This window comes from Corynebacterium sp. sy039, assembly GCF_007904105.1.
Taxonomy (GTDB): Bacteria; Actinomycetota; Actinomycetes; order Mycobacteriales; family Mycobacteriaceae; genus Corynebacterium.
Genome location: NZ_CP042325.1, coordinates 403699 through 461369 on the forward strand (window position 1 = coordinate 403699; position 57671 = coordinate 461369).

The window sequence follows — 57671 nt, forward strand, 5'->3', positions numbered from 1 at the left end:
GAAAAATCCGTTATCGAGATGATGCCGGTACTTGCCGGTTTCTCCGAACTCGTTAATCTCTTAGCCTCGGCTCCTTTTGCCTTCTTGCCTGTTCTCGTTGGGTTTACTGCCACCAAGCGCTTTGGCGGTAATGAGTTCCTCGGTGCTGGCATTGGCATGGCAATGGTAATGCCTAGTCTAGTCAGTGGTTACGATGCTGCTACTGCAATCCAAGAAGGAACAATGCCTTATTGGGATGTCTTTGGTTTATCGGTTGCTCAAGCCGGTTACCAAGGATCCGTGCTGCCTATCTTGGTGATTTCCTGGATCCTAGCCACAATCGAAAAGTCCCTGCATAAGGTACTCAAAGGGACTGTTGATTTTTTGGTTACCCCAGTGCTTACCTTGCTGAGCGTTGGATTCATTACTTTCGTACTCATTGGGCCATTCTTGCGCACTGCTGGCGAGTGGCTTGGCATGGGATTAGCTCATCTCTATGAATTCTCTGGTCCCTTTGGTGGTTTGCTCTTTGGTTTGGTGTATTCTCCTATAGTTCTTACTGGCTTGCATCAGTCTTTCCCACCAATCGAAATGATGCTCTGGGAACAAGGCGGCTCGTTTATTTTTTCGATTGCAGCTATGGCTAATATCGCCCAAGGTGCTGCCACATTGGCGGTGTATTTCCTTGCCCGCTCTCAAAAGCTCAAAGCCCTTGCCGGCGCTTCAGGAATTTCAGCTCTCTTTGGCATTACTGAACCGGCAATCTTTGGGGTGAATCTACGCTTGCGCTGGCCATTCTATATCGGTATGGGAGCGGCTGCGGTGTCTTCAGCTTTCATTGCGCTTTTCGACGTACGGGCTGACACTTTAGGAGCGGCTGGTTTTATTGGATTTGTCTCGGTGCCACGATTCGTGCCTACGTTTTTCTTATGCGCAGGTATTTCGTTTGTAGTTTCGCTGATTGCTGCATATGGATATGGTCGTTACCTGATCGCTCGCAAAGGCGGCATTGATCCCAGTGAGGCGGCAGGGCAGTCTAGCGCTGGAGCGGTGCAACCTGGTGCTCACGTTCACGCTGCCGACAATGCAGTGCAATTATATGCGCCGCTTTCGGGTCGAGCAGTGGAATTATCAAAAGTCGCTGACCCTATGTTTGCGGCCGGAAAACTAGGTGCTGGTGTGGCTATTGAACCAGAAATAGGCAAATTAGTAGCACCTGTTTCCGGAAAAGTAACAGTCACCTTCGCGTCGAAACACGCCTATGCTATCCGTACTCAAGGCAGCGATGGGAAAAATGTTGATGTGCTCATGCATATTGGTTTTGACACGGTGAACTTAGAAGGAAAGCACTTCGAGTCTTTTGTGAATAAAGGGGATCAAGTCACAGTAGGGGATGTGTTGGCGGAATTTGATATTGCGGCGATTAAAGCTGCCGGATATCCAGTGACGACACCAATTGTTATTTCTAACTCTAAAAAGACAGGAGCTGTCTTAGCTGGCGCTGACTTTAGGGACGGTGAAAAAATTGATTTTGGTGCACGATTGCTAAGCGTCGATCCAGCGCCTGCTCCCACAGCTACTGCGTAGTATGTGCAAGTATGGAAAAGTGTGGTTAAGAAATAAATAGAACTGTATTGAGGCTGCTGAGGAAGCACTGCACAGCTGATTGTGGTTCCTTACTTGGTGCTGAAGTGCAAACTTGCGCTTCAGTTCCTGCGTATGCTTTAATACCTTGGTTGTCTAAAGTCGGTCGGTTTGGTGTGGCGCGTTTCCGAACCCCTAAGCTAAGACCTTTCGACTATAATTTCATACCTTTACAGGTTATGTGCTTGTCGTAAAACTTTAGTGGCATGTAAATGTACATAGACCGCGTACGTCAGTTCGGAAATCTGCCGTACATATAATCCAGGTCAAGGAGACTCAAGTGATTCAACAGGAATCGCGTCTGAAAGTCGCTGACAACACTGGTGCACGTGAAATTTTGTGCATTCGTGTTCTTGGTGGCTCAACTCGACGTTTTGCTGGCATTGGTGACGTTATTGTCGCTACCGTTAAGGAAGCAACTCCAGGTGGCAATGTTAAAGCTGGCGACATTGTAAAAGCTGTTATTGTTCGTGCGAAGAAAGAAACTCGTCGTCCAGACGGTTCATACATTCGTTTCGACGAGAACGCAGCCGTTATCATCAAGAATGATAATGAGCCTCGCGGTACTCGTATCTTCGGTCCAGTTGCTCGTGAGCTTCGTGAAAAGCGTTTCATGAAGATCGTTTCTCTCGCACCGGAGGTGATCTAACTTATGAAGATTCATAAGGGTGATATGGTACTTGTTATTTCTGGTCCTGATAAAGGAGCAAAAGGCAAGGTAATCAAGGCTTTCCCAAAGCTCGATAAGGTTTTGGTTGAGGGCGTTAACCGAGTAAAGAAGCACGTGGCTAACTCTGCGCCAGAGCGTGGTGCTGAGTCCGGTGGGATTGTGACCCAGGAAGCTCCAATCCACGTATCCAATGTTATGGTTTTGGACTCTGATGGAAACCCAACTCGTGTTGGTTACCGCTTCGATGAGAACGGAAAGAAAGTTCGTATCTCACGTCGTAACGGGAAGGACATTTAATAATGAGCGATTACACTCCACGTCTTAAGGCCCGTTACCGCGAAGAAATTCGTTCTAAGATGAATGAACAATTCGCTTATGAGAACATCATGCAAATCCCTGGTGTTGAAAAAGTGGTAGTGAACATGGGTGTCGGTGAGGCGGCTCGTGATTCCAAACTTATCAACGGTGCAATTGCGGATTTGAGTGCGATTACTGGTCAAAAACCAGAGCTTCGCCGTGCAAAGAAATCTATTGCTAACTTCAAGTTGCGTGAAGGTATGCCAATTGGTGCACGCGTTACCCTTCGTGGCGACCGTATGTGGGAATTCCTTGATCGTCTCTTGACTGTAGCACTACCACGTATTCGTGACTTCCGTGGTCTTTCTGACCAGCAGTTCGACGGACACGGTAACTACACCTTTGGTCTTAGTGAGCAAACCATGTTCTACGAAATTGACGTAGACAAGGTTGATCGTCCTCGTGGTATGGATATCACCGTGGTAACCACTGCTACCAATAACGATGAAGGCCGCGCACTTTTGCTTCACCTTGGATTCCCATTCAAGGATGCAGATGGAAATATCCAGCGCGTTAAATAATGAAACTCTAGTTTCATTTGTAAAGGCGTAACCCCATAACAAGGGGTTACGCCTTTTTCTTTGATAGTTTCTTTTTGCAGTTCGTGCTCAGTTACAGACAAAACTATAATTAAAAATTAATGATGTATGAGTACGCACTAATAGAAGATAAGAGAGTATAACGGCGATGGAGATTGTTATTTGTTCACAACGTGAACAAGCAGGTGTGATTGCGGCAGATATTTATGAACCACATATTCGGGCGGGAAAAAACCTAGGTTTAGCCACTGGTTCAACACCCTTGCCGCTTTATCGTGAGCTCATCCGTAGACATAAAGAAGAAGGATTATCTTTTGCCGGTTCACAAGTTTTTCTTCTCGACGAATATGTAGGTCTTCCTAAAGAACACGAACAAAGTTACTACCAGACTATCCGTCGCGAGTTGTGTGATCACATTGATATTGCTGATGAGAATGTGCATAGTCCTGATGGGTGCGCCGAGCACCCTGAGCAAGCAGCGCAATCATATGATGAGCAAGTGACCAAGGCGGGGATTGCTATTCAAGTTCTTGGCATTGGTAGCGACGGTCATATTGGTTTCAATGAGCCAACGTCGTCATTAGCGGGGCGTACTCGAATAAAAACGCTACATCCGATGACTCTTCGCGATAATTCACGTTTCTTTAATGACGATGAAACTCAAGTGCCACGCCACTGCATTACGCAGGGGGTTGGCACAATTATGCAAGCGGAGCATATTCTTGTGCTGGCGTTTGGCGAGAATAAGGCAGATGCAGTCCGCGACATGGTTGAGGGTTCTATATCTGCAATGTGCCCTGCGAGTGCTCTGCAAATGCATCCTCACACTACAGTGCTTCTCGACGAAGCGGCTGCTGGAAAGTTGGAGTATGCAGATTACTATGTTCATGCGTTAGAACATAAACCGGGATGGCAGAGTTTCTAAACTCTATTTGCTTTTTATGCCTTTGCTCTGGTAAATTCGTCCCTTGGACTTTTGTGCGCTTTTGTTGTGCACATAATCCATAGAGTACATTTTTCAACTTACTTTGTTGTAGGCCCTGTGCCCTGTGCGACCGTGCACAATATAGTTTAAGGTGGCGAGCAACCCGGCTCTGTGAGTTATAAGGGAAGCGTAAAGTTGCCAAAAGAAAAAGCACGGTAACGCTATGGGGTGTGAGGAACCGCAACGAGAAAGGCATAAAGGTCACATCCATGACCATGACAGATCCTATTGCGGATATGCTGTCTCGCGTGCGTAATGCTAGCCATGCGCATCATGACACCGTATCCATGCCTTCCTCAAAGCTCAAGGTAAACATTGCCGAGATTCTTAAGAGTGAAGGATACATTTCTAACTACACAGTTGAGCAGGGCAAGGTTGCAAAGACTTTGACTCTCGAATTGAAGTACGGCCCATCTCGCGAGCGTTCCATTGCTGGTGTACGCCGTGTGTCTAAGCCAGGTCTTCGCGTGTATGCAAAGTCCAATAACTTGCCGAAGGTACTTGGCGGCCTTGGTGTGGCTATTATTTCCACTTCACAAGGTTTGCTTACTGATCGTCAGGCATATCAGAAAGGCGTAGGCGGAGAAGTTCTCGCCTACGTCTGGTAAGGGAGGGGCGAAAATGTCACGTGTAGGTAAAGCTCCTATCGCTATCCCATCTAATGTTGAAGCAAAAATTGATGGTCGTTTTGTTGAGGTTAAAGGTCCAAAGGGTACCTTGAACGTCACCATCCCTGAACCAATTTCTGTTGCACAAGAAGATGGTCAGATTGTGGTTACTCGTCCAGATGACCACCGCCGTTCACGCTCCATGCATGGTTTGTCTCGTTCTTTGATCAACAACATGGTTGTTGGTGTTACTGAAGGCTACACCATTAAAATGGAAATCTTCGGTGTTGGATACCGTGTACAGGCTAAAGGTAAAAACCTAGAGTTCTCTCTTGGTTATTCTCACCCAGTGCTTATTGAGGCACCTGAAGGAATTACCTTTGCTGTAGACGGAACTACCAAGTTGTCCGTTTCAGGTATCGACAAGCAAAAAGTTGGACAGATCGCTGCCATTATCCGTCGTCTGCGTAAGGATGATCCTTATAAGGGCAAGGGTATTCGTTACGAAGGTGAGCAGATCCGTCGCAAGGTCGGAAAGACGGGTAAGTAAAGCATGAGTAACTCTGAAAACAATAATGGTAAGCGCGTGCCAGTAGGCAAGGACATCTCTACTCGCCGTCGTGAGGCACGTATCCGTCGTCATGTTCGCGTTCGCAAGAATTTGCGTGGTACTCCTGAAGCACCTCGTCTTGTTGTGCACCGTTCTTCTCGCCATATGCACGTCCAGGTTATTGATGACGTAGCTGGTCATACTTTGGCTGCTGCTTCTACAATTGAACCTCAGGTGCGTGAGCTTGAAGGCGATAAGAAGACCAAGAGCGCAAAGGTAGGCGAACTTATTGCTGCTCGTGCTCTTGAAGCAGGAATCACAAAGGTCGTTTTTGACCGCGCTGGTTATAAATATCACGGTCGCGTTGCAGCGGTTGCTGATGCAGCTCGTGAAGGTGGTCTGAAGTTCTAATGATTACCGCAAACATGATAAACAACGGAAGGAACGCATAATGTCGGGACGTGAACGACGTGACGGCGGGCGCTCCGCCGACGAAAGCCAGAACAAGAATGAACGCCGCGGCGGACGTCGCGACGATCGTCGTAACCAACAGCAAGATGAGCGCTCACAATACATTGAGCGTGTAGTTACCATTAACCGTGTATCCAAGGTGGTTAAGGGTGGTCGTCGCTTTAGCTTCACCGCTTTGGTCATTGTTGGTGACGGTAAGGGACTTGTTGGTGTTGGCTATGGTAAGGCCAAAGAAGTACCAGCAGCTATCCAAAAGGGTGCAGAAGAAGCACGTAAGAACTTCTTCCGTGTTCCTATGGTTGGCGGAACCATTACTCACCCAGTTCAAGGTGAGGCTGCAGCCGGTGTAGTTATGCTACGTCCAGCTGCACCAGGTACCGGTGTTATTGCTGGTGGTGCTGCTCGTCCAGTGCTTGAATGTGCCGGAATCCAGGATATCCTTTCTAAGTCTCTTGGTTCTGACAACGCAATCAACGTAGTTCACGCTACTGTTGATGGCCTTAAGCAATTGGTACGACCTGAAGAAGTCGCTGCTCGTCGTGGCAAGACTCTGGAGGAAGTTGCTCCAGCTCGTATGCTACGCGCTCGTAGTGGACAGGAGGCTTAACCATGGCTCTGAAAATTACCCAGAAAAAAGGTTTGGTTGGTGCAAACCCAAAGCAGCGTAAGAACATGGCTGCTCTTGGTCTTAAGCGCATTAACCACTCCGTCGTCCGCGAAGACAACCCAGCTGTGCGAGGCATGATTAACATTGTGCGCCACATGGTTACTGTCGAAGAAGTGGCAGGGGAGTAATAAATGAGTGATCCAATCAAACTACATGATTTGCGCCCAGCAAAAGGTGCGCACAAAGCTAAAACCCGCGTTGGTCGCGGTGAGGCTTCTAAAGGTAAGACCGCAGGTCGAGGCACCAAAGGTACCAAGGCTCGTAAGCAAGTTTCCGCTGCTTTCGAGGGTGGTCAGATGCCAATTCATATGCGTCTACCTAAGCTCAAAGGCTTCAAGAACAACAACAAGGTTTACTTCCAGGTTGTTAATGTAGCCGACTTAGAAAAGGCATTCCCTAATGGGGGCGATGTCGCAGTTGCTGATATTGTTGCAGCAGGTCTTGTTCGTGCTAAGCAACCAGTTAAGGTTCTTGGCGACGGTGAGCTTAACGTTAAACTTAACGTTACTGCAGATAAATTCTCTAAGTCTGCAAAAGAAAAGATCGAAGCAGCTGGTGGCTCCATTACTGAAGCCTAAAATGCTGTGACGCTCTGTATTGCATGAGCAAAGAAAATGTGGTGTTTTGCCTTTGGCGCACCACATTTTTTATGCCAAAACCCAAAGTTCAGCCAACTCTGAGAAAACTTAGTTACATACTGTATTTCTAGATTTCTCACCGGAAGAAAACATAGGCTTTGCCCCAATAACCTCGTAAAGTGGTTGGAAACGATTTTCAGTGGTAGAGTAGCTAAGTCAATTATGTTTAGATGTTATATCTGAACATCAGAATATAAGTAAGAAAAAAATACGTAATAAGTACAAGCCTTCTTCCTGGTCAGAATGTGCAAGGCACACTGTTACCAAAGGAGAAGTCAGGAGGCAAAGTGTCCGCCATTATTCAGGCTTTTAAGGATGCGGATTTGCGACGCAAAATCCTCATCTCGATCGCACTCATCATTCTCTATCGTGTTGGTGCGCAGATTCCTTCGCCTGGAGTCGATTATGCCCTTATTAGTGGTCGAATCCGTCAGCTTACTGAAGAATCAGGTAGCGTTTACTCTTTGATTAATCTTTTCTCAGGAGGCGCTTTACTTCAGCTGTCGATTTTTGCAATCGGTGTCATGCCGTACATTACGTCTTCTATCATTATGCAGCTATTGACAGTTGTCGTGCCTCGCTTTGAGGAATTAAAGAAAGAGGGACAATCTGGTCAGGCGAAGATGGATCAGTACACTCGCTATCTGACTCTCGCTTTAGCTCTACTACAGTCTGCAGGTATTGTCGCACTTGCTGATCGCGAGCAACTGCTTGGTCAAGGTGTTCGTGTGCTCAAAGAAGATGCTGGTCTGTTTGATCTCATCGTCTTGGTGCTCACTATGACTGCTGGCGCAATGCTTGTGATGTGGTTTGGCGAGATTATCACTGAACGTGGCGTCGGCAATGGTATGTCATTGCTCATCTTCGCAGGTATTGCTACACGTTTGCCTTCCGACGGTGCCAATATCCTCAACACATCTGGAGGAATGGTCTTTGCTATTGTGTTGATTGCAGTCATCGTGCTTGTGGTTGGCATTATCTTTATTGAGCAAGGGCAGCGTCGTATTCCTGTTCAGTATGCAAAGCGTATGGTTGGTCGTCGCCAGTATGGAGGCACTTCCACATACCTTCCATTGAAGGTGAATCAAGCTGGCGTTATCCCAGTGATCTTTGCGTCTTCGCTTATTTATATGCCAGTGCTCATTACCCAGATTATTCAATCTAATTCTGATGGAGCTTCCAATAACTGGTGGCAGCGTAATGTCATTCAGTACCTGCAGGCACCATCATCATGGCAATATATTGTGCTGTATTTTGTCCTTATCATTTTCTTCTCCTATTTCTATGTTTCTGTGCAATATGATCCGACAGAGCAAGCAGAAAATATGAAGAAGTATGGTGGTTTTATTCCTGGTATTCGTCCGGGACGCCCAACTGCTGAGTATTTGCAGTACGTGATGAATCGTTTGCTTTTTGTTGGTGCACTCTACTTAGGCGTGATTGCTGTGTTGCCAAATATCGCACTTGATTTAGGGGTAAGCGGAAGTTCTTCCAGTGCAACACCTTTTGGTGGTACTGCTATTTTGATTATGGTTTCGGTAGCATTGACCACTGTAAAGCAAATTGAATCACAACTTCTTCAGAGCAACTACGAAGGAATCTTGAAATAATGCGATTGGTACTTCTCGGTCCTCCTGGTGCAGGTAAAGGCACTCAAGCAGCAATTCTTTCCGAAAAATTAGGTATTCCGCATATCTCTACTGGTGATTTGTTCCGCGCGAACATTGGACAAGGAACACCACTAGGGCTGAAGGCGAAAGAGTATATTGACGCTGGTAAATTGGTTCCTACTGATGTTACTGCCGATATGGTTAAAGATCGTCTACAGCAGGATGATGCTCAGCAAGGATTTTTGCTTGATGGTTTTCCGCGTACTGTTGAGCAAGCGGATATTCTAGAAGAATTCCTTGCAGAACATGGTCTTAAGATTGACGCTGTTATTAACTACGAGGTGTCTGAGGATGTTGTCGTCGAGCGTATGCTTGCGCGAGGTCGTGCTGACGATAATGAAGATACGATTCGTACTCGTCTTGAGGTCTACGCAAATGAAACAGCACCATTGATTGCACATTATGGACAGCGCATTATCAATATCATTGCTGAGGGGAGTGTAGAGGATATTAATGCTCGTACGCTCGAGGTATTGAATAAATAGAATGGATAAAACTCAGCAATGAACGTGCTGAGAAAATTTCTACCCCAGGTCATTGGTATTTCCAATTGCCTGGGTTTATATTTTGCTAATCGTTATGAGGAAAAATGGTTTTTAGAAGGAAACGCAAGATGATCCCCGCTAAAACTTCTGGGGAACTCGATGCTATGCAGGCTGCAGGTGCAATTGTTGCTAAAGCCCTCCAGGCGGTAAAAGCTGAAGCAAAAGCAGGCATGACCACTTTGGATCTCGACAGCATTGCTGAGGAGGTTATCCGCTCGCATGGGGCAGTGCCGACCTTTAAGGGATATCAAGGTTTTCCAGCATCGATTTGTTCCTCAATAAATGAAGAAATTGTGCACGGTATTCCTAGCGCGAGCGTTGTACTGAAAGAAGGCGACCTTGTCTCTATTGATTGTGGCGCAACCTACGACGGCTGGGTGGGCGATTCTGCATGGAGCTTTGGTATTGGCAAGCTGGAACAATCAGTGGAGTCGTTAAATCTTGCTACTGAGTATGTGCTTTCCGAAGGGCTGAAAGCAATGCTACCGGGCAATCATCTCACAGACATTTCTCATGCTCTAGAGGTTGCAACGCGACAGGCTGAACAAAAATTTGGGGTAAAGCTCGGTATTGTTGCTGGTTATGGCGGGCATGGTATTGGGCGTACTATGCATGAAGATCCTTTTCTGGAAAATGAAGGTAAACCAGGTCGAGGACCGATCATTCAGGCAGGCTCTGTCTTAGCTATTGAGCCGATGCTGACCTTAGGATCAACGGATTCTATTGTGCTTGACGACGATTGGACTGTTGTTACCGAGGATGGGTCATGGGCAGCACATTGGGAGCATACTGTTGCAGCTACTGAGCATGGACCGCGAATTCTTACCCAGCGACATTGATGGTTGGCCTATGAGTATTTGTGAGTTACGAGAAGCATTAGGAGGAATATCAGGAAACTGATAAAAAATAAGAATACAGATTATGTACCTCATTTTTATGAGGAAAAATATTCATACATCTTCTCAGGATTCTTATTTTCCCAGGAGTGGTGTTATAGTAATGCCCATGTCATATAAACCTCGCCATGCTAAACCATCCCGACTACGTCGTCGGTTGAATGCAGTTCTTGGGACTTCTACCACGGCTGCAGCTTTGCTCATCGTGCAGCCTGGAACTGCGTCAGCGGCTCCAATTGGCTTGGATAATCTCCTCAACAGTGGTGCTGAGCAGCTGAAAAATGCTAAGGAGAATCTCAACGAACAGATTAATTCTGTTTTGCCACCAGAGCAGGCAGATATTGTGAATGGAATTCTCAATAACGGTGCTCCTGTGATCCCTAATGTGCCTGCTGCGCCAGAGGTTCCTGCTGTACCTGATGCCCCAGTTCTTGGTGACACTTTTGATCGTGGTCCTTGCCCAGTTACTGCGGAGGCCTGCGTCGATCTTAAGGGCGGACGTTCTTGGTTGCAGAAAGACGGAAAAGTGGTTCATGTTGCACCTTCTTCTGGTGGTGCTCCTGCCCCAAGCACTGCGACGCCAACCGGTAACTTCAAGGTTGAGTACAAGGTTAAGAATGAAGTATCTCGTACTTACGGTAATGCGCCGATGCCAAACTCTGTGTACTTTACCCGCAATGGACACGCATTCCATGCTGGTGAAGTAGGAGTGCTTTCTCATGGTTGTATTCATCTCAACTACGATGATTCCGTAGTATTCTTCGATACCTTGCAGCCTGGCGATGATGTTTTCATCTACTAATTCTTAAAGACTGCTAAAACATCTATCCGATCCTCATGATGGGGGTCGGATTTTTTAATTCTGTTGCCGCACTACACTGTGTTGAGTTTCAGTTCGAGATATTTTTGTGCTAGTTGCATTCTTTTATAAAAAGCGGTAACCTAATCAGTTGGTGTGTGGGCAAATTCGCGCATCTGCAGGTAACAATGCATAAATCAATGATTCTGTTGCATGAAAATATGCATACGGGGTTAGAAAGTGGAGGCTATGGCTAAAGAAGGCGCAATTGAAGTAGAGGGTAGAGTTGTTGAGGCTTTGCCAAATGCTACATTCCGTGTTGAACTTGATAATAAAAAAGGACACATGGTACTTGCACACATTAGTGGCAAGATGCGTCAGCATTACATCCGTATTCTCCCAGAAGATCGCGTAGTGGTTGAGTTGTCTCCTTATGATCTCACCCGTGGTCGCATTGTTTATCGTTATAAATAATTTTTAAGCCTCCTTACTTCACTGAATTCACTAAGGATTCATTCTCACCTTTGGCTGCGATGGCCGAAGCCTGGTATGTGCTTTCTTCTATGAAGATTGCTCTGTGCTGGGACGAGTGAGGAGAAAACCATCGCAATATCTGGAAAGGTATCTGCCTTATGGCACGTCTAGCAGGAGTCGATCTTCCGCGCAATAAGCGTATGGAAGTTGCACTCACCTATATTTATGGCATTGGTCCAGCTCGTGCTGCCAAGTTGCTTGAGGAGACTGGCATTTCTCCTGATCTGCGCACCGATAACCTCACCGACGAGCAGGTTTCTGCACTTCGTGATGTTATTGAAGCTACCTGGAAGGTAGAGGGTGACCTTCGCCGTCAGGTACAAGCAGATATTCGTCGCAAGATTGAAATTGGTTCTTACCAGGGTCTGCGTCATCGTCGTGGACTTCCAGTGCGTGGTCAGCGTACCAAGACCAACGCTCGTACTCGTAAAGGTCCTAAGAAGACGATCGCAGGAAAGAAGAAGTAATTTATGCCTCCTAAAGCACGTAGTGGCGCACGCCGTACTGGTCGTCGCGTTGTAAAAAAGAATGTGGCTGCAGGCCACGCATATATCAAATCAACTTTCAATAACACCATCGTGTCTATCACTGATCCGCAGGGTGCTGTTATTGCTTGGGCTTCCTCTGGTCACGTTGGTTTCAAGGGATCTCGTAAGTCCACTCCATTCGCTGCTCAGCTTGCTGCAGAATCTGCTGCTCGCAAGGCAATGGATCATGGCATGAAGAAAGTTGATGTTTTTGTCAAAGGACCAGGTTCTGGTCGTGAGACTGCGATTCGTTCGCTGCAAACAGCAGGTCTTGATGTTACATCTATCTCTGATGTGACACCACAACCATTCAATGGTTGCCGCCCACCAAAGCGTCGTCGCGTTTAAGAAAAGGAAAGGTTACTTACTATGGCTCGTTATACAGGCCCAGCAACTCGTAAGTCCCGTCGCCTTCGCGTCGATCTAGTCGGCGGAGATATGGCGTTTGAGCGTCGTCCATACCCACCGGGACAAGCAGGACGCGCTCGCATTAAGGAGTCTGAGTATTTGCTCCAGCTCCAAGAGAAGCAAAAAGCAAAGTACACCTACGGTGTGCTTGAGAAGCAGTTCCGCCGTTACTACGCGGAAGCTAACCGTCTACCAGGTAAGACTGGTGAGAACTTGGTTGTTTTGCTTGAATCTCGTCTTGACAATGTGGTTTACCGCTCTGGTTTGGCACGTACTCGTCGCCAAGCACGTCAGTTGGTTTCCCACGGTCATTTCATCGTAAATGGCAAGAAGGTTAACGTTCCTTCTTACCGTGTCTCTCAGTATGACATCATCGATGTTCGTGAAAAATCACAGAAGATGGTGTGGTTCGAAGAGGCACAGGAGAACCTTGTCGATGCAGTTGTACCTGCATGGCTTCAGGTTGTTCCAGCTACCTTGCGCATCCTCGTGCACCAATTGCCCGAGCGTGCTCAGATCGACGTTCCGTTGCAAGAGCAGCTTATCGTCGAGCTTTACTCGAAGTAATTCTTTGGCTAAAGCGAGAACTATTCTCACAGCGATTAGCCGAAAAATTACGAGAACTTTTCCCATCCATCCTTTCCACCCACAGACGTCAAATAGCGGGCGTCATACAAGGAGAGTTCAATGCTCATTTCTCAGCGTCCAACACTAAGTGAAGAGGTTGTCGATCAGGCACGCTCTCGGTTCACTATTGAGCCATTGGAGCCTGGTTTTGGTTACACCCTCGGTAACTCACTTCGTCGTACTTTGTTGTCATCCATTCCGGGTGCAGCTGTTACCAGTGTAAAAATTGATGGTGTGCTGCATGAGTTCACCACAATCAATGGTGTAAAAGAGGATGTTTCTGACATCATCTTGAACATTAAAAGTCTTGTTCTTTCTTCTGACTCTGATGAGCCAGTAGTAATGTATCTGCGCGCTGAGGGACCAGGAGTCGTCACAGCAGGTGATATTGAGCCACCTGCTGGTGTCGAGGTTCACAATCCTGATGCGCATTTAGCTACCCTCAATGATCAGGGTCGCTTGGAGATTGAAATGGTTGTAGAGCGTGGTCGTGGCTATGTGCCAGCTACTCTCTATTCTGGTGCCAATGAAATTGGTCGTATTCCTGTTGATCAGATTTATTCACCAGTGCTCAAAGTGAGCTACAAGGTTGAGGCTACTCGTGTTGAGCAGCGTACCGACTTTGACAAGCTCATCATTGACGTAGAAACCAAAAACTCCATTGCTCCTCGTGACGCTCTTGCGTCTGCGGGTAAGACATTGGTTGAGCTATTTGGTCTTGCACGTGAACTCAATGTCGCTGCTGAAGGCATCGAAATTGGTCCATCACCGCAAGAGACTGAATATATTGCTGCATATAGCATGCCAATTGAGGATCTGAACTTCTCAGTTCGTTCTTATAATTGCCTGAAGCGTCAAGAAATCCACAACGTCGGTGAGCTTGCTGAATGCACTGAATCCGATCTTTTGGATATTCGTAACTTTGGTCAGAAGTCAATCAACGAGGTCAAGATCAAACTTGCTGGTCTTGGTTTAACCCTCAAAGACGCACCTGCGGACTTCGATCCAACTCAGCTTGAAGGCTACGATGCCGAAACTGGCGATTATATTGACCTGGATGCGGAAGACTCGGAGTAATTGTCCTTAGGATTTCTTCTTTCATGCTTAGCAAATTGCTGTTAAGCCGGAAGAAATCTCACGCTCACTTTTCAATCCTGTACACGAGGAGTAAAAAATGCCTACCCCTAAGAAAGGTGCCCGTTTAGGCGGTTCTGCGAGCCACCAGAAGCATATTCTGTCGAATCTTGCAGCGCAACTGTTTGAGCATGGTGCTATTAAAACTACCGACGCTAAGGCAAAGGCTTTGCGTCCATATGCAGAAAAGCTCATCACAAAGGCGAAGAGCGGTTCTGTAGCTGACCGTCGTAATGTACTCAAACTTGTCCCTAACAAGGAGATCGTTGCATACCTCTTCAACGAGCTTGCACCAAAGTTTGAGAACCGTAATGGTGGTTACACTCGCATTGTTAAACTTGAAAACCGTAAAGGTGACAATGCACCTATGAGCCAGATTTCTCTTGTTCTAGAAGAGACTGTTAGTGCTGAAGCAACTCGCGCAGCACGTGCAGCAGCTTCTAAAAAAGCAGAAGAAACTGAGGAAGCTCCAGCAGCAGAAGAAACCGCTGTTGAAGAGGCCACAGTAGAAACTGAAGAAACTGTAGAATCTGCAGAAAAGGAAGAAGCAGAAGAGAAGTAAGAGAACTTTTCTACTGCCACAATGCCCACTATTTAGTGGGCATTTTTCTTTTCCCTTTTGTTGGCGATTAGTTATGCTGGTGAGGTTAATTGCTTACTCACATCACTCAGATGCAGGATATACCGCGCAAGAAAACACAAGGAAAGAGCGTCGAAAGCGAAGAATATGCATAAGAGATTGCCTGGAATACTACTTATCATGGCCGTATTCATCATATGGATCGGACAATTTATTACCATGCTGCTATGGCAGGGGATATACATGCCGGAGTATTTTCTCATGGGTGATCTTGGGGCACGGACGTGCGTAGAGATTGCAGGTCCAGGGGTACCGCGCTATATCTGTAGCCCAGGGCATCGCATATTCACTACCGCACTGTCTATCGGTGGGGTAGTAATCATTAGTGCAGCGCTGCTGCTGATCAGGGGGCAGAAAACAAAGAACGTGGTCACAGTGGTGCGACCATTACTAGTGTATGCGGGGTTAGGGGCACTCATCGTCGCTGGTTTTGGTGCGTTAGGAATTGCTTTTATCGACTCCAGCACGCATAGTTTTGCACATACTACCGCAATGAGCATTTTTATTTTTTCTTTGTGGGGTTGTTTAGTGAGCTTATGTATTCATGCACTGCGGTATCGTCATCATCGCTCGCGAATGCTCAGCAGCCACGAAAGTGTTGACACGGCGTATGAGAATCTGATCACCCCAATAATTGCATGGTGTGGGATTGTATTATTAGTCATTTCTCTTGTTGGTTTTGGGCTTTTTATTTCTTCCACATCTCCAGCTCCTTATGGCACTTATCAGCATATGAGCTGTGATAGTTTATTGCTGTGGCTGCTGATGTTTGGTGCAGCATTAGGCTTTGGATCGACGAAGAATAGGCAGCTGCGTCGGCAAGCGCAAAGAGATAAAGATGCTGCGATAGTGGCAGCACAAGAGGCATTAACCCAATCAAGTAGCGCCGGCAATGGAAAGATGAATAATGAGTGATGAGATCTTAAGACTGAGATTAGACATTGCCTATGATGGCACGGATTTTCATGGTTGGGCACGTCAAGGGGATCAAGAACTACGGACAGTGCAACGTGTCCTAGAGGATAATCTGAGTCTTATTTTGCGGTATCCGATTGCTCTGACAGTTGCTGGACGTACTGATGCCGGGGTGCATGCTAGTGGGCAGGTAGCGCACTGTGATGTCCCTGCGCATGCGCTTGATACTCGTAGTATTGCTGGTGATCCTCAGCGACTGGTACGCAGGTTAGCACGGCTACTTCCTGAGGATGTTCGTGTCAATAACTGCACACGCGTCCCTCAAACCTTTGATGCTCGTTTTTCTGCTTTACGACGACACTATCGCTATCGAATTACCACTGCTCAACGCGGTGCTTTACCGACGCGTTTGCGAGACACTGCAACCTGGAATCACGATGTGGATATGCTTGTCATGCAAACAATCGCTGATTCTTTAGTAGGACTACATGATTTTGCTGCCTTTTGTAAATACCGTGAAGGCGCAACGACAATTCGACATCTTGAGCATTTTTCATGGCGAGATATATCAACGCCACAGGAACCGCAACTCTATGAAGCTCATGTCGTTGCAGATGCTTTTTGCTGGTCAATGGTGAGATCCCTGGTAGGAGCCTGTCTGGTGGCAGGAGAAGGGAAACGACCAGCAGATTTTGCGTCCTCTCTCTTAGCCCAAGAAGCTCGATCCTCTTTAGTGCCTGTAGCACCAGCTCGAGGTTTAACCTTGACCGCTGTAGATTATCCAGAGGAGGAACAATTGGCGCAGCGAGCAGTGCAAACAAGAGCTAAGCGCGAAGTGATTTAGGGTAGAAATGCTTTTGGGGTGGTGTTGGGATGATGGTGGGTTTGAGCGTTGCAATCATCTACTACACCACGATGATTGCTGAGTCAGGACTCACCACTAGCTAGCCATATCGTCCTAGCCATATCTCCTTTTTTATTTTATAATGCTAACATCTTTGTGTTTCCTTTCGGTCATGTTGTGTATCAGAAGGAAACATAGGAAACAGGGGCTATAAGGGATAAAAATAGGGGGTAGTGTGGTTAGGTTTAATCCAACAACAAAAGCGCAATTATCTGGGCATAAGTTTCTTAAGCGGCGCATTGAACACGGGCTAGCTTTGGGAGATATCCGGATGATTCATGACCCACTGGCTAGACGTCGTAGAGCTTTGTTCTTTGGGCTTGCAACGAGTGCATTGTTGGTGGTTGGCTCATTGGCTCTAGCGTTTTTTGCTCCACAGGCGCATCCGGGTGACGCACGTATTATTGAAGCTCAATCTGGGCAGCTTTTTGTGCAGATCGACCAAGCGTATCATCCGGTAAATAATTTGGCGTCAGCGCGTTTGGTGGTTGGAGAAGCGGAAAAACCTCAACGCATTTCCGATAGTCTATTAGCGGATTTTCCGAAAGCGGTTCCTATTGGGATTATTGACGCTCCAGGAATTTTTGATTCCAGGAGACACCCTTATGCGTTAGATTGGTTTGCGTGCCACTACACTGATACACCCGAAACACGTACGCAGGTTGCAGCAGATAGGCTGACCCTTATTGCTCATAAAAGAAGTGAAAACATCAAGCAGTATGCTTTATCGGATATAGGTGATTCAGGGCATCAAGCAGCATTTTTGGCACGAGTTGCTGACCAAGATTATCTTGTTACAGCTGCTGGTCGTCAATTATTACCTCCGGAAGAATCGCCTTTTGGTCGTAGCGTTCGACGTTCCTTAGGTATTAGTCACCAGACGCCCAGGTGGATACCGCCTGCAGAGTTATTTAGTGCGATTACAGAGCTTGTTCCTATGGCTGTGCCAGATCCTCGGGCACAGGTTTGGAAAACATCTACTTCTTTCGAGGAAGAAACCCGCAGCACAGAACTATCTGCTGAAGGTAAGTCGGTTTTGCAGGAACAATTTTGGTTGTATTTAGATGATAAGGTCACAGAAATTAGCACACTACAAGCAGAGATTTTGGTTGAACTAGGATATGTGCTTCAGACAGTGCAATCGGCAGAGATTGCGAATAAAGAGGATCTGAACTATGAGGTGCTTTTGCTATCTCAGCTAGTTGAGATGGAGAATCCAAGTAAGAAAAATGTTTGTGTTACTCAGCAGGCACAGGTTGTGCTCCTTGAAGAAAATACGCAGCCTTTAATGCTATCGGGCAGTAGTGTTGCTACACACTATCAATCGGTAGGTACAAGTATTGCAGTTGATACTGGGCAAGGCACCCACATTATTTCGGAGACAGGCTTGAGGCACCAAGTTGCTGATCAGGGAACGCTTGAGGCATTAGGTATTGGTGAGGTTCATGATATTCCGTGGTTATTTCTACGGTTATTGCCAGAAGGAACGCCATTGACTAAAGAGAAAGCACTGATGCCGATTTACTGATTTTGTTGATGTTGTGCAGAGATTCTCTTCTTGCGAGTAGAAGCAAGTAGGCTCGAGGAGATAGCGTTAAGCAATGCAAAGATAGAAAATGCTTGTAATCGACTGTAAGCTCATATCAACCTCGAATTGAAAGTTGGGAATCTCATGGGGAAAATGCGTGATGCAGTGAGCGAAAAAATCGACAAGATTGAACGACATCATGCAGCTCTAAAAACACGACGCTTTGGATTCTTGGTGCGTCCACTGACTCTGTTTCTAGGCTCACTTATTACCATTATCGGTATTGTGACTATCCCTTTTCCAGGACCAGGGTGGCTCACTGTCTTCATTGGAGTAGGCATTTTATCGCTCGAAGCACATTGGGCGCAGAGGCTATTGAAATGGGGAATTCACAAATACGAGCAGTTTTTTCTTTGGTATAAAAACCAAAATAAAAAGATACGCTACGGGATCATCTTCGCTACTTGTTTATGCGTTTGGATTTGTGTAGCAGTGGCAGCGTACATAAGTTGGAAATGCGGAGCAATCCCTGCATTAGACCCAATCATGACAAAATTTTTCTAAGTAGCGAGTGCGCTAATTCTTGTTCATTCTTTTGCTACGCAGCCCTGCGAGAAATAGGGAAAAACAGATGATTGCGCTGAGGACACCACATGAAGTGAGCGTATAAGAATGGAATAATCGATCCTCATTATGTTTTTGCTCATCTTTTTTCGTCGAAAGTCTTATGTGGTGCGTGGGTACTGGTGTTGAGCGCAACATACTAATTACTCGTTCCGGAATAACAGCACCAGAAACGGGATCTACGCTATCAAATAATAAGGATCGAATTTCTGCATTGGAGGCATAGGGCATTCTTTGTTTGAGCAAGGCTGCCAAACCGGTGACTATCGGAGCCGCAAAGCTCGTTCCCTCGAATGGTGTTAGCGAGTTACCATTGACTATCCCCGCACTCATGCCTCCGTCATGTATGTCAAGACCGGCATAAACATGACCAAGGACGCTCAAAGAAGGTAGGGGAGAGCGTAGTGAATAATCTGCGATTGTTCTGGAATCTTTCAGTGAAGAAACCCTAATAACATTTGGTTTATGAGCTGGCAATGCTACTGATCCTTGAGGGCATGCACTTGACTCATTGCCTGCAGCTGCCACAATAAGAACATTATGCTGCTCCGCTAAGGCAAGTGCTGAATCTAGCTGATATGTGACCGCTGGATCAGCATCAGCAGGAAGACAACTTACAACAGAGATATTGATAATATGCGCGCCTTGTTCCACTGCTGCAACAATCGCTTGGGTTAATGAATCCAAAGTACCACTACCTGATTCATCAGAATCATCTTTATGAGTACGGATGAGGGCGCTTGTTTGACGTAGAGATAATAATTCAACATCCGGTGCTACACCGACGACGGCATCACCATGATCACGTGCTGCAATAATTCCTGCGACGATGGTGCCATGTGCATCACAATCCTCTAGTGCAGAGAATTTCTGTTCACCGTCAAGGAAATCACCCCCATCTTGTACCACACCAAGGCGTGGATGCGCATAAACACCAGTGTCAATCACTGCCACTCGTATTCCTACACCAGTGGCAAAACGATGAGCTGCCCGGTATGAATCTGCTAATTGTGCTTGCTGCCTAATATCATTGTCTGATGCTTGAAGCGTTGGTGCGCACTTTTGTTCTTGAGCAAATGCTTGAGGGGCATATGGCAGAAATAAGCAGGAAGTGAGGATGGTGAAACTAAGAAAAATATATAGCGAGTATGTGATCTTTTTGTGCGCCATGTAGAAGTAGCGGTATGTAATCATGATGCTGTTTCCTCCTGTTATCCGAGAGATCGAATGAACGAAAAAACTCCGGCTAAATGCGCGCATAATGGCAAGCAAGCTGCGATTGATAAAGATTCACAGCGTTCTAACCACACAATAGTAGTGGGTTGAAAATAAAGATCTCGTTGCTTTGACCTCAAGGAATATAGTGAAAAACAAATAATCACTAGCACTGGTATTATTGCGGCAACCATAGAAATAGGGTTCTCGAATTGGGTAGCGTGAATTGACGAAAGCAGGCAAGAAAGGCCGCTAAGCCACATAGCCCACGTGGTTATTGCGCTAATAAAACGATGCGCATGAAGTAAAAGGGCAAGACCGAGCGTGGTAGTTAGTGCTTGGCTGAAACTATCAGCATAGAAACTAAGTGATAGTGCACAAATACATATAAATACTGACGTTCCGATAGTGATGCCAGCAACCAATGCGTGTGCGTTATCGATTGCATTGGCACAATTGTTTGCATCGTCTATGGTGTTTTCTTCATCACTCAGAGACAAGTCCTGACCAGCACTAGGAAGACGAGGTATGCGTATTTTTGCAACTAGCATGGCGATATTTGGAGTGTACATCGTGGTTATTAGTGCATTCCCAAGCCCCAAAGCGCATATGTTGCGTAGCCAAGGCAAAGCGTGAGGAGCAGCATCGAACGGACTGAGCACTAAAAAAGCTGCAGGACTAGATCCTGCCATGAGGAAAAAGAAACTAGCAACAGCTGCTGCATGGGTAATGTGTATTTTTCCTGCGACGATAGCAATGCCAATGCATAATAGGGCGCTCAGTGAGGCAAGGAGTACTGCCAATCCTGCATGAGGAGCGCTGATCAAAAATATTTTTTCTTGAATAAGAATGGAAAAGACACCGATTGCCGTCGATAAGCAACTAAAAGTTAACAGTGATGAAGTGTGTTTCCAGCTGCACAGTGATAAGCCGCATAGTCCCACTGCAAGTAATCGGCTAAAAGGGGCAATAGGGATAGGTAGCAAGAAAACAAAGAGTGCAAAAGCGAGGAACCCACCGTATAGTGCGGTCACAAGGGTATGTTGTAAGTGGGCTGTGCTTATAGTTTGGGCATAATCTGCTAGCGCCTCGGCAGCATCTTTGGAAATAGGTGAGAAATACTGTTCTTGTGGGCTAAGCACAATGATTGCTCCGTGCTCTAGGCCTGTGTGAACAAGGGGGGTGAACAGATCAATAGGCTTCCCGCTTGCAGTGTGTGCTTGCCATTGGGTAGAAGATTCCAATGCGTCGCATAACCTAAGAATCTCAGGTAGTGCCTCTGCTAGTGAAGAACTGGCAGGAAGGGCACAGTCATGTCCTTTTCGTATTGCCTCAATATCGGTACCGAGATTAAAGCGAATATGCGCTCGTAAATAGTGATCAGCGGATATCATTTTTCTCCAATAGTTGTTCTAATGCCAGTTGTGTTTTTAGACGCGAGGATTTCTGGAATGGTTCCGTGGAGAAAAATTTTGTTAAAAGCTGGCACAAAAATATGTATTTGTTTTAGAATAAAAAATGTATTAGCCCTTTGGTTGCATCGCAGATATGTGGCTTCTTTATCTAGAAGAGAACTAAAGCGGAAATACGCAAGGGGATCATTGGGGGGAGTAAAATGAGGCTTTTTTCGCGCAGTCGGAACAAAAGTAAAGCAAAAAATACGACGCACCATCTCAAGGTGGATACCGGAACAAGTGCGCGCATAAGAGCACGTAAACGTGCTAATACGCCTGTCGCTTCGGAGGGAATAAGCCAACAAGCATATCGAGAGAGGCACGATTCTTTTTCACTAAGTCGAATTGTAGATCTTGATTCCTACACATATGTTAATGATCTTCCTGAGTTGCCCAGTGCACCTATTGTTCCTGAAGCAGTACCACAGGCAGCAAAGTCTCAACCGGTTTCTTTTATGCGGGCATTTATGCCGTTAATCATGGTCGTCATGGTGATTGGCATGGTAGGGCTTATGGTAGCTTCAGGAACCACGATCAACCCCATGATGCTGATTTTTCCGCTCATGATGGCGATGAGTGCAATTATGATGTTTGGTTCAACTCCCGGCGAAGATATTGATGAAGTTCGCAGAACATATTTGCGCCACCTCAGCGCGTTAAGGGGAAAAATAAATAACAATGCTGCAGCACAACGTGAGCATGAGCTATATCATTATCCTGCGCCACAGCATTTGTGGCTTATGACTGAGCAACCTCGATTATGGGCGATAAGTGCACATGAGGATAGAGCATTGGCAATTCGTGTTGGGGTTGGCATGAAAGCACTGTGTACTCCTCTTTCTCCTAAAAATATAGGAGCCATAGAAGATTTAGATCCGGTATGCGCAGTGGGTTTGCGTAGACTTATCCGGTCTGGTGAAACAGTAACGCAATTGCCAATTGTGATTCAGCTGCGCGCTTTTCCTATAGTGTTTTTGTATGGCGCACAAGCGTTAGATCTCATGCGGGCAATGATCATCAATCTCACTTATCACCATGATCCGCAAACGGTAGCTATAGCGGTATATAGCACTAAGTTGCAGTGGTGCAAATGGTTGCCGCATACCTATGATGTTGATAATGCGAGCTATAAAATTTTGATTTTGGACATGGACAATATGTCTTTATCCTCGGACGAAATACATATAGTTCTCTCTGGGCAACAGTGGACTAGTGTCTTATGTTTTAGTGAAAAGAAACAAAATTCTTTATTTTTGCTTAAAGCAGAAGATGAAGGATTGGTGTTGTGCGTTGATGAAAAAATAAGGGTGCAAACGCAACAGGGGGAAGAGGAAATTGCTACAGCAGATTGTATATCTCATGGTGAGGCTGAACTTTTTGCGCGGATGCTAACAAAATATCGGCGTAATGATCAAAACGAAAGTCTAAAAAACGAGTTATGTTCTTTGTTGGGGATACATGAATGCTCCCCAAAGGAACTTCGCAGGTTGTGGTTCTCTTCTGAACGGGAGCGGTTAGCTGTACCTATTGGTCTGGATATTGATGGAAAACCTCTCATCATTGATATTAAAGAATCAGCGCATGGTGGAATGGGACCACATGGTTTATGCGTAGGGGCAACTGGTTCAGGAAAATCTGAGTTGCTGAGGACACTGGTTGTTGCAATGGCTGCAGCTCATAGTCCAGAACAGCTTAATTTTGTTCTCGTTGATTTTAAGGGGGGAGCTACATTCTTAGGCTTAGAAAAACTGCCTCATACTTCGGCGGTTATCACAAACCTTGAAGAAGAATCAGTCTTGGTTGAGCGTATGTATGACGCTATTTCTGGCGAGTTGCATCGACGGCAAGAATTGCTGCGTCATGCTGGCAACTATGCCAATGTCGGTGAATATACCAAGGCTCGAGAAACAGAACTCGCGCACAAAGGCCATACAGATTTAGAACCGCTTCCGGCATTGTTTATTGTGGTTGATGAATTTTCTGAACTATTGGGTCAGCATCCAGATTTTGCGGATCTATTCGTTGCTGTGGGCAGACTAGGGCGATCATTACATATACATCTTTTGCTAGCTTCGCAGCGTCTTGATGAAGGAAGATTGCGTGGTCTTGATTCTCACTTGAGTTATCGGATTGGCTTAAAGACGTTTTCTAGTGCGGAATCTCGTCAAGTGCTTGGCATTGCAGATGCCTATCAACTTCCTAATACACCTGGAGCAGGGTACTGTAAAACAACTTCTGATGAGTTGATACGATTTCAGACTGCCTATGTATCTGGGGTAATTGAAACTCTGCACAAGAATGAACAGCAGGGTGATACTTATGATTCATGCAACGGTGAAGTATCGCAAACAATACAGAAAGTAAAACTATGGCAAAATTGGGAAGACCTCATAATATCTGAAGAACAGACTCGTATCGCGGATCCTCATGGAAGAACGCTTGTCGACGTTCTTGTTGAGGCAAGTACCGCTTTGGCAAAGGACTCTGGATACTTAGCTCGTGCCATTTGGTTGCCGCCATTGCCAAAAGAATTAGCACTTGCTGAGGTGAAACAAGCACAAGGATTTTTGCACGTAAATCTGGGAATTATTGATCGCCCATACCATCAGAGTCAAGATGTTTTTACTATTGCGTTTACGGGACAAAATGGGCATATAGCCATCTGTGGAGGGCCGCAGACTGGGAAAACCACTGCAGTGCGTAGTCTGCTACTTGGGTTATGTCTGACGCATACTACAGAGGATATACGATTCTATATTCTCGACTTAGCCGGCACAGCTTTAGCTCAAATGTGCTCTCTACCGCATATTGCGGGCATAGCGCATCGTTATGAAGAAGAAAAGATCAGAAGGACAGTCGATGAAGTCATTGGTTTGATTGAGTCACCTGAATCTCGTCATACATTCCTAGTAGTAGATGGTTGGCATGTACTCAATAGTGAGTATGATGACATGCTTGACAAACTAGCCTATATTGCTTCCGACGGATTGGCAGCTCGGGTACATTTGATTGTTACGACACCACGGTGGAGCAGTATTCGACCTGTTGTGCGGGATCTTATTTCTCAGCGTATAGAACTTAAAATAGGCGAAGCACTAGATTCTCTCATTGACCGAAAAGCGCAACAAAAATTGGTAGCTCTACCTGGAAGAGGTCTTACAGTTGATGGGGAAAATATGCTTATAGCACTTTCTGCTAATCAGGATATTAGTTATATCGCAGGAAAACTTGCTCTGCAGGCAAAAGTACCTCAGCTTAAACTACTTCCAGAAAAAATTTCACTGAACCAATTACAAAAAGATATGGTTCCGGAAAATGAACCACAAGGTATTGTGCTTGGTCTAGGTGGGCAAGAAATGGAGCAGGTTTGTTGGGACCACAATACTCATCAGCACCTATTATGTTTTGGCTCTCAGGGATCTGGAAAAACCACATTGCTATCTACAGTGATAGCAGGGATTTGTAATGGCGATAGGAACATATCGCGTATCGTTATGCTAGATCATCGACGTGCTCACCTGGGAGAAATTCCTGAAGAGTTTTTAGCTGCTTATTCTGCTAATACTGCTCAATCAGAAAAAATCATAAGCGATTTAGTAACTACTTTGACGCAACGATTGCCACCTGCTGATATCACTCCAGCAGAACTGATGAAACGAACCTGGTGGACCGGTCCAGAATTATTTTTGCTTATCGACGACCTTGATATGTTACCTGACAGTGTTATGCATCCGCTTCTGCAACTTATGGCACATAGTCGTGATATTGGATTGCACGTTGTTATAGCACGCAAAGTCGGTGGCATACAAAGGGCGCTGTATCAACCATTTCTTTCCCAGATCAAAGATCAATCACCTATGGTGCTGATACTAGATGCTGATAAAGATGATGGAGTCATTTTTGGAGTGCGTCCTGTGCATCAGATACCAGGCAGAGCACAGTGGGTGCAAAGAGGAGTTCATATGGGATCTATCCATATTGCTTGTGCACAAGATAATGCTATGGATGGCGTCGATAGCGAATTTTCTGATGGTTCCCATTCTGCTGACCAAGATGACAGCACCGAATAGTAAGTAACAAAATCCTTACTCGTCAATGCTGAGAAGGACCATGGGGGAGTGAGTAAAACAAGAATGAGGGGGCGAATAAATGGCAACTTATCCAGCAAATACATATGATCTGATTGAACCAGAAGAAATGACACCAGATCTCATCATTAGCGTTATAGATACAGCGACGATTTTTGAGAGATCTGGTGCAGATTCGGTTTATAGATATGACCTACCTGCTAGTGGTGTAACTCTTGGATGGGCTCTCGAAGCTATTGCGGATCAAGCCCGGACGATGCTTGCGGCGATCTGGTCAGACGCAGAGATCGCAGTAGATGCAACTGCAGAAGTCGCTGAGCATCTTGTTGGGTACTTCGTCGAGAGAGGAATAAATGCGTATGCAGCTGAAGTGATAAGGGAACAAGAGCTGCCAGATACGGCTCAATCGTATGAAGAAATACAACGACCGAGAAAAGCAGTACAAAGAAATATCTTTAGCTGGGTCAATCCGCTGAGATTAGCAATTATTTTTGTTGTCGTAACGGTAATTATTCTTTCCTGGATCACCTTAGGCAAAGAGACTAAAGAGAACACTCACAATTCTGTTTACGAAGCTCAAGCACAAGAGGACGCAACAGAGCAGCGCAGTGGCTCAAGAATTAGTGAAGAAACCAAAGAGAGAGCTAAGCGCAGCAAAAATCAAGAAAAACAACAGGATTCAGGGCAAGTGGTGCTTGAATCCGAAGTGCTCCTGGTTAGTTTACCGATGGGTTTTCATTGGGAAGAAAAAATGGAGTCTGGTCAAGTAGATACTAACCAAATTCTTACAGCTACTGGGCAAGATAAAGACTTACGTATTTTGTTATCCATTGAACCGATGCATGATTTATCACCGCAGCAAATAATCGATGAAATGCGCACAACAATTGATCTTGATCCAACTCTGTCGCATACTGCTCCCCTGGAAACAAAGCGGGGTAAGGAACACATTGGGTACCGTGAAAGCCCTGGAGATGGTTCAACGGTGCTATGGTCGGTGTGGGTAGAAAATGCGTCGATCTACTCCGTGGGATGCCATGTACGAGCTCAAGAAACACTCAATATCTCTCAACGGGCAACGTGTCGGATGGCGATTGAGAGTGTGGCACCTAGAAATGCATGAGAAACAGAAGAAAAAGAAAATAGCATGAATACTTTTCAGATATTTTTTATAACTCAGGGAACCTAGAGAAAACATAGAGCGTCTAAAACAATAAGTCCACAATGATGTGGGCTATTACGTATTCATAATGAGTGAGCTCAATGGAACTCCAATATGGACGTATTGGAATTTTTCATTAGGCTGAACTCTTTTTATCGCTTTATTTTAGAAGAACCTAACAGTGTTCCAGATAAAGCATGATAGGAGGGGACTTATGTCTGGATTATTGAGAACAGAAGCCGAAGTGATGGTATCTACTGCGGCTCGAGTGGATGACACCAACAACGAAGTGCAGGGCGAATTGAATAGGCTGCGTGGAGTGGTGGATTCTATTCGTGGAGCATGGGCAGGTTCGGCGCAAGTCAGCTTTGATAATCTCATGCAACGTTGGAATAGCTCAGCGCAGAACTTGCAGCAAGCACTGGGATCGATCAGTGATAATATCCGATCCAATGCGCGTTCATTTGAGAATGTTGAAGCAGATAATGCACAAGCGTTTTCTAGTGTGGGCGGTCAAGGTTTAGCGTTGTGATAGCGATAAACATGGGAGGAGAAATACAACTTCTTCTTGCTAAAAAATATCGGCAATTAGCGCGATATCTAGCTCGGCGACTCAGAAAAGCAATAAGTGGCCATGAATATATGGCCTGAAATTATTGTATGCAATCAGAAAATAAGGGGGAAATATGGACATGATTAAATATGGTTTCGGCGAAATTGAAACCGCTGCGGGTGATATTCAATCAACTTCTGGTCGAATTAATTCCTTGCTGGAAGGACTTAAAGCACAGATTCAGCCTATGGTTTCTGCATGGGAAGGCAGTTCTGCTACTGCGTATCAAGAAGCACAACGGCTATGGGATCAGTCTGCAGCAGAACTGAACACGGTGCTAGAAACTATTGCTCAAACTGTTCGTAATGGTAATGATCGTATGAGTGAGGTGAACCGTATGGCAGCTGCTTCCTGGGGATAAAATCCACAGGCTACTTCCTATAACACAATTCTTCTAATCTTCTTTTATTCATGAGCTCCTTTGGCGTCCTTATTAGTCAAGGCAGGTGACGCTGCCCAGCCAAGGAGCTCAACAACGTTTCTAACGGATATTTGGAAAAAGCGTTTTAATGCTTTACTATTGATTATTCGTGTGCATAAGGCATATTTGTCTGAAGTAGCTTATAGGGGTTCCTATAAGGTGCATTATCTTAAAATATGCAGAATGTAGTATCGGGTCACCACCGGCCGCCGGTATTTATGCTTATGTTCGTTTTGGCTGGCAGCAATCTAGACAGACTTATGAAGGAGTCATAGTGTCTACTTACCACCCAAAGAGCGGTGACATTACCCGTAAGTGGTATGTCGTCGATGCCACTGATGTGGTTCTGGGGCGCCTGGCAACACACGTAGCAGATCTTCTACGTGGTAAAGGTAAACCACAATTTGCCCCTAACGTTGATTGTGGCGATCATGTGATCGTTATCAACGCTGATAAAGTTCATGTTTCCTCTAATAAGCGTGAGCGTGAAATGCGTTACCGCCACTCTGGTTACCCAGGTGGTCTGAAGTCTATGACTCTTGGACGTTCTTTGGATCTTCATCCAGAGCGTGTTATTGAAGAGTCTGTTCGTGGAATGATGCCACACAATCGTCTTAGCCGTGCTTCTGTAAAGAAATTGCACGTTTTTGCTGGTTCTGAGCACCCATACGCTGGTCAGCAGCCAGAAACTTACGAAATTAAGCAGGTGACACAGTGACCGATCAAAACGTAAATAACCTTGAAGCTGAGGCAGCAGACATCGCTGCTGCTACTGCAGCGACAGAAGAGTTCACCAATACTATTGGTGATTCGGTGGCTGTTGAAGCTGATGTAGAAACAACTGCTCCTGCATATCATGAGGGGCCTATCCAGACTGTTGGACGTCGTAAGCGTGCTATTGTACGTGTTCGTCTGGTTGAAGGATCTGGACAGATTGTATGTAATGGTCGCCCATTTGAGGAATACTTCCCAAATAAGTTGCACCAGCAGCTCATTAAAGCTCCTCTTATGCTTATCGATCGTGATGGTCAGTTCGATATTCACGCAAACCTTGGCGGTGGCGGACCAACAGGTCAAGCAGGTGCGTTCCGTTTAGCGATTGCTCGTGCGCTGAATGTATACAATCCTTCTGATCGTCCTGCGCTCAAGAAAGCTGGCTTCCTTACCCGTGACGCTCGTGCTGTTGAGCGTAAGAAGGCTGGTTTGCACAAGGCACGTCGTGCGCCTCAGTACTCCAAGCGTTAATTTCTTCGCTTTATGTTTTAGCTTCCCATTCGTGGGAAGCTTTTTTATTTTTCTGATTAGGTGAGATTTTTTATTTTAGCGAGGTGTCATTGGAGTGCTTCCGAGAGTTCACGAGAGACTCTTGGCATTGCAACAAGAAAATACTTGACTATCTTGCATAATGGAGTTCATGACTGAATTATTTGGTACCGATGGTGTACGCGGACTGGCAAACAAAAACCTTACGGCAACCTTAGCGCTTCGCTTAGGTGCGGCAGCAGCTCATGTGCTTACTGCTGGGCATAGTTCTGCAAAGCGTCGACCATTAGCTGTGATCGGGCGTGATCCACGTGTTTCAGGAGAAATGCTTGCAGCTGCTTTAGCTGCTGGTATGGCAAGTAGAGGGGTGGATGTTTTGCGCGTGGGAGTTGTCCCTACTCCTGCAGTAGCGTATCTCACTGATTTTTATGGTGCAGATATGGGGGTTGTTATTTCTGCATCACATAACCCCATGCCAGATAACGGCATTAAGTTTTTTTCTAAAGGCGGGCATAAACTACCAGATAGCGTCGAAGAGCAAATCGAATCAGCATTAGAGGAGTTGCCGGAAACTGGTCCCACAGGGCATGGAATTGGTCGGGTAATTGAGGAGGCTGTGGATGCGCAGCAGCATTACCTGGAGCATTTGGAACAAGCAATGCCTAGATCTCTTGAAGGAATCACTGTGGTTGTTGATTGCGCCAACGGAGCCGCAAGCGATATCGCTCCTAAGGCCTACGCAGCCGCAGGAGCAAAAGTGATTGCGATCCATAACAGTCCTAACGCTTATAACATCAATGATAATTGCGGCTCGACGCACATCGAGCAGGTACAACAAGCAGTTCAAGAGCATGGTGCTGATTTGGGGTTGGCGCATGATGGCGATGCTGATAGGTGTTTGGCTGTTGATGCTTCAGGGACCGTCGTCGACGGCGATCAGATTATGGCGATTCTTGCTTTAGCCATGAAAGAAAATGGTGAGTTGCGTAAATCAACCTTGGTGGCAACTGTCATGAGTAATTTGGGTCTACGGTTAGCGATGGAAGAAGCAGGTATTGATTTACTTACGACGAAAGTCGGCGATCGTTATGTATTAGAGGAGCTTAGGACTGGTGGCTATAGCCTTGGTGGTGAGCAATCAGGGCACATTGTGCTGCCAGATTTTGGTACCACTGGTGATGGTACTTTGACTGGTTTGGCTTTGATGGGGCGCATGGCGGAAACTGGTAAAACGCTGAGCGAATTGGCTGGAGCTATGCGTGTGCTACCACAGGTTCTGATCAATGTGCCTGTTGTTGATAAAACGATTATTACTTCTTCCCCTAGCGTTATTGAGGCAATTAACCAGGCGGAACAGGAATTGGGCGATACTGGCAGAGTGTTGCTGCGTGCCTCGGGAACAGAGGAATTATTCCGTGTGATGGTGGAGGCTGTTGAGTCTGATACTGCGCGACGTATTGCAGCGGATTTGGCGGCTGTGGTGGCTAAGGTCAGCTAAAAAATAAATTATGGAACCTATGTGTGTGAGGAGTCGTCTTTTGTAGTTAAGGAAGAAAAGTAAACAACAATAAGGGGTGGGGCATGCAATTGCGTGTGAATGAATCATTGTCAGTGCTTCAGACGTTATCGGATATTCTTGGGGAGAGACGAGCAACTCATGAAGCACTGCCTCCTTGCGTCGATCCTGATATGGGAGGACGCGATTTCAGTGTTTATGCTCAAGCATTACAAGCTGCTTATGAAAAAATTTATCGCAATACAGCACATAGATTAGATTTATTGGCAGCTGGTGCGCAAAAAGCACGGCAGCAAGTGCACAGTATTGTGCGTACAGATGAGCAGAATGCTCGGGCATTGGGGGAATAAACTGTGACAGCACCACTTATCAATGCCGCTATCAGGTTATTTTCGCGATCTGTGCAGTCGTTGGTAACTGCTTCACGCGGTACATACGCAGGTCCAGCAATTGGTATCGGAGAATTAAATCATGCACTGGGTGCCACGCAGGGGTTGGATGTAGCTGGTCTCCAGAAAGCGAGTGCAGCTGGCATACAAAAACTCGGTGGATTGCCATCATTGTATAAGCCACTGTATGACATATTCGTTGATACAGCCGGTGGGTTTCTTGTGGAAGGAATCAAGAAGCTCATCGACAAAATTGATGACGCTATTTCTGGAGCAAAAGACGCTAAGAAAGAAACACAAGCTGCTACTGAGGCAATAAAAGAAATAGACGAAGAGCATTGTGCCCGAACACAGCAGCTCACAGAACAATTGCTCAATGTGATTACAACTATCAGTGACACACTCAATAGTTTGGATCCTGAGAAACAATTACCGGAGTTTATTGATCTAGTAAAATCCGGTTCCAGCCTTATCGACGAATGTGCACAGGCAATTTTGCAATTATCGCAGAGTCGAGATGAAAATATTGAAGGCTGTTTCCAAAAACTGGTCGATCACTGTCAAGCAATTGGTGATCAGGGGGCAGCTGAAACATCTTCTGAGCAAAGTAGGATATGCGAACAAGAGAAAACACCAGAGCCTACTAAAAACCAGAATAGTGCTCAAATAGGGCAAGGACAGAATACTTGTCCGGCACCACCTACTGGTACCGCGACACAAAGTAGATCTGTGCCGCCACCTGCTGAGCCTGCTGTTATTCCTACTACACCGGAAGTGCAGCCACCACCTGTAAATGCATTATCTACAGCGACGCAACCTGCGGCAGCAGTACCAACTGCTCCGGTTACTACACAGGTGCCAACAGCTCCAGCAGGGGCAATGACCCAAAACATTCATATTTCCTTAGGGACTAATAGCACCATGCCGGCAATGGTTCCTACAGATAATCCATCTGTGGCAGGAACGGGAACACCACAATATCAGCAGATACACTACGGTTTACAACCAACACCAATGCAGTACACGCAGCCACCATCACAAAATATCGGCGCAGATGCATCGCTATTGGGTAGCAATTCTTTGCTGAGTACAGATACTGGTGCGTTCTCTTATCAAGGTAGTGCTGAGGCTATTACTGCATTGAGTGTGCAAGGACAACAACTATGTCAGACGCTATCTGGAATCGGGGCACGTTTTATGAGCACTGGTCTGGATTGGGTGCTAGAACAGGCGCAGCAATATGAGGAATCTTTAACTCAACTTGATACAGTCGAGCAGGAACAGGCTAGTGCTGACCTTGCTACCGACACATCAGCTAACGATACTACACCTTCTCAACCCTCTCAGCCGGAAGAAAAGAACATCGTCACGCAACCTGAACCTGCTGCACATATACCTGCTGATCCGCCTGCCGCTACGCCTGCTGATCCACCTGTTCAACAGAAACCAGAATCAGACTCTGCTCACGCTACGCAGGCACCACCACAGCCTGAGCAGTCGGTAGCACAACCTCAACCTAATGATGAAAAAACCTGTGCAGCAGAGACAAAACCAATAGTGGGTGCCCAAGTGCGGACAGGCGGAAAAATTAGTGCAGATCTTTCTCAATCGAGTGATATTTCTGTTAAAAAGGCAGGTGCTTGGTAATGGAATATGAGGAATTTATCGAAAGATTTAAGAAACGCACTCAGGAAAGATTAGAAGAGTTTGAGCGGGCAGTAGCCCAGGTGAAAGCAGAGGCTTTAGCAGGTAATGGCACTGAAAAAGATGGCGATGGTCGTCGAAAAGCAATGGAAGAATACAGCTTGAGAGATAGAGCTGCCTCGAGTATTCTGCCCCAGCACCAGGGCAGAAATAGACGAGGCAAGGTACGCGGTGTGCTGAAAAAATTGTAGTGAATAGTTACTCGGGGTGGTTAACTAAGAAAAGGGATTTTTGATGTGGAAACTACATCGGCTTTTTCTTCTAGTTCTTCTCCCCAGAAAGAAGTAACCTTTTTCGCCTCGGCTGCTTCGTCGCTAAAACCAGAGTATTTCTTTTGCCCATCAAGCTGATGCAAAAGGAATCCTGTGGTCAGACCACGAATTAGCTCACGGTGAGACATTTTAATGCTGCCGATACCAGTGAAAAGCTTGAAGAACGTGTCCTCGGTAAGACTTTGGTGGGTAATATCCTCAAGTTCACGATAAGCAACGCTACCTTTCCACGCCGTTGCAATTTTCGGCGCATTGCCATAGTCGAAAATGGGATTTTCTTCAGCAGCTAAAATCAGACCTGGTGCCTCTACAGAACGAGCACTAATCTCAGCTGGTGGAGTAGAAGCAGAGGGAAATAAAGCTGCAACCGCTGCAATTTTAGGACGATGTGCAGCAGCAAGAATCGCTGCTGCGGCACCCATACCATGCCCCACAACACCGAGCTTGCTAGGAGACACCGTAATATTTCCAGTACCCAAACGCACACCAGAAAGTATCTGCAAGCATGATTCCAAATCAGCTGCAAAGCCATGTTGGTTAGGTTGGAATCCTTTTTCTGTATTCGGTGCAGCCACGGCAATTCCCCAACTAGCTAGGTGACGTAGCGTTGCATGGTACTTTGAGATGTCTTTCATCCAGTCATGCCCAAAAGCAATGCCTGGAATGTTCTTCCCCTCGGCAGGGGTATAGATTTTTCCAGGTAAACCGGCATAATCAAGGTCGCCAACGAGAACTCGATGTGGACCACGCTTGGATAATTTTGACAAATGTTTGTTTAGATTTTCAGCCACAACTACCAAGAATAGAGGATTTAGCACAAAGAGGGCGGATTTTAAGGAAATTGTCTCTTGAATGGTTGATGAGATTTTCCTCGTATGGGCATATTGCGCAGAGGTATTGGTCAAATTCCAAGACTAACTCAAACTAATGGCATGATATTAACCATGCACTTGCTTGAAACCCGCATTGATCTTTCTGCCATTGCACATAACACAGCGCACCTCAAAAAAATGGTTGCTCCTGCACAGCTCATGTGCGTGGTAAAAGCAGATGCATATAATCATGGCGCTGCACGTGTAGCGCCTGTGATGGCTGCACATGGGGCAGACCAGTTTGGTGTTGCAACGATAGATGAGGCATTGGCACTGCGTCGCAGTGGTATCACACAACCAATCTTGTGTTGGATCTGGTCGCCGGAGCAAGATATTCTTGCAGCGATTGCCGCAGATATTGACCTGGCGATTGTTTCGCCTCACCATGCTTACGCCCTGGCAGGTAAGAACGCGCGAGTATGTGTGAAAGTAGATACTGGATTACATCGTTCTGGAGTGGATCGGCAGGACTGGCTGGATGTGTTTGGATTCTTAAAATCGCACCCGGAGCTGGAAGTGACCGGTTTATTTAGCCATTTTGCGTGTGCAGATGATTTATCTAGTTCCTATACGGATCAACAATTGGCTGTTTTTCATGAAGCAATTGAGTGCGCCCGTGCTGTGGGGTTAAGCATTCCGAAAAACCACATTGCTAATTCTCCTGCGACCTTATCGCGCCCTGATACCCATTGTGATATGGTTCGCCCTGGTGTGGCGATTTATGGTATGGAGCCAATTTCTGGGCGTACGCATAACCTGCGTCCAGCATTATCATGGGTGGGGAAAATTACTGTGGTTAAACCTATTCGAGCGGGTGAGGGCAGTAGCTATTCTCTGACCTGGCATAGTAAACGCGATGGTTATATTGCTGTGGTTCCGGTGGGTTATGCAGATGGTTTGCCGCGTATGGCTCAGGATCATCTCGAACTTACCATTAGAGGACATCGCTATAAACAAGTGGGTCGTGTTTGTATGGATCAGATAGTGGTGGATTTGGGAGATAATGTTCATGGCGTATCTCCTGGTGATGAGGCAATTATCTTTGGGGCTGGCGGCATGAGCGCCACGGAGTTAGCGCAACGGCTAGGTACGATAAACTATGAGGTCATTTGTCGCCCTGGCGGACGTAGCGTGCGAGTGTATCACTAAGAAGGGGCAGAGAAAGTGCATGATTTTCCATTAAGCGGACGACGTCGCCTAGAAACAGTATCTGACACGCAAGATTTTGCTGAGGAGCTAGGTAAGCATCTTGAGGCAGGCGATGTGGTTATCTTGTCAGGGCCTGTGGGGGCAGGAAAAACCACATTTACTCAAGGATTGGCTCGAGGATTAGGGGTGAAAGGGCGCGTTACCTCGCCGACCTTTATTATCGCTCGGGAGCACGCTAGTTTGAGCGATGGTCCTGCACTTATCCATGTGGATGCTTATCGTCTTATTGATGGCGAGGCGGGAAATGCCGTCGGGATGCTTGATAGTTTGGATCTAGAGACTGAGTTGGAGCAGGCAGTGATTGTAGCCGAGTGGGGTGGGGGGTTGATTGAGCGCATATCTGAGAACTATTTAGTCATTGAGTTTGATCGTAGGACTGCTTGGGAACAAGATGCGCAATCACAGGCGCGTATTCTTAGTTGGCAATGGGTGGAAGGCACATAGCAGTGCCTGCGGTCAGTGTGACTGAGCCAGTTATTACCTGTTCCTAAGCTCTGCTAGGCTTTTAGCAGAAATGAGATTAGTGAGGTAGGAATAATAATGACACTTGCACCCAAGCTCAAAGCAGCTGTTGCCGCATTGATTGTGCTTTTCGCTATTGGACTGGGCGCTTTGGTGGCTTTCGGTCAGTTGAGTCCAGCTGCAGATCAAACCGGACCATTAGAGAAGAAACTTAAGAGTATTTCCGCTAATGGTATGAATACAGCGGCAATAAAAATTTCTGATGTTTATGGTGAAGATACCGCTGGTATTATTGCCGCGTGTCCTGGTATTACTGCTGGTTCATTTAAGCAGATGGGCATTGATTTATCTTCTGTTTCTTATCCAGTCAATGGACCACAGCGTGATGAAAGCTATTTCGTTATCTTAAATGGTGAGGAATACAAGCCTAGTTTAGAGAAATTTGACAGCAATAAGGTTGATTTGTGTATATCAGGTTTGTCGGGGATCCCTATTGCCGATGATGGTTTACTTATTTTTACTCATGATCCAGAGCAGGATACCTGGATTTTGCGCGGGTATTCTCCACTCTGAGCGTCCTCTTAAGCATTGTTAGCATTTGTCGGCATTGTCAAAATTAGGATTAGGTATTAGGTAATTGTGCTTATTCTTGCAATAGATACCTCCACTTCTGATTTAGTAGTGGGATTAGTGCGCGTTGATGATGCTCATACCTCGGCTTCCGCGTCGCAGCCACAAGAGTATGAGCTTATCGACGAGCAGGTGTTGGTGAATACTCGCCAACACAATGAGCTACTCACCCCTACTGCGGTGCAGCTTTTGGCTAATAATGATCTCACTTTGCGTGATGTGTCTGGATTTGTGGTTGGGCTAGGGCCTGGACCTTTTACTGGGTTGCGTGTGGGCATTGCTACTGCTGCAGCTTTTGCTGACGCATTATCGGCGCCTATTTGGGGTGTATGCTCACTCGATGCGGCTGCTCTCGAGTGCCAGCGGCAGTATCACGGGCGGGTGCTTATTGCCACGGATGCGCGTCGTAAAGAAGTGTATTGGGCAGAGTATGTAGATGGTGTTCGGCAGCATTATCCACAGGTAGGAAAACCTGAAGATTTATCTGGGGATCATATTGATGTGGTGTCTATTCCAGATCATCTTGTTGCGCGACTACCAGAATCTTTATCTGAGGTCGTACGTACTCATGCGCGTCCTGGCGCATTATCTTTGGTAAAAGCGGTGGATTGGGCAGCTCCTGCACAGCTTCAACCATTATATCTACGACGTCCTGATGCGCAGGTTCCAGCACCGGTGCGTGTATCATCTGCCTTAGTTTATCCGAAGCAGCCTTGATCTGCTTTTATGAAAAATAAAAGAAAATAAAAGACGAGATGAATGTTGAACTGCGTGAGATTACCGCCGACGATTGTGCCAGACTCGCACAATTAGAGGAAGTATTATTCCCAGGTGATAGCCCCTGGACGCTATCAGATTTCGTCCATGAGATTGCCCAATCGCACACGTTTTATATTGGTGCGGTGATTACCACTGCTGAGGGGGAACAGCTATTGGTGGGTTATGCCGGGTTGGCTATGTTGGGTGTTGCTACGGAACCAGAGTTTGAGGTGCATACGATAGGCGTTGATCCGCGTTTTCAGCGTCGCGGAATTGCGCGATTGCTCATGGATAACCTCACTCATATTGCCGATTCTTATGGGGGTGCTATGTTCCTGGAAGTGCGTACTGACAATGAACCAGCAGTGTCGTTGTATCGTTCCTATGGGTTTGAGCAGATAGGTGTGCGCAAGCGTTATTATCAACCCTCGGGCGCTGACGCTTTTACTATGCGACGCTCACCTCAACTCTTAAAGAAATAAAGCTAGGATATGTCTGTGATTATTTTGGGTATCGAGTCCTCTTGTGATGAAACAGGCGTTGGCATTGTCGAGCTTGCCGACGATGGCACAGTAACGGTGTTGGCTGACGCAGTTGCCAGCTCGATGCAAGAGCATGCACGTTTTGGTGGTGTAGTTCCAGAGATAGCGTCTAGAGCTCATCTGGAAGCGATGCAACCAGTGATGAAAGAGGCGTTGGCGCAAGCTGGAATTGATAAGCCTGATGTGGTGGCGGCGACTGTTGGTCCAGGTTTGGCTGGGGCGCTTTTGGTGGGGGCTTCAGCGGCAAAGGCCTATGCGGCTGCTTGGGGGGTGCCGTTTTATGGTGTTAATCATCTGGGTGGGCATGTGGCAGTAGCAAACTTGGATGGGCAAAAACTTCCACATTCCATTGCTCTGTTGGTTTCTGGTGGGCATACTCAGTTATTGGAAGTGACTGCGGTTGGGAAACCTATGAAAGAATTGGGTTCTACTTTGGACGATGCTGCAGGGGAAGCCTATGACAAAGTCTCTCGCTTGCTAGGTTTGGGTTATCCTGGTGGACCCATTATTGATAAGTATGCTGCTCAAGGGGATAAAAAAGCTATTGCTTTTCCGCGTGCTTTGGCAAAGAAAGAAGATATGCGTGGTGAGCATCGTTATGATTTTTCTTTTTCTGGCTTAAAAACTGCAGTTGCGCGTTATCTTGAGCAAGCAGAAAAAGAAGGTCGGAGCGTCGATATTCATGATGTATGTGCTTGTTTTCAAGAAGCGGTCTGTGATGTTTTAAGTCTTAAAGCTGTTCAAGCGTGCAAAGATACAGGTGCGCAGGTATTGCTCTTAGGTGGTGGGGTTGCTGCGAATTCTCGATTGCGTCGATTGCTTGGTGATCGGTGTAGCGCACAAGGAATTGAGCTGCGGGTTCCCCAACTCAAACTGTGCACGGATAATGGCGTCATGATTGCGGCGTTAGCGGCAGAGTTAATTGCTGCTGGTGCTGCGGAGTCGAGTTTGACTGTTGGTACCGATACGGGGTTGGACGTAGAAGTACCGTTGCTTATTGCGGCGGAATAAGGAGGAAGATGTCGTGAATATATCCTCATGTTCGCTTTTAGCAAAAATATGAGTGCCAATGTTGAGGGTTGGCACTCGTGAGGGTAGAGTGCCAATAAGGTTGTCAAAACACACAGTTGTTCACCCGCGACGACGGCTGTGCTGGAATCACAACCGGCACATGATAAGAAAACTCTTAACTCACGAAAGGAACATCGTGGCTAACGTCAGTATTAAACCGCTTGAGGATCGTGTTCTCGTCCAGATCAGTGAGGCAGAAACTACCACTGCTTCTGGTTTGGTAATTCCTGATTCTGCAAAGGAAAAGCCACAGGAGGGTGTTGTTGTAGCAGCAGGTCCTGGTCGTTTTGATGGTGATGATCGTGTCCCTATGGACATTAAGGTTGGCGATACCGTCGTATTCTCTAAGTACGGTGGAACTGAGCTGAAATATGACGGTCAAGAGTACCTTCTTCTTAACGCTCGCGACGTACTGGCTATCGTCGAAAAGTAATAGAGGACGTATAACACAATGGCAAAACTAATTGCATTTAACCAGGAAGCTCGTGAGGGTATCCTGAGAGGTGTAGATACACTCGCTAATGCAGTGAAAGTAACCTTAGGGCCACGTGGTCGTAATGTGGTTTTAGATAAGTCTTTCGGATCGCCAACAGTTACTAATGACGGTGTCACCATTGCGCGTGATATTGATGTAGAAGATCCTTTTGAGAATCTTGGTGCGCAACTTGTTAAGTCCGTGGCGGTAAAAACCAATGATATCGCTGGTGATGGTACCACCACTGCAACATTGCTTGCGCAGGCGCTTATCACTGAAGGGTTGCGCAACGTAGCTGCTGGTGCCAATCCTATTGAGCTTAATAAAGGAATTGCAGCCGGTGCTGATTATGTAGTGGATCAGCTTATTGCACGTGCTACTGAAGTATCATCGTCTGCTGATATTGCCAATGTTGCTACTGTGTCTTCTCGCGATGAAGTAGTCGGTGAGATGGTTGCAGCAGCAATGGAAAAAGTGGGCAAAGATGGTGTGGTTACTGTGGAGGAATCACAATCAATTGATTCCTACCTCGATGTAACTGAAGGTGTGTCCTTTGATAAAGGATTCCTTTCGCCTTATTTCATTACTGATACTGATAGTCAGCAAGCAGTGCTTGAGGAACCATTGGTTCTTCTGGTTCGCAATAAAATTTCTTCACTTCCAGATTTTCTTCCACTGTTGGAGAAGGTCGTGGAGTCTGCGAAGCCAGTTCTTATTGTTGCTGAGGATGTTGAGGGTGAACCGCTACAAGCATTAGTGGTCAATTCAATTCGCAAAACTATTAAAGCTGTTGCAGTTAAGGCACCGTATTTCGGTGAGCGTCGTAAAGCATTCATGGATGATTTGGCGGTAGTTACTAATGCTACGGTCATTGATCCTGAGGTGGGTGTAAATCTTCACGACGCTTCCGCTGAGGTTTTTGGCCACGCGCGTCGGGTAACTGTCACCAAAGATGAAACCATCATCGTTGATGGCGCTGGTAGCGCAGAAGCAGTAGAAAATCGCCGTGCGCAGATTCGACGAGAGATTGAGAATACTGATTCATCGTGGGATCGAGAAAAGGCACAAGAGCGTTTGGCTAAACTTTCTGGCGGTATCGCTGTCATCAAAGTAGGTGCTGCAACGGAGACAGAAGTATCTGAGCGTAAGCTACGTGTCGAAGATGCTATTAATGCTGCTCGTGCTGCTGCGCAGGAGGGCGTGATTGCTGGCGGTGGTTCTGCGTTGGTTCAGATTTCTGCTGGATTAGAGGAATTTGCACAAGAACATGATGCAGATGTACGCGTAGGCATTATTGCTTTGGCTCGTGCTTTGCGTAAGCCCGCATACTGGATTGCACACAATGCCGGTTTAGATGGTGCAGTTGTGGTTGCGCGTATTGCTGAACAAGAAAATGGTTCTGGTTTTAACGCGGCAACCCTTGAATACGGAAACCTCATTGAGCAGGGCATTATTGACCCAGTGAAGGTTACCCATTCTGCAGTGGTGAATGCTACGTCAGTTGCTCGTATGGTATTGACTACAGAAGCATCTGTAGTAGAGAAACCACAAGATGAAGCTGCACCGAATGCGGCTGGGCATAGTCATTAAAAGACGAGTAGTGGGATAGTGATTCTTACTCTTTGAGAGTAGGTCATGAGATTATAAAAACTCCTCAGCATAGTGCTGAGGAGTTTTTGCTATTTTCGCACGATAGCCAACTAGCCAACTTCTGTCTTGCAGTAAGTGCTTGTACTTTCTAGACGGTTACGCTTGCGCGTCGTTTAGTACGAGAACGAAGAATAACCATTCTTTCTGTCTCTGACATTCCACCCCAAATGCCATAAGGCTCGGCAACGCTTAGTGCGTGTTCGCGGCATGCCTCAAGAACTGGGCAAGAATTGCAAATTGCTTTTGCACGTAGTTCGCGTTGTTGGCGAGCACGTCCACGCTCTCCATCTGGATGATAGAAAACATCTGAGTTTTCCCCGCGGCAGGCACCGTGTAATTGCCAGTCCCAAAAATCTGAGTTAGGACCAGGGAGTAGATTTGGTTGAGACATATAAAAATCTCCTCTAACTTGTGCTGATTGCTTAGCCTAGTGTGAATTCTTTAGGTGAACAGTTGGTAAAACACTTTTGACTGATTCGTTGAGAAAAAGCGAAAATTAACCAAAAAGACATTTTTGGGGTAATGTGCACCTGCCCTGGTCTGCGCAAAAGGAAAAAGTTAAAAAAAGGTTAATTTTTCCCAAGGTTCTATAAAATGATAGAAAATAGCAGAAAAGCGTCGTTGCGTTAGTCAAGATGCAAGGGGACGGGAAATAACGGAAAATGCAGAGAACAAAGGGGTAATCGGATATGTGGAGGGAAAAATTTTCTTGATTCCAAGCCTAGGGATCTGATCCTAAGACTGACTAAAAGAAGTCTAAGAATGTTTCTCAGGGATATTTTAATTCTTTGTACTTTGCTGCGGTATCCTATATTTATATTTTGGTAGATATTCTAGATATCTCAGTTAAAACTTTAAGCATCGTGATATGAAAAGGATTATGTTCTTTTGTAAAACATAGCCTGGCAAGAAATCGATAAAGGATTAAAGTCTGTGAATAGTCATGAAGAAGAACTAGCAAAGGTGGTGCCTTTGGCTGTTGCTGGTGATCTTCAGGCTCTAGAAAAAGTAATTCGGATTATTCACCCGCTCGTCGTGCGTTATGCTCGCGCCAGGATAAATGGCGATCAGCATCCGACGGCAGATGATGTTGCCCAGGAAATTTGTTTTGCAGTAGCTACTTCTATGAGAAGCTACACGGATCGTGGAAGACCTTTTATGGCATTTGTCTACGCGATTGCTTCTCATAAAATAGCCGATGCGCATCGAAGTTATTTTAAGGACTTATCGAGTCCAACTGCAGAATTGCCAGAAGTCGAAGATCGACATTCTCCTGAAGAGTATGTTCTGGTAAGCGATGGTAGTAACAAAGTCCGTCAGCTTCTCGATTCACTGAGTGAAAAAGCGCGCGAGGTTTTAATACTGAGAGTTTTTGTTGGGTTAAGTGCCGAAGAAACAGCAGAAATAGTAGGAAGTACGCCAGGAGCGGTAAGGGTTGCACAGCATCGTGCGTTAACGGCATTAAGAAAAATTATTGAATCAGGAGAAAATAATGGGTAAGCGAGATGAGAAAAATAGTCGGGGGGGGGGCTTGAATTCTTCAATTCTTCATGAGCTAAAAAGCGATGAAGAGTACATAGCGTGCTTGTCGCGAGGCGAAGTTCCTGCATCAGGGCATGATGGCACGATTGATCCTAGTGCTACCGCATTATTAGCTTTGCGTAAAGAGATTCTGACTGATGTGCCACCCCCACCTACATTGGCGCAATTAGGAATTACTGATGCGTCGGGGTCTGTATCGGAGCCGTTGGCTGGTGCGAAATCTCGGAGATACCGTGGATTCTTTTCTGCTGCGCTCATGGGGGCTGCGGCAGCAACATTTGTTATCGCAGGCGGTGGACTAGCTATTCATTCTGCACAACAAGATTCTGCGCTTTATGGTTTGCGGCAAGTGCTTTTCGGCGACCAAGAATCTCATGAGGATGTTATTCAATTAGCTAGCACTTTAGATCAAGTGCGTGAACTCAATGCTGCCGGGGATACTGAAGGTGTGCAGCGTTTATTGACGCAAGCGCAGTCTATTGTGGATAATCTTGCGCCGGTAGATCGTGAGCAGGCAAAAGAAGTGCTTGAGAAAACTGAGCAAAGTATTACTGAACAGCCAAGCGCAGAGCAGCCACCACAGGTAACTGGTGCTGAAAAAACTAATATGCCACTTCCGACGAACGCACCCAATGGCGTTGTTGGGGCGGAATTACCTGGCACGCAGCCATATACGCCTAGTGATGTTATGGTGCCAGAAACGCCTACAGTGATAGAACCTCATACATCAGCGGTAGAAATGGCAGAGCCTGTTGCACAGCAAGAAGTAATTTCTGCCGCTGTACCTGAACCCCAGTCGCCCTTGACGCAACCTATAGAGCTTCTCGACGAGCTTCGAGATTCTTTGGCACATCTTCCTGATGAATCTCCTGGGGATGTTCTCAATCCAGTTCATTAAAATAGTTTGGAAATTAAGTGGCAGGCGTTGGTTTTGGGCAGCTTTTATCTTCTGATTGCTTGGGGGAAAACGCACAATTAACGCTCATGCTTGATCCGTACTAGGGTAGAGATAACACACGAAAGCACGTGCGTTAATAAAAGTTAAAACCTTATCTTGCACAGAAAAACTGACAAAGAGAAATACGGAGAAAAGATGTCACAGTCGTATGTTTCTACCGGTGGTGATGATCCACAAAAAGTAGCACTTGTCGGTCTGACATTTGATGATGTACTACTTATTCCTGATGCCTCAGATGTGATTCCTTCTGAGGTAACAACCAAGACACAATTGACGCGCAATATCTCGTTGAATATACCGATTGTATCTGCGGCAATGGATACTGTGACTGAATCTCGTATGGCTATTGCTATGGCCAGAGAAGGCGGTATGGGTATTTTGCACCGCAATCTTTCTATCGACGAACAAGCACAACACGTCGAAACCGTGAAGCGTTCGGAATCTGGCATGGTTACTGACCCAGTAACTGCTACACCTGATATGACCATTTCTGAGGTTGACGCATTATGCGCCCGGTTCCGTATCTCAGGCTTACCAGTTGTCGATGAGCAAGGCACGTTGGTGGGAATTTGCACCAATCGTGATATGCGTTTTGAGCCTGACTATAACCGTCGCGTTGCTGAAGTAATGACACCAATGCCATTGGTTATTGCCCAAGAAGGTGTGAGCAAAGAAGAAGCATTACAGCTACTTTCTGCAAACAAAGTGGAAAAGCTGCCAATTGTAGATAAAAATGGCAAACTCACCGGGCTGATCACCGTGAAAGACTTTGTCAAGACTGAGCAATATCCATTAGCTTCTAAAGATTCTTCTGGGCGCTTGCTTGTCGGCGCTGGTATCGGTGTTGGTGAGGAATCGTGGAAACGCGCAGGCGCCCTCGTTGATGCTGGAGTAGATGTGTTGGTTGTTGATTCCGCTCATGCTCATTCGCGGGGTGTGCTAGACATGGTGGCTAAAGTCAAGAAAGAGTTTGGCGATACTATCGACGTGATCGGTGGCAATCTTGCTACTCGAGCAGCGGCGAAAGCGATGATTGAGGCTGGTGCTGATGCAATCAAAGTAGGCATTGGTCCAGGTTCCATTTGTACTACACGTGTTGTTGCCGGTGTGGGCGCTCCACAGATTACTGCCATTATGGAAGCAGCTGTTCCAGCTCATGCTGCAGGAGTACCAATTATTGCCGATGGTGGTATGCAATTTTCTGGCGATGTTGCTAAGGCATTAGCGGCAGGTGCGTCGTCGGTTATGCTTGGTTCTATGCTGGCTGGTACCACAGAAGCGCCAGGTGAAATCGTTGTGGTTGGCGGTAAACAATATAAGCGTTACCGTGGTATGGGTTCCATGGGGGCGATGCAAGGGCGTGGTTTAACTGGGGAAAAGCGCTCTTATTCTAAAGATCGCTATTTCCAAGCTGACGTGAAGAGCGAAGATAAGTTGGTTCCAGAAGGTATTGAAGGTCAAGTGCCTTTCCGTGGTCCTCTTGGTGCTATTACGCACCAAATCGTCGGGGGCTTGCGGGCAGCAATGGGATATACCGGTTCTGCGTCTATTAGCGATTTGCAACAGGCACGCTTTGTGCAGATTACTTCTGCTGGCTTGAAGGAATCTCATCCACACCATATTCAGCAGACTGTCGAAGCGCCAAATTATCGCTAAGGTTGCATCGGTACACAGCTTAAAGAAAAGCCGAAAATAGAACAGAAAGGGTCACAATGCGTGACTACGTAGAGATTGGCATTGGGCGCCAAGCAAGAAAAACATATGACTTAGATCAGTTGTCTGTGTTGCCTGCTCGTCGTACCCGCTCCTCAAAAGATGTCAATACGGAATGGAACATTGACGCTTATACCTTTTCCATTCCTTTCCTATCGCACCCAACTGATGCATTAGCCACGCCTGAGTTCATCATTGAAATGGACAAACAAGGTGGATTAGGTGTTATTAACGCAGAAGGACTGTGGGGGCGCCATCGCGATCTAGATCAAGCAATTCAAGAAGTTATCGATGCGTATGACAATAAAAATAGCTTTCTTCGTTTTTCTGCCAGCAATGCAACAAAGAAATTGCAACAGCTCCATACCCAAGCCATTGATTATGACTTGCTCAGCGAAAGAATAGCTCAGGTGCGTGATAGTGGTGCTACGGTGGCAGTACGTGTATCGCCACAGAATGCTAGAGAGTTAGCGCCAGTGGTGATTGCAGCTGGTGCAGAACTTCTGCTTATCCAGGGCACCATCATTTCGGCTGAGCACGTTGCCACGGGTGGGGAGCCACTTAACCTCAAAGAGTTTATTGGCACTCTCGACGTCCCGGTTATCGCAGGTGGTGTGAGTGATTACACCACGGCATTACATTTGATGCGTGCTGGTGCTGTGGGGGTTATCGTCGGTAGTGGTAGTAGTGCGCATGAGTCAACATTGGGTATTCATGTGCCTATGGCCACCGTGATTGCTGATATTGCAGCAGCTAGACGCGATTACCTCGACGAAACTGGCGGCCGCTATGTGCATGTGATTGCCGATGGCTCTATTCATGACTCCGGTGATGTGGTCAAGGCTATTGCTTGTGGTGCCGACGCTGTGGTTCTTGGGCAACCACTTGCCAGAGCGCGAGAAGCTGCGGCGCATGGTTTGTACTGGCAGGCAAGTGCTGCTCATCCTCGTTTCCCACGCGGAATGATAGGCTATGATGAACTCAGCGATTATGACATAGCGCCGGAAGAACGAGTGAGCTTGGAAGTTATTTTGCATGGACCTTCCTCGGATGCGTTTGGTGAAGAAAACTTCGTTGGTGGCCTCAAGCGTGCGATGGCAAAGTGCGGTTATACGGAATTAAAGAGTTTCCAAAAGGTCGGGATATCTGTGCAATGATGTGCGCACCTAGTCTTTGGCGAGGGCTGGTTTTTCAAGAGTTTCGCTCTAGCGCTTTGTGCGCGCTAGACTAGGAAAGCGTGAGCCAACAAAATGTAACGCAACCTGCTGTGAAACATCGACCAGTGCTTGTTATTGATTTTGGTGCGCAGTATGCGCAACTTATTGCACGGCGTATTCGAGAAGCAAAAATCTATTCGGAAGTAGTTCCGCATAGTATTTCATTAGAAGAAGTAAAAGCAAAAAATCCTGCAGCATTAGTGCTATCTGGTGGACCTAGTTCTGTTTATGCTCCTGAGGCACCAGAGCTAGACCCACAGATTCTTTCACTGGGTATTCCTGTTTTTGGTATTTGCTATGGGTTCCAGTACATGACAAAAGCACTCGGCGGAACAGTAAGTGCTACTGGGGATCGTGAATATGGTCGCACTGATATTACCGTCGTGGGTGGTGCACTCCACGAGGGGCTTGAAGCACAACATACTGTGTGGATGAGTCATGGAGATGCTGTTTCTGAAGCACCTGAGGGCTTTGTTGTTACCGCATCCAGTCAGGGAGCTCCTGTCGCTGCATTTGAGTGCGTGGAAAAGAAGATGGCTGGTGTGCAATATCACCCTGAGGTACGCCATTCTCCTCATGGCCAGCAGGTGCTAGAGCACTTCCTTACTAAGGTTGCTGGTTTGGAGCAGAATTGGACTGCTGCAAATATTGCTGATGAACTTATTGAAGCAGTGCGTGAGCAAGTGGGGCAAGGGCGCGCTATTTGTGGACTATCTGGCGGAGTTGATTCGGCTGTAGCAGCGGCATTGGTGCAGCGAGCAATTGGGGATCGTCTTACGTGTGTGTTTGTGGATCATGGTTTGTTGCGTGCTGGTGAGCGCGAGCAAGTAGAAAAAGATTTCGTTGCCTCTACTGGTGCAAAATTAGTGGTTGTTTCGGAACAGGAAGCGTTCTTAAACAAACTTGCTGGTATTAGTGAACCAGAGGCAAAACGTAAAGCTATTGGTGCAGAGTTTATTCGTTCCTTTGAGCGCGCTGTCGCTGGTGTGTTGGAAGGGCAACAGGTTGAGTTCTTGGTACAGGGTACCTTGTATCCTGATGTGGTGGAGTCCGGTGGTGGTGCTGGTACTGCCAATATCAAGAGCCATCACAATGTTGGTGGATTGCCTGATGATGTTGAGTTTGAGCTAGTTGAGCCATTGCGCTTGCTCTTCAAGGATGAGGTTCGCGCTGTTGGTCGTGAGTTGGGCTTGCCTGAAGAAATTGTGGCACGTCAGCCTTTCCCAGGTCCTGGTTTAGGCATTCGGATCATTGGTGAGGTAACAGCTCAGCGCCTAGAGACTCTGCGGGCAGCTGATCTGATTGCGCGCACTGAGCTTAGTGCTGCTGGATTGGATGAAGAGATATGGCAGTGCCCTGTGGTATTGCTTGCCGACGTCCGCTCAGTCGGTGTGCAGGGCGATGGTCGTACGTATGGGCATCCTATTGTGCTGCGCCCGGTATCTTCTGAGGACGCAATGACCGCAGATTGGACGCGGTTGCCGTATGATGTGCTGGAGAAAATCTCTACCCGTATTACTAATGAAGTACCTGATGTTAATCGAGTGGTATTGGATGTCACCTCAAAGCCACCAGGAACAATAGAGTGGGAGTAATTCTGGCACTATAAAACACCAGCTGCACGATAGGCAGTCTGGTGTTTTTGCATATTAGTCAAGATATGCAAGGGCGCGAGTACCGTCGACGTGCGGGAAGATAAGCCACATCCAGCCAAAAACAATGAGTCCACTGCCCAATGTTGCCCACCACGGTGCCGGGGCGAGTAGGGGTGCGAGCATGAGCATAAGCCATACTAAAAATAGTGGAACTATTTGGGAGAACTTGGGGCGGTAATAGAGATTGCGCTGCTCGAGGAAGGCACGTATATGAGCACGATATGGGTGCGAGAAAATGAGCAGGATACCGATGCCAATGCTTGCGAGCATAATGGCTACTTGAATTCCACGGGGAAGCGCTGTGGTTAAGCTGGCTACCCCAAGACCGAATAACACTGATGTGCTAAGTCGAACAGAAGGTGGTGTTGTAGGTGCAAGGGCATTCATAAGAAATAGTGTACTGCCTTGGGCTGGTGTGGATATAGCGGGCACCATGAAGATGCGGCAGGGAAGTGATTAGTCAATGAATAATTAGTGCTGGATGTCTATGACTAGTCGGTTGGGGTTGCTAAGTGACTGGATGGAATACGGATGTGTGCGATCTAATCCAATGAGAAATTGACTTGATCCCTCAAAAGTACCAAGGCTACGTACCTCAGTTACCACACCGGTGCTTGTTGGATCAATATCGGCGTTGAGATTGGGGTCTTTGATTCCTAACTCGAATGGGTACAAGGTGCCTGTGATATTGAGCAGTAGTGCTTGGGTGCCGTTGAACGTGATGACCTCGCCACTGGTGAGTTGAGTGGGTTCAGTGGTGAGTTGGCTTGCCCAACCAGGTGTTCCGGTTCCTTCTAGGTCGATCACAATGCGGTCAAAAGTATCATGGCTAGCTACTCGTATCCCGATAGGCACCAAAGCGCCGTGGTCGGGCTGTTGTTGTTTATCAGAGGTATCAGGGGTGCCCAGAATAGAAGTGCTACTTTCTGGGGCTCCACTGTGAAGTTGAGCTGCCTGTTGTGGGGCAGTAGTGGTGTTGGAGCGCGAAATAGTACGCGTGGAGGTCACGACAACTGTTTCTTGGGTTGCGCCTTTTTCCCCTGATGCGTGGGTGCTCGATTCTGCATTCTTTTTTTGTTCTGTAGTAGTGTCGTCGCATCCAGCCAGTCCAAGAGCACTAGCAGCAATAGCTGCGACAGCAATACGACGAAGATAAGCAGAGTGAGTAGTCATAGTTCCACCCTAATCTTCCTTTGTGAAGAAAGGAAGATGTAGAAGAGGGCAATGTTGATATTGTTGTGAAACATTTATGCTTTCTATTATGTTCATTGCTTTGTTTGGTGGGATAAAGCCCAGTGGCACAGGCTGAGTAGATAAAAAGAACCCCAGCACCATCATTATTGTGTGCTGGGGCAAAGCGATTGGTTAGCGTCGCATGATTTTTTTGGAGAGCCAGTTGCCAAAAATCTGGATGAACTGAACCAAGATGATGATTGTTACGGTAGCAACGAGAGTTACCTGCCAATCGTATGCGCGATAACCATAGGTGATAGCGAAGTCACCTAGTCCACCGCCGCCGATATAACCTGCCATGGCAGACATATCGACAATCGCGATGGAAATAAAAGTGTATCCGAGGATAAGTGGGCCAAGAGCTTCAGGAATATAATCACTGAGGTAATGATTTTCCAGGGACTGGCTCCCATGGCACGAGCTGCTTCAATAACTCCAGGATCAATCGAGACAAGATTTTGCTCCACGATACGTGCCACAGCAAAACTCGCTGCAATGGACATACCGAACATTGCTGCTTCACGCCCAATTTGCGTGCCGACGACAGCAATGGTCAACGGACCTATAGCTGAAATGAGAATAATAAAAGGAATCGGGCGTACCAGATTGACCAGGAAGTTAATCAACGCATAAACGATGCGATTTTCTAAAATTGCGCCTTTGCGAGTGGTATAGAGCAAAGTTCCTAGAACCAACCCAAAGATACCAGCTGCCACTAGGGTGACTGCAACCATAACCAAGGTGTCGCTGATAGCTTGTTTGTAGGTATCGCCGAGTCTGGACCAATCTGCTGCAAGAATACTGGTGTGCATTATCGAGCAATCTCCTCAATATCAGTGGTCGTGGAAAGATAGGCGTAGAAGTCGTTGATAGCTTGCTCATCGCCATTAAGTCGTACGGTGACCTTACCGAAACTATGCTTTTGCAAAGTGGTGACCCCACCGTGGACGATATTGATGGACACTCCTTTGGCGCGTGCAGAGCTTACCGCATCGAAAAAACCGGATTCTTCACTAAGCACGATGGTAAATAAGCGTCCCTGGTGTGCCAGTAGATCTTCGGATTCTAGTGCGTCAGGAGTGTTGCGCAATGATGTTGCCACAAAGCGTTGAGTAACTGCGCTGTGTGGGTGGGAAAAGATCTCATAGGTGGAACCGTATTCCACTACTTTGCCATTTTCCATAACAGCAACTTTGTCGGCAATGGTGCGTACAACATCCATCTCATGCGTAATAACGACAATGGTGATTCCAAGCTCACGATTGACTTTGCGCAGCAAATTAAGCACCTCGTGAGTGGTTTCTGGATCTAGTGCTGAGGTAGCCTCGTCGGCAAGCAAGAGGTCAGGGTTGGTTGCTAGGGCGCGGGCAATACCAACACGCTGTTTTTGTCCACCAGAAAGCTGCTCTGGGTAATTCTTGCCGCGATCACCCAGGCCCACAAAATCAAGCAATTGGGCAACGCGTTTTTTGCGCTCTGCTTTATCAACACCGGCCAAGATAAGTGGATACTCGATGTTGCCTGCAGCGGTGCGTGATGAGAAAAGATTGAACTGCTGGAAGATCATGCCGATATTGCGACGAATACCGCGAAGTTTTTTCTCGCTCAATCCCACAATATCTGTGCCGTCGAGTAGCAAACTGCCGCTGGTAGGGGTGTCAAGACCGTTGATCATCCTCACTAGGGTGGATTTGCCGGCACCTGAGTAACCAATGACACCGAGTATTTCCCCGGGTTCGACTGTTAAGCTCACCCCGTCTAGGGCGGTGATTGTTTTTTTGCCAGAGTTGAAAACTTTGGTGATGTTCTCAAACTCAATTTTGGTTCCAGTCACTGTGTACAGCTCTTTCTTCGTTGCCTCAATTGGTGGTTAGAAAATTAAGAGTTCTTCTTTTGCTCTTCAATTTTCTTCAAGATTTCTTCCAACTGTGCAGGTGGAAGCTGTGATGGCACAGAAGTACCGCGTGAATCTTCAGCAACGGCTTTTTGTACTTCTTCGGTGTGCCACAGCTGGGCAAGTTTAGCAAGCGTCTTGTTGTTTTTGTTTTCTGGTTTGGTTACAAAAACATTGATATATGGTTCTGCTGCAGGCGACTTAGGATCGTCGGCAAAGATGTAGCTTGTTGGGTCAATTCCTGCTCGATCGAGGAAAGAGTTATTGATCACCGCAGGAGTGCCCTCACCATATGCAGCAGTGGTTTGTGCTGGGTCGACGAGTGCCAATGAGATTTTAGAGGCTTTTTCATCAATATCGGCAGGGGTAATATCTACCAGGTCTTTCGCTTCTTCTTTGATAGTTACCAGTCCTGCGTCGTCAAGCATATGTAAGGCGCGACCTTGGTTTGTGGTGTCATTAGGAATCGCGACTGTTTTTCCTTCGATTCCGTTAAGGTCGGAGTGATCTTTCCAATAGAGAGCTAATGGTACAATTTCTGTGGCGCCAATAGGCACGAGTGATTGATTATTCTTCACATTGTATTCTGCCAGGAATTTCAGATGTTGGAACAGATTAACATCAATTTGATTCTGGGTTAGCGCAAGGTTGGGTGTGGAGTAGTCAGAGAAGTCTTTAATATCAAGAGTGATACCTGCCTCTTTGGCTTTATCCTCAAAGACGGCCCATGCTTTTTTGCTGCCGTCGGTGGTGCCAATGCGGATAGTGGTGGCGTCATCGGCGAGGGTGTCTTGTGAACCTGAGGAACACGCAGCCAAGCTGCCGGTGCCAATGACAGCTGCAGTAACAGCAGCGAGCGTACGACGAAGTTTCATAATGATTCCTTTCATGTAGAGCAATGCTCCAAAAAGATAAACTCCAAGAAGTCTATTCTAAATATACAGCTTTGTCTATTTTTTGAGTGGATTCATTAATTTTTTCCCGCTAGCGTCGGGAAACTCGCTGATAACACTGCACTAAGAGAATTAAATAGCGCCAGAAAAACTTAGCTGACGCCATGCTTCATAAGTGGCGATACTCGCGGCATTAGAAAGATTCATCGATCTGCGCGACGGCAACATAGGGATACGCAATTGCTCAGTGATACGATCGTGGCATAAAGCGTAATCATCTAAACCACTTGGTTCAGTGCCGAATAATAATGCATCACCTTCCTGATAGCTTATGTCAGTATAAAACGTGTGAGCTCGGGTAGTAAAAGCAAAAACGCGCCCTGGAATATGAGAAAAACATTCATCAATAGTGTCATAGACACTGACTTGGGCAAGGTCGTGATAATCCAAACCAGCACGTCGGAGGTTCTTTTCTGCCAAATCAAAACCAGGATTCACCAAATGCAAATGCGCGCCTGATCCAGCGCACATACGAATCGCATTTCCAGTATTAGGTGGAATAACAGGGTGATGGAAAATGACATTCAAGATAGACATAGGCGAAATTCTAGGTTTGTTTTCTGCTCCTGCGCGGTTGCCATGCACAAAAATTGGGCAAGAGCTAGATTGATGGAATAATAGAACGAGTGAGTGCAATAAAACTTGATGGCAAATTATACCGCGACGAAATTTTTGCAGATCTAGCAACTCGAGTAGCTGCGCTGAAAGAAAAAGGTATCACACCCGGGTTGGCAACAGTGCTGGTCGGTGACGATCCAGCCAGCCACTCGTATGTCAAAATGAAACATCGTGACTGCGAAGAAGTAGGCATTACTTCAATCCGCAAAGACCTTCCCGGCGATATTAGCCAAGAGGCATTATTAGAAGTTATCGACGAGCTCAACGCTGATGAACAATGCACCGGCTACATCGTTCAGCTTCCCCTGCCAAAGCATATCGACGAAAACGCTGTCCTTGAGCGCATAGATCCTGCAAAGGACGCAGATGGGCTACACCCAATCAATCTGGGAAAATTAGTGCTCAATGAGCCTGCACCCTTGCCATGCACTCCCAATGGTGCCATTCATTTGCTCAAGCGCTTTGGCGTAGAAATAGCAGGAAAACAAGTGGTGGTCATTGGACGTGGTGTGACAGTTGGCCGCCCCATCGGTCTTATGCTCACCCGAAGAAGTGAAAATGCTACTGTTACCCTGTGCCACACGGGAACTCAAGACCTTGCTGCACATACTCGTCAAGCAGACATTATTATTGCTGCGGCAGGTAAAGGGCATATGCTCACTGCCGATATGGTCAAACCAGGTGCAGCAGTGCTCGATGTTGGTGTTTCTCGGGTAGCTGGCAAACTCCTAGGCGATGTAGCCCCTGACGTATGGGACAAAGCTGGTTATGTTTCCCCAAACCCAGGTGGAGTGGGACCACTGACCAGAGCATTTTTGGTAAAAAATGTTGTGGAGACAGCAGAGCGGCAATGAATCCCCATGACAAAGGATTGCCTCCATCAAAGATCCCGCAGCTAGCACAGTATGCCTTTGTGGTGCTTTTTGTTATTTTGGTAGTGCTCTCAGGGCTATTTTCTTTGACTGAGCACTGGCGGCGAGCCACATTTACACTCGGCATAGCACTCATGTGGCTTGCCGCTGTACGAGCAAGTTGTGACTCCCAAGTACTTGGTATCCTTGCAGTGCGCTCTCGACGTTTTGACATGGTTTTCAGTGCCTGCTGCGGACTACTCATTATCTTTTTCTCCCTCTCGATTGACTCCCTGGGGAGCTAGGGTCGAATATCACAGGTGGTACTCAACCCCTGCGTCTTTTTCGCCACGAGACAATTGGAAAAAGAGACGAATGATACGATCCATCTGGCGCGATTCTGTCAAAAACGCATCATGACCCACCGGGGAAGATATTTTTGACATAGCCAAGAGATTGCCTAGATTTCGTGACAAGTGCTCTTGCTGGTGATAAGGATACAAAATATCAGTATCAACACCTGCAACCATTGTGGGAACCTGGCAACTAGCAAGAGCTTTATTCAACCCTCCTCGCCCTCGACCAATATCGTGCCGATTCAAGGCCTCAGTCAAAGTAACATATGAGCCTGCGTCGAAACGCTCAGCAAGTTTTACCCCTTGGTATTCCAGATAACTTTGCACTGCAAAACGCTGCTGTGGATGTCGGAAATCACCAAGTGGATTTTCCCCCTGCTGCGCACGTGCCCCAAAGCGCTCATCAATCTCAAGCTCGCCGCGATAGGTCAGATGTGCTAAACGACGTGCAGCAGCAAGTCCTTCCAGAGGAGGAGAATCAGCATAGTAGTCTCCATTATTCCAAAGCGGATCACGCTCAATTGCTGATATTTGTGCAGTCTGGATACCAATTTGCCAACCACTTGCTCGTGCAGAAATCGCAATAACAAGCGCAGCACCTATCATGTCTGGGTAAGTGAGCGCCCATTCTAATGTGCGTGCTCCACCCATAGAGCCACCAATAACACTGTGAATAGTGTCTATCCCTAAGGCGTCAAGAAAAATTTTTTCGGCTTTGACCTGATCGCGAATGGAAATCGCCGGAAAACGAGAGCCCCACGCTTGGCCATCAGGATGGCAACTACTAGGACCGGTGGAACCATAACAGCTGCCCAGGGCATTGGTACAAAGCACACAGTATTTATCTGTATCGAGTGCGCGCCCAGGGCCGATCAAATCACTCCACCAGCTAGAGACATCAGAGTCGCTCGTTAAAGAATGCTCGACAAGGATGAGATTATCAGAGTTGAACGAGCCCCAGCAGCGGTATGCAATAACCACATCATCAATGACGCTACCAGCTTCCGTCGTGACTGAGCCGATATTGAGCTGTTCTAATTTTCCAGTGCCAAACACAAGACCCTCCTGATAATAAAAGTGCAGCACTCGTGAATGTGTGGCCGAGATATTCACACTTTCACGTCTTTGGCTCAAGGCTAGCAGGGCAATTAACAGACAGGGACACTGAGGGAATAGTGAATGAAATAAAATGTGAGGTGGTTGTCACAAACCACCTCACATTCTTACCTTGATTAGCAATTATTTTTTGAGCGAATCAATAATCTCGTTGAAAGCCTGAGCAGGGCGCATAATCGCAGTTGTCTTGGCATCATCTGGTTGATAGTAGCCGCCAAGATCGGCAGGGCTGCCTTGTGCAGCGAGAAGCTCAGCAGTGATCGATTCCTCATTGTCGGCAAGTGCTGTTGCCACCGGTGCGAAAATCTCAGCAAGGTGAGCATCCTCAGTTTGCTGCGCAAGCTCAGTTGCCCAGAACTTGGTGAGGTAGAAGTGAGAACCACGGTTGTCGATCTCACCGACCTTGCGTGATGGTGACTTACCTTCGTTGAGCAGAGATTCAGTTGCTTTGTCCAGCGCGTCGGCAAGCACACTAGCTTGAGCAGTTCCGCCATTGTTGCTGATGTGGCGTAGCGACTCAGCAAGGGCAAGGAACTCGCCAAGAGAATCCCAGCGCAAGTGATTTTCTTCTTGAACCTGCTGGACGTGCTTTGGCGCAGAACCACCAGCACCAGTCTCAAATAGACCGCCGCCTGCCATGAGTGGCACAACAGACAACATCTTTGCAGAAGTACCAAGCTCAAGGATAGGGAATAGGTCAGTGTTATAGTCACGCAGAACATTGCCTGTGACAGAAATAGTATCTTCACCGCGTCGAATGCGGTCAATGGATACCTTTGTTGCCTCTACTGGTGACAAAATTTCAATATCAAGACCATCAGTGTCGTGATCAGCAAGGTACTTTTCGACAAGAGAGATGAGGTTGCGGTCATGCCCACGCTGTGGATCTAGCCAGAAAATTGCTTTCATACCAGAAAGACGAGCACGAGTAACAGCAAGTTTCACCCAATCCTGAATAGGGGCATCCTTAGTCTGGCACGCACGCCAGATATCGCCAGCCTCAACATCATGGGAGATAAGGACATCACCTGCAGAGTTCACTACCTGTACCGTACCTGCAGCAGGGATCTTGAAGGTCTTATCGTGGGAACCATATTCCTCTGCTTTTTGTGCCATAAGACCAACATTAGGAACGGTACCCATCGTGGCAGGATCGAAAGCGCCGTTGGCTTTGCAGTCGTCAATAACGGTCTGATAGATGCCCGCATACGAAGAATCAGGGATAACGGCGAGAGTATCTTGCTCTTCGCCTTGTGCATTCCACATATGACCAGAAGTACGGATCATAGCTGGCATAGACGCATCGACAATCACATCAGATGGGACGTGAAGATTAGTGATTCCCTTATCAGAGTTCACCATAGCCAGAGCTGGCCCCTCGGCAAGTGCTTTCTCAAATGCTGCCTTGATTTCTGCACCATTTTCTAGTTTGTCGAGTTCAGAGAAAATAGCAGCCAAACCATTTTCGCCATTAAGACCAGCTTCTTCAAGCTGAGAACCATAAGCAGCATAGACATCTGCGAAGTAAGCGCGCAGAACATGACCGAAAATAATTGGGTCAGATACCTTCATCATGGTTGCTTTGAGGTGAGTAGAAAAGAGCACTCCCTCGTCTTTGGCGCGCTTGACCTGTTCTGCTAGGAAAGCATCCAATGCCTTAGCAGACATGAAAGTGCCGTCGATAACTTCACCAGCGAGAACTTTGAGACTTTCTTTAAGAACCTGCTCACCCTGCTCAGTGACAAGTTTGATGCTGAGGGTGTCGTCCTGCTCAATGATGACTGATTTCTCGTTATGGCGGAAATCATGCGCATCCATAGTGGCAACATTAGTTTTAGAGTCAGCACTCCACGCACCCATACGGTGTGGGTTCTTCTTTGCGAAGTTCTTAACTGCAATAGGCGCACGGCGATCGGAATTTCCCTCACGCAACACTGGATTTACTGCAGAACCCTTGACAGAGTCATAGCGGGCACGGATATCTTTTTCTTCATCTGTGCTCGGAGTATCTGGATAGTCAGGTAATTGATAGCCCTGCTGCTGTAGTTCAGCGATAGCTGCTTTAAGCTGTGGCACTGAAGCAGAGATATTAGGGAGCTTGATGATATTTGCTTCAGGAGTCTTTGCTAGTTCACCAAGTTCAGCAAGAGCATCATCAACTTTTTGCTCCTCGCTAAGATAATCAGGGAACTGAGACAAAATACGACCTGCTAAGGAAATATCTCGCGTTTCGACGTCGATGCCAGCAGTTGCCGCAAAAGCCTCAACAATTGGCTTGAAAGAATAGGTTGCTAATAATGGTGCTTCGTCGGTACGCGTATAGATAATTTTTGCCATACTTCTCCTTAGAGATAATCCTTATGCACTTAAGCTAAGGCTGTGACTTTGTACTTTTGTACTAATTGCACCTTCTAGAATACCGCTCAAAAGCACTTAGCGTGAGCCCATACATAAAATTAGGGGAAGGCGCAGGACATAATCCCTGATAGAGTAACTGTGCGCTAGGTCATTGCTGAGAATAAATTTGATTGTGAGCAAGAAAAACGCCTCTAGTTAGCGAACTTGCGTTTTGCGTACTAACCTAGCCAAACGTGCCAAGAATGAACAGACGGGCGTTACCGACCCAAACAGAGATAACACCGCGACGCCGATACATCACCATGATTGCTCTAGCCCTAGGCGGATTTGGCATCGGGGTAACCGAATTCGTATCCATGGGATTGCTCGATCAGATTGCGCATGATTTTGCTATTTCCGAGGAAAAAGCGGGTCATATTATTACCGCCTACGCTATGGGAGTAGTTATTGGCGCCCCACTTATTGCAGCAGTAACAGGCAAGATTCCGCGTCGTCGTCTGCTCATCATCCTCATGATTGCTTTTACTTTTGGTAATGCGCTATCTGTGTTTGCCAATAATTATGGAGTGTTGCTCGTTGCA

At 46.7% G+C, this 57671-nt stretch carries 62 protein-coding genes and 1 pseudogene (2 of these 63 only partly in view); 51 read left to right on the forward strand and 12 right to left on the reverse strand.

Annotated features, from left to right (window positions below; all coding sequences use genetic code 11):
* The 25 genes from FQV43_RS01730 to FQV43_RS01850 all read left to right on the forward strand — a co-directional run.
* Positions 1-1566: the 3' portion of a PTS transporter subunit IIBCA gene (locus tag FQV43_RS01730; protein WP_146338424.1), read on the forward strand. The gene continues 423 nt to the left of window position 1, outside the view; the window shows 1566 of its 1989 coding nt (coding positions 424-1989); its start codon lies beyond the left edge, outside the window; its stop codon occupies positions 1564-1566.
* A 337-nt stretch (positions 1567-1903) separates the two neighbouring features.
* A complete protein-coding gene (gene rplN / locus FQV43_RS01735; RefSeq protein ID WP_144273867.1) occupies positions 1904-2272 on the forward strand; it encodes a 50S ribosomal protein L14 in 369 nt (122 codons plus the stop codon).
* 3 nt (positions 2273-2275) lie between these two features.
* A complete protein-coding gene (gene rplX, locus FQV43_RS01740; protein ID WP_144273868.1) occupies positions 2276-2590 on the forward strand; it encodes a 50S ribosomal protein L24 in 315 nt (104 codons plus the stop codon).
* Between the two features lie 2 nt (positions 2591-2592).
* Positions 2593-3171, forward strand: a complete 579-nt coding sequence (gene rplE / locus FQV43_RS01745; RefSeq protein WP_185967187.1) for a 50S ribosomal protein L5 — start codon at positions 2593-2595, stop codon at positions 3169-3171.
* A gap of 166 nt (positions 3172-3337) precedes the next feature.
* The gene (gene nagB, locus FQV43_RS01750; RefSeq protein ID WP_146338427.1) at positions 3338-4114 is read left to right on the forward strand and encodes a glucosamine-6-phosphate deaminase; all 777 of its coding nucleotides are present in this window, start codon (positions 3338-3340) and stop codon (positions 4112-4114) included.
* 269 nt (positions 4115-4383) lie between these two features.
* Positions 4384-4782, forward strand: coding sequence for a 30S ribosomal protein S8 (gene rpsH, locus FQV43_RS01755; protein ID WP_144273871.1), 399 nt, complete (start codon positions 4384-4386; stop codon positions 4780-4782).
* Positions 4783-4795: 13 nt separating this feature from the next.
* Positions 4796-5332: a 50S ribosomal protein L6 gene (gene rplF / locus FQV43_RS01760; RefSeq protein ID WP_144273872.1), complete on the forward strand. Its 537-nt coding sequence runs from the start codon at positions 4796-4798 to the stop codon at positions 5330-5332.
* A 3-nt stretch (positions 5333-5335) separates the two neighbouring features.
* The gene (gene rplR / locus FQV43_RS01765) at positions 5336-5743 is read left to right on the forward strand and encodes a 50S ribosomal protein L18 (RefSeq protein WP_144273873.1); all 408 of its coding nucleotides are present in this window, start codon (positions 5336-5338) and stop codon (positions 5741-5743) included.
* A 40-nt stretch (positions 5744-5783) separates the two neighbouring features.
* Positions 5784-6410 (forward strand): 30S ribosomal protein S5, encoded by a 627-nt coding sequence (rpsE, locus tag FQV43_RS01770; protein ID WP_146338431.1) that lies wholly within the window; start codon positions 5784-5786, stop codon positions 6408-6410.
* A gap of 2 nt (positions 6411-6412) precedes the next feature.
* Positions 6413-6598, forward strand: a complete 186-nt coding sequence (rpmD, locus tag FQV43_RS01775) for a 50S ribosomal protein L30 (protein WP_144273875.1) — start codon at positions 6413-6415, stop codon at positions 6596-6598.
* A gap of 3 nt (positions 6599-6601) precedes the next feature.
* Positions 6602-7048, forward strand: a complete 447-nt coding sequence (rplO, locus tag FQV43_RS01780) for a 50S ribosomal protein L15 (protein ID WP_144273876.1) — start codon at positions 6602-6604, stop codon at positions 7046-7048.
* 347 nt (positions 7049-7395) lie between these two features.
* Positions 7396-8718, forward strand: coding sequence for a preprotein translocase subunit SecY (gene secY, locus FQV43_RS01785; protein ID WP_144273877.1), 1323 nt, complete (start codon positions 7396-7398; stop codon positions 8716-8718).
* Positions 8718-9263 carry an adenylate kinase gene (locus tag FQV43_RS01790; RefSeq protein ID WP_144273878.1) on the forward strand — a complete coding sequence of 182 codons (546 nt, stop codon included), beginning with the start codon at positions 8718-8720 and terminating at the stop codon, positions 9261-9263. Before secY ends, FQV43_RS01790 begins: the two co-directional genes overlap by 1 nt.
* A 104-nt stretch (positions 9264-9367) precedes the next feature.
* Complete coding sequence (map, locus tag FQV43_RS01795) at positions 9368-10162, forward strand: type I methionyl aminopeptidase (RefSeq protein ID WP_146338436.1); 795 nt, start codon at positions 9368-9370, stop codon at positions 10160-10162.
* A 166-nt stretch (positions 10163-10328) separates the two neighbouring features.
* A complete protein-coding gene (locus FQV43_RS01800) occupies positions 10329-11021 on the forward strand; it encodes a L,D-transpeptidase (RefSeq protein ID WP_146338439.1) in 693 nt (230 codons plus the stop codon).
* A gap of 246 nt (positions 11022-11267) precedes the next feature.
* The gene (infA, locus tag FQV43_RS01805; RefSeq protein WP_144273881.1) at positions 11268-11492 is read left to right on the forward strand and encodes a translation initiation factor IF-1; all 225 of its coding nucleotides are present in this window, start codon (positions 11268-11270) and stop codon (positions 11490-11492) included.
* A gap of 158 nt (positions 11493-11650) precedes the next feature.
* On the forward strand, positions 11651-12019 hold the full coding sequence (rpsM, locus tag FQV43_RS01810; protein ID WP_144273882.1) for a 30S ribosomal protein S13: 369 nt from the start codon (positions 11651-11653) through the stop codon (positions 12017-12019).
* A gap of 3 nt (positions 12020-12022) precedes the next feature.
* Complete coding sequence (gene rpsK / locus FQV43_RS01815; protein WP_144273883.1) at positions 12023-12427, forward strand: 30S ribosomal protein S11; 405 nt, start codon at positions 12023-12025, stop codon at positions 12425-12427.
* 21 nt (positions 12428-12448) lie between these two features.
* Positions 12449-13054: a 30S ribosomal protein S4 gene (gene rpsD, locus FQV43_RS01820; RefSeq protein WP_144273884.1), complete on the forward strand. Its 606-nt coding sequence runs from the start codon at positions 12449-12451 to the stop codon at positions 13052-13054.
* Between the two features lie 120 nt (positions 13055-13174).
* Positions 13175-14191 carry a DNA-directed RNA polymerase subunit alpha gene (locus tag FQV43_RS01825; RefSeq protein WP_144273885.1) on the forward strand — a complete coding sequence of 339 codons (1017 nt, stop codon included), beginning with the start codon at positions 13175-13177 and terminating at the stop codon, positions 14189-14191.
* A gap of 97 nt (positions 14192-14288) precedes the next feature.
* Positions 14289-14810 (forward strand): 50S ribosomal protein L17, encoded by a 522-nt coding sequence (gene rplQ / locus FQV43_RS01830; RefSeq protein WP_144273886.1) that lies wholly within the window; start codon positions 14289-14291, stop codon positions 14808-14810.
* A 165-nt stretch (positions 14811-14975) separates the two neighbouring features.
* The gene (locus tag FQV43_RS01835) at positions 14976-15803 is read left to right on the forward strand and encodes a hypothetical protein (protein ID WP_146338442.1); all 828 of its coding nucleotides are present in this window, start codon (positions 14976-14978) and stop codon (positions 15801-15803) included.
* A complete protein-coding gene (gene truA, locus FQV43_RS01840) occupies positions 15796-16647 on the forward strand; it encodes a tRNA pseudouridine(38-40) synthase TruA (RefSeq protein ID WP_144273888.1) in 852 nt (283 codons plus the stop codon). Before FQV43_RS01835 ends, truA begins: the two co-directional genes overlap by 8 nt.
* A 235-nt stretch (positions 16648-16882) precedes the next feature.
* The gene (gene eccB / locus FQV43_RS01845) at positions 16883-18235 is read left to right on the forward strand and encodes a type VII secretion protein EccB (protein WP_168195018.1); all 1353 of its coding nucleotides are present in this window, start codon (positions 16883-16885) and stop codon (positions 18233-18235) included.
* A 144-nt stretch (positions 18236-18379) separates the two neighbouring features.
* Positions 18380-18799, forward strand: a complete 420-nt coding sequence (locus FQV43_RS01850) for a TIGR02611 family protein (protein WP_146338448.1) — start codon at positions 18380-18382, stop codon at positions 18797-18799.
* Between the two features lie 12 nt (positions 18800-18811).
* Here FQV43_RS01850 and FQV43_RS01855 read toward each other — a convergent pair whose 3' ends face one another.
* Together FQV43_RS01855 and eccD are read right to left on the reverse strand one after the other, a co-directional pair.
* Positions 18812-20053 (reverse strand): S8 family serine peptidase, encoded by a 1242-nt coding sequence (locus tag FQV43_RS01855; RefSeq protein WP_168195019.1) that lies wholly within the window; start codon positions 20051-20053, stop codon positions 18812-18814.
* A gap of 17 nt (positions 20054-20070) precedes the next feature.
* Positions 20071-21468: a type VII secretion integral membrane protein EccD gene (eccD, locus tag FQV43_RS01860; protein WP_146338454.1), complete on the reverse strand. Its 1398-nt coding sequence runs from the start codon at positions 21466-21468 to the stop codon at positions 20071-20073.
* Between the two features lie 221 nt (positions 21469-21689).
* On the opposite strand from eccD, the gene eccCa reads away from it, so the two are divergent.
* The 10 genes from eccCa to FQV43_RS01910 all read left to right on the forward strand — a co-directional run bounded on the left by eccCa (position 21690) and on the right by FQV43_RS01910 (position 32875).
* Complete coding sequence (gene eccCa / locus FQV43_RS01865) at positions 21690-25598, forward strand: type VII secretion protein EccCa (protein ID WP_146338457.1); 3909 nt, start codon at positions 21690-21692, stop codon at positions 25596-25598.
* A gap of 79 nt (positions 25599-25677) precedes the next feature.
* A complete protein-coding gene (locus FQV43_RS01870) occupies positions 25678-26739 on the forward strand; it encodes a type VII secretion-associated protein (RefSeq protein WP_146338460.1) in 1062 nt (353 codons plus the stop codon).
* Positions 26740-26992: 253 nt separating this feature from the next.
* Positions 26993-27310 carry a WXG100 family type VII secretion target gene (locus tag FQV43_RS01875; protein WP_144273895.1) on the forward strand — a complete coding sequence of 106 codons (318 nt, stop codon included), beginning with the start codon at positions 26993-26995 and terminating at the stop codon, positions 27308-27310.
* A gap of 154 nt (positions 27311-27464) precedes the next feature.
* On the forward strand, positions 27465-27752 hold the full coding sequence (locus tag FQV43_RS01880) for a WXG100 family type VII secretion target (RefSeq protein ID WP_144273896.1): 288 nt from the start codon (positions 27465-27467) through the stop codon (positions 27750-27752).
* 334 nt (positions 27753-28086) lie between these two features.
* Positions 28087-28530 (forward strand): 50S ribosomal protein L13, encoded by a 444-nt coding sequence (gene rplM, locus FQV43_RS01885; RefSeq protein ID WP_144273897.1) that lies wholly within the window; start codon positions 28087-28089, stop codon positions 28528-28530.
* Positions 28527-29057 (forward strand): 30S ribosomal protein S9, encoded by a 531-nt coding sequence (gene rpsI / locus FQV43_RS01890; RefSeq protein WP_144273898.1) that lies wholly within the window; start codon positions 28527-28529, stop codon positions 29055-29057. The genes rplM and rpsI overlap by 4 nt, the downstream gene beginning before the upstream one ends.
* A 169-nt stretch (positions 29058-29226) precedes the next feature.
* Positions 29227-30573, forward strand: coding sequence for a phosphoglucosamine mutase (gene glmM, locus FQV43_RS01895; protein WP_144273899.1), 1347 nt, complete (start codon positions 29227-29229; stop codon positions 30571-30573).
* An 83-nt stretch (positions 30574-30656) separates the two neighbouring features.
* Positions 30657-30941 (forward strand): hypothetical protein, encoded by a 285-nt coding sequence (locus FQV43_RS01900; RefSeq protein WP_144273900.1) that lies wholly within the window; start codon positions 30657-30659, stop codon positions 30939-30941.
* Positions 30942-30944: 3 nt separating this feature from the next.
* Positions 30945-32627 carry a hypothetical protein gene (locus FQV43_RS01905; RefSeq protein WP_146338463.1) on the forward strand — a complete coding sequence of 561 codons (1683 nt, stop codon included), beginning with the start codon at positions 30945-30947 and terminating at the stop codon, positions 32625-32627.
* Entirely contained in the window at positions 32627-32875 is a 249-nt protein-coding gene (locus FQV43_RS01910; protein ID WP_144273902.1) for a hypothetical protein, read from the forward strand. Before FQV43_RS01905 ends, FQV43_RS01910 begins: the two co-directional genes overlap by 1 nt.
* Before the next feature lie 20 nt (positions 32876-32895).
* Here the strand turns inward: FQV43_RS01910 and FQV43_RS01915 are convergent, their stop codons facing one another.
* Complete coding sequence (locus tag FQV43_RS01915) at positions 32896-33747, reverse strand: dienelactone hydrolase family protein (RefSeq protein ID WP_144273903.1); 852 nt, start codon at positions 33745-33747, stop codon at positions 32896-32898.
* Positions 33748-33900: 153 nt separating this feature from the next.
* On the opposite strand from FQV43_RS01915, the gene alr reads away from it, so the two are divergent.
* The 8 genes from alr (at position 33901) to groL (ending at position 40566) form a co-directional block, all read left to right on the forward strand.
* Positions 33901-34977 (forward strand): alanine racemase, encoded by a 1077-nt coding sequence (gene alr / locus FQV43_RS01920; RefSeq protein ID WP_146340339.1) that lies wholly within the window; start codon positions 33901-33903, stop codon positions 34975-34977.
* Positions 34978-34992: 15 nt separating this feature from the next.
* Positions 34993-35481 (forward strand): tRNA (adenosine(37)-N6)-threonylcarbamoyltransferase complex ATPase subunit type 1 TsaE, encoded by a 489-nt coding sequence (gene tsaE, locus FQV43_RS01925; protein WP_146338466.1) that lies wholly within the window; start codon positions 34993-34995, stop codon positions 35479-35481.
* Between the two features lie 96 nt (positions 35482-35577).
* The gene (locus FQV43_RS01930; protein ID WP_146338469.1) at positions 35578-36072 is read left to right on the forward strand and encodes a hypothetical protein; all 495 of its coding nucleotides are present in this window, start codon (positions 35578-35580) and stop codon (positions 36070-36072) included.
* A gap of 66 nt (positions 36073-36138) precedes the next feature.
* Positions 36139-36846, forward strand: coding sequence for a tRNA (adenosine(37)-N6)-threonylcarbamoyltransferase complex dimerization subunit type 1 TsaB (gene tsaB, locus FQV43_RS01935; RefSeq protein WP_146338472.1), 708 nt, complete (start codon positions 36139-36141; stop codon positions 36844-36846).
* A 38-nt stretch (positions 36847-36884) separates the two neighbouring features.
* A complete protein-coding gene (gene rimI, locus FQV43_RS01940) occupies positions 36885-37370 on the forward strand; it encodes a ribosomal protein S18-alanine N-acetyltransferase (protein ID WP_146338475.1) in 486 nt (161 codons plus the stop codon).
* Positions 37371-37385: 15 nt separating this feature from the next.
* The gene (gene tsaD / locus FQV43_RS01945; RefSeq protein WP_144274166.1) at positions 37386-38441 is read left to right on the forward strand and encodes a tRNA (adenosine(37)-N6)-threonylcarbamoyltransferase complex transferase subunit TsaD; all 1056 of its coding nucleotides are present in this window, start codon (positions 37386-37388) and stop codon (positions 38439-38441) included.
* A 196-nt stretch (positions 38442-38637) separates the two neighbouring features.
* On the forward strand, positions 38638-38934 hold the full coding sequence (gene groES, locus FQV43_RS01950; RefSeq protein WP_144273908.1) for a co-chaperone GroES: 297 nt from the start codon (positions 38638-38640) through the stop codon (positions 38932-38934).
* A gap of 18 nt (positions 38935-38952) precedes the next feature.
* Positions 38953-40566, forward strand: coding sequence for a chaperonin GroEL (groL, locus tag FQV43_RS01955; protein WP_146338478.1), 1614 nt, complete (start codon positions 38953-38955; stop codon positions 40564-40566).
* A 148-nt stretch (positions 40567-40714) separates the two neighbouring features.
* Here groL and FQV43_RS01960 read toward each other — a convergent pair whose 3' ends face one another.
* Entirely contained in the window at positions 40715-41017 is a 303-nt protein-coding gene (locus FQV43_RS01960) for a WhiB family transcriptional regulator (protein ID WP_144273910.1), read from the reverse strand.
* A gap of 542 nt (positions 41018-41559) precedes the next feature.
* Here FQV43_RS01960 and FQV43_RS01965 point away from each other — a divergent pair.
* The 5 genes from FQV43_RS01965 (at position 41560) to guaA (ending at position 47651) form a co-directional block, all read left to right on the forward strand.
* Positions 41560-42126 carry a sigma-70 family RNA polymerase sigma factor gene (locus FQV43_RS01965; RefSeq protein WP_146338481.1) on the forward strand — a complete coding sequence of 189 codons (567 nt, stop codon included), beginning with the start codon at positions 41560-41562 and terminating at the stop codon, positions 42124-42126.
* A complete protein-coding gene (locus FQV43_RS01970; RefSeq protein WP_168195020.1) occupies positions 42119-43066 on the forward strand; it encodes a hypothetical protein in 948 nt (315 codons plus the stop codon). Before FQV43_RS01965 ends, FQV43_RS01970 begins: the two co-directional genes overlap by 8 nt.
* Positions 43067-43261: 195 nt before the next feature.
* Positions 43262-44782 carry an IMP dehydrogenase gene (gene guaB, locus FQV43_RS01975; RefSeq protein WP_146340341.1) on the forward strand — a complete coding sequence of 507 codons (1521 nt, stop codon included), beginning with the start codon at positions 43262-43264 and terminating at the stop codon, positions 44780-44782.
* 56 nt (positions 44783-44838) lie between these two features.
* Positions 44839-45996, forward strand: coding sequence for a GuaB3 family IMP dehydrogenase-related protein (locus tag FQV43_RS01980; protein WP_146338487.1), 1158 nt, complete (start codon positions 44839-44841; stop codon positions 45994-45996).
* Positions 45997-46076: 80 nt separating this feature from the next.
* Complete coding sequence (gene guaA, locus FQV43_RS01985; RefSeq protein ID WP_370511217.1) at positions 46077-47651, forward strand: glutamine-hydrolyzing GMP synthase; 1575 nt, start codon at positions 46077-46079, stop codon at positions 47649-47651.
* Between the two features lie 54 nt (positions 47652-47705).
* Here the strand turns inward: guaA and FQV43_RS01990 are convergent, their stop codons facing one another.
* The 6 genes and pseudogenes from FQV43_RS01990 to FQV43_RS02015 all read right to left on the reverse strand — a co-directional run bounded on the left by FQV43_RS01990 (position 47706) and on the right by FQV43_RS02015 (position 52328).
* The gene (locus tag FQV43_RS01990) at positions 47706-48098 is read right to left on the reverse strand and encodes a hypothetical protein (protein ID WP_146338490.1); all 393 of its coding nucleotides are present in this window, start codon (positions 48096-48098) and stop codon (positions 47706-47708) included.
* An 84-nt stretch (positions 48099-48182) separates the two neighbouring features.
* Positions 48183-48884 (reverse strand): hypothetical protein, encoded by a 702-nt coding sequence (locus tag FQV43_RS01995; protein WP_146338493.1) that lies wholly within the window; start codon positions 48882-48884, stop codon positions 48183-48185.
* A 192-nt stretch (positions 48885-49076) separates the two neighbouring features.
* Positions 49077-49756 (reverse strand): annotated as a pseudogene (locus FQV43_RS02000) (methionine ABC transporter permease).
* Entirely contained in the window at positions 49756-50778 is a 1023-nt protein-coding gene (locus FQV43_RS02005; protein WP_146338496.1) for a methionine ABC transporter ATP-binding protein, read from the reverse strand. Before FQV43_RS02005 ends, FQV43_RS02000 begins: the two are co-directional and overlap by 1 nt.
* A 44-nt stretch (positions 50779-50822) precedes the next feature.
* A complete protein-coding gene (locus tag FQV43_RS02010) occupies positions 50823-51713 on the reverse strand; it encodes a MetQ/NlpA family ABC transporter substrate-binding protein (protein ID WP_144273919.1) in 891 nt (296 codons plus the stop codon).
* A 150-nt stretch (positions 51714-51863) separates the two neighbouring features.
* A complete protein-coding gene (locus FQV43_RS02015; RefSeq protein WP_144273920.1) occupies positions 51864-52328 on the reverse strand; it encodes a tRNA (cytidine(34)-2'-O)-methyltransferase in 465 nt (154 codons plus the stop codon).
* Positions 52329-52417: 89 nt separating this feature from the next.
* Here FQV43_RS02015 and FQV43_RS02020 point away from each other — a divergent pair, with 89 nt between their 5' ends.
* Both FQV43_RS02020 and FQV43_RS02025 read left to right on the forward strand, forming a co-directional pair.
* On the forward strand, positions 52418-53263 hold the full coding sequence (locus FQV43_RS02020; protein WP_146338499.1) for a bifunctional methylenetetrahydrofolate dehydrogenase/methenyltetrahydrofolate cyclohydrolase: 846 nt from the start codon (positions 52418-52420) through the stop codon (positions 53261-53263).
* Entirely contained in the window at positions 53260-53565 is a 306-nt protein-coding gene (locus FQV43_RS02025) for a DUF3017 domain-containing protein (RefSeq protein ID WP_144273922.1), read from the forward strand. The genes FQV43_RS02020 and FQV43_RS02025 overlap by 4 nt, the downstream gene beginning before the upstream one ends.
* Positions 53566-53574: 9 nt before the next feature.
* On the opposite strand, the gene FQV43_RS02030 is transcribed toward FQV43_RS02025, so the two are convergent.
* Both FQV43_RS02030 and FQV43_RS02035 read right to left on the reverse strand, forming a co-directional pair.
* Positions 53575-54672 carry a homoserine O-acetyltransferase gene (locus FQV43_RS02030; RefSeq protein WP_210415258.1) on the reverse strand — a complete coding sequence of 366 codons (1098 nt, stop codon included), beginning with the start codon at positions 54670-54672 and terminating at the stop codon, positions 53575-53577.
* A 183-nt stretch (positions 54673-54855) separates the two neighbouring features.
* The gene (locus FQV43_RS02035; RefSeq protein ID WP_146338502.1) at positions 54856-57069 is read right to left on the reverse strand and encodes an NADP-dependent isocitrate dehydrogenase; all 2214 of its coding nucleotides are present in this window, start codon (positions 57067-57069) and stop codon (positions 54856-54858) included.
* Between the two features lie 254 nt (positions 57070-57323).
* Here FQV43_RS02035 and FQV43_RS02040 point away from each other — a divergent pair, with 254 nt between their 5' ends.
* Positions 57324-57671, forward strand: the 5' end (the start) of a protein-coding gene (locus tag FQV43_RS02040) for an MFS transporter (protein ID WP_144273924.1). It continues 861 nt past the right edge of the window; the window shows 348 of its 1209 coding nt (coding positions 1-348); its start codon is at positions 57324-57326; its stop codon lies off the right edge, out of view.

Bases quoted from the DNA above. Each gene is read 5' to 3' on its own strand.
- map (WP_146338436.1), top strand. From the start codon at position 9,368: ATGGTTTTTAGAAGGAAACGCAAGATGATCCCCGCTAAAACTTCTGGG.
- FQV43_RS01875 (WP_144273895.1), top strand. From the start codon at position 26,993: ATGTCTGGATTATTGAGAACAGAAGCCGAAGTGATGGTATCTACTGCG.
- rpmD (WP_144273875.1), top strand. From the start codon at position 6,413: ATGGCTCTGAAAATTACCCAGAAAAAAGGTTTGGTTGGTGCAAACCCA.
- rplO (WP_144273876.1), top strand. From the start codon at position 6,602: ATGAGTGATCCAATCAAACTACATGATTTGCGCCCAGCAAAAGGTGCG.
- rplR (WP_144273873.1), top strand. From the start codon at position 5,336: ATGAGTAACTCTGAAAACAATAATGGTAAGCGCGTGCCAGTAGGCAAG.
- FQV43_RS01910 (WP_144273902.1), top strand. From the start codon at position 32,627: ATGGAATATGAGGAATTTATCGAAAGATTTAAGAAACGCACTCAGGAA.
- FQV43_RS02010 (WP_144273919.1), bottom strand. From the start codon at position 51,713: ATGAAACTTCGTCGTACGCTCGCTGCTGTTACTGCAGCTGTCATTGGC.
- rplE (WP_185967187.1), top strand. From the start codon at position 2,593: ATGAGCGATTACACTCCACGTCTTAAGGCCCGTTACCGCGAAGAAATT.
- FQV43_RS01970 (WP_168195020.1), top strand. From the start codon at position 42,119: ATGGGTAAGCGAGATGAGAAAAATAGTCGGGGGGGGGGCTTGAATTCT.
- FQV43_RS01990 (WP_146338490.1), bottom strand. From the start codon at position 48,098: ATGAATGCCCTTGCACCTACAACACCACCTTCTGTTCGACTTAGCACA.
- truA (WP_144273888.1), top strand. From the start codon at position 15,796: ATGAGTGATGAGATCTTAAGACTGAGATTAGACATTGCCTATGATGGC.
- rpsH (WP_144273871.1), top strand. From the start codon at position 4,384: ATGACCATGACAGATCCTATTGCGGATATGCTGTCTCGCGTGCGTAAT.
- FQV43_RS01995 (WP_146338493.1), bottom strand. From the start codon at position 48,884: ATGACTACTCACTCTGCTTATCTTCGTCGTATTGCTGTCGCAGCTATT.
- rpsK (WP_144273883.1), top strand. From the start codon at position 12,023: ATGCCTCCTAAAGCACGTAGTGGCGCACGCCGTACTGGTCGTCGCGTT.
- FQV43_RS01880 (WP_144273896.1), top strand. From the start codon at position 27,465: ATGGACATGATTAAATATGGTTTCGGCGAAATTGAAACCGCTGCGGGT.
- eccCa (WP_146338457.1), top strand. From the start codon at position 21,690: ATGAGGCTTTTTTCGCGCAGTCGGAACAAAAGTAAAGCAAAAAATACG.
- FQV43_RS02015 (WP_144273920.1), bottom strand. From the start codon at position 52,328: ATGTCTATCTTGAATGTCATTTTCCATCACCCTGTTATTCCACCTAAT.
- FQV43_RS01870 (WP_146338460.1), top strand. From the start codon at position 25,678: ATGGCAACTTATCCAGCAAATACATATGATCTGATTGAACCAGAAGAA.
- rpsM (WP_144273882.1), top strand. From the start codon at position 11,651: ATGGCACGTCTAGCAGGAGTCGATCTTCCGCGCAATAAGCGTATGGAA.
- FQV43_RS01980 (WP_146338487.1), top strand. From the start codon at position 44,839: ATGCGTGACTACGTAGAGATTGGCATTGGGCGCCAAGCAAGAAAAACA.
- rimI (WP_146338475.1), top strand. From the start codon at position 36,885: ATGAATGTTGAACTGCGTGAGATTACCGCCGACGATTGTGCCAGACTC.
- glmM (WP_144273899.1), top strand. From the start codon at position 29,227: ATGACTGAATTATTTGGTACCGATGGTGTACGCGGACTGGCAAACAAA.
- alr (WP_146340339.1), top strand. From the start codon at position 33,901: ATGCACTTGCTTGAAACCCGCATTGATCTTTCTGCCATTGCACATAAC.
- rplQ (WP_144273886.1), top strand. From the start codon at position 14,289: ATGCCTACCCCTAAGAAAGGTGCCCGTTTAGGCGGTTCTGCGAGCCAC.
- rplX (WP_144273868.1), top strand. From the start codon at position 2,276: ATGAAGATTCATAAGGGTGATATGGTACTTGTTATTTCTGGTCCTGAT.
- FQV43_RS01800 (WP_146338439.1), top strand. From the start codon at position 10,329: ATGTCATATAAACCTCGCCATGCTAAACCATCCCGACTACGTCGTCGG.
- FQV43_RS01825 (WP_144273885.1), top strand. From the start codon at position 13,175: ATGCTCATTTCTCAGCGTCCAACACTAAGTGAAGAGGTTGTCGATCAG.
- nagB (WP_146338427.1), top strand. From the start codon at position 3,338: ATGGAGATTGTTATTTGTTCACAACGTGAACAAGCAGGTGTGATTGCG.
- FQV43_RS01855 (WP_168195019.1), bottom strand. From the start codon at position 20,053: ATGATTACATACCGCTACTTCTACATGGCGCACAAAAAGATCACATAC.
- guaB (WP_146340341.1), top strand. From the start codon at position 43,262: ATGTCACAGTCGTATGTTTCTACCGGTGGTGATGATCCACAAAAAGTA.
- groL (WP_146338478.1), top strand. From the start codon at position 38,953: ATGGCAAAACTAATTGCATTTAACCAGGAAGCTCGTGAGGGTATCCTG.
- rpsD (WP_144273884.1), top strand. From the start codon at position 12,449: ATGGCTCGTTATACAGGCCCAGCAACTCGTAAGTCCCGTCGCCTTCGC.
- eccD (WP_146338454.1), bottom strand. From the start codon at position 21,468: ATGATATCCGCTGATCACTATTTACGAGCGCATATTCGCTTTAATCTC.
- infA (WP_144273881.1), top strand. From the start codon at position 11,268: ATGGCTAAAGAAGGCGCAATTGAAGTAGAGGGTAGAGTTGTTGAGGCT.
- rpsE (WP_146338431.1), top strand. From the start codon at position 5,784: ATGTCGGGACGTGAACGACGTGACGGCGGGCGCTCCGCCGACGAAAGC.
- FQV43_RS02035 (WP_146338502.1), bottom strand. From the start codon at position 57,069: ATGGCAAAAATTATCTATACGCGTACCGACGAAGCACCATTATTAGCA.
- FQV43_RS01835 (WP_146338442.1), top strand. From the start codon at position 14,976: ATGCATAAGAGATTGCCTGGAATACTACTTATCATGGCCGTATTCATC.
- FQV43_RS01900 (WP_144273900.1), top strand. From the start codon at position 30,657: ATGCAATTGCGTGTGAATGAATCATTGTCAGTGCTTCAGACGTTATCG.
- FQV43_RS01930 (WP_146338469.1), top strand. From the start codon at position 35,578: ATGACACTTGCACCCAAGCTCAAAGCAGCTGTTGCCGCATTGATTGTG.
- rplF (WP_144273872.1), top strand. From the start codon at position 4,796: ATGTCACGTGTAGGTAAAGCTCCTATCGCTATCCCATCTAATGTTGAA.
- FQV43_RS01850 (WP_146338448.1), top strand. From the start codon at position 18,380: ATGGGGAAAATGCGTGATGCAGTGAGCGAAAAAATCGACAAGATTGAA.
- FQV43_RS02025 (WP_144273922.1), top strand. From the start codon at position 53,260: ATGAATCCCCATGACAAAGGATTGCCTCCATCAAAGATCCCGCAGCTA.
- FQV43_RS01960 (WP_144273910.1), bottom strand. From the start codon at position 41,017: ATGTCTCAACCAAATCTACTCCCTGGTCCTAACTCAGATTTTTGGGAC.
- FQV43_RS01790 (WP_144273878.1), top strand. From the start codon at position 8,718: ATGCGATTGGTACTTCTCGGTCCTCCTGGTGCAGGTAAAGGCACTCAA.